This window comes from Chitinophaga deserti, assembly GCF_003149455.1.
GTDB lineage: Bacteria > Bacteroidota > Bacteroidia > Chitinophagales > Chitinophagaceae > Chitinophaga > Chitinophaga deserti.
Genome location: NZ_QFFK01000018.1, coordinates 1 through 49,654, shown reverse-complemented (window position 1 = coordinate 49,654; position 49,654 = coordinate 1). Strand labels below are relative to the sequence as shown.

Here is a 49,654-nt window from a genome sequence, read left to right as displayed (position 1 = left end):
CAATTGTAAAGCGAATTTGATCGCAAGCCAAGTAACTGTAAAGCGAAAACAGTGTTTAACGACAATGCTGTCAAGCCAATCCCGTACTTAACCCCCTAACCCTGTAAAGTTTTTTCAGTGTAAGACACTTTTAGGCTGATATGGAGGCTTTAGCAAATTAATCGATTTTGGTTAGCCTCAATTTGGCCGCTAATCGGCCTCTAATCCCGGTGTAATCGGCCTGTAATTGGCCTCTAATTGGCCTGTAATCGGCCTCAGGGGTTTCGGGAAATTGAATTCAGGTGAAAACAACAAGGCTGGTATCCGAGAAAACCAGCCTTGCATTAATATCGCATCAGATTGATTACTGACATCCTACTGCCATCCTCCATCCATCCTCCATCCACGTTCAGCAAAATCAAGGGTTTGCTATAGGTTGGTAGGAGGATGGATGGAGGATGACTGAAGGTTGGTAGAGCAATTGGTTGATTATGAATGATTTGAAAAATATCCTAAGGCGTACCTTGAAAAACACTTAAATGGCGCTTCTGATAGTATTTTAACAAACTGGATAGCCGTTTACGGTATGATGATGTATTCATGCACACCCATTCCCGGCAGTTGAATATCAGCATTTACTGTCAATGCTTTTCCTGATTGCTGTTGCACAATGCCCGAGGCTTTCATGGAGCCCCAAATGAACCGGGTGCTTTGTGCGGTTTTCTCCGGATTGAACAGGCGCACCATCAGGCGGCCGTTTTCCAATGGTGTGATAGAAGTGGCAACAATAGCAGGATTACTCAGGCTGAAAAGGCTTCCCGTTACCGTAACACCTGCCTTCAGCGGGAAGCTGAGGAAGGGCTGTGTGAACATGGCGGCAGCTTTTTCCATTTCAGTACCGGTAGTAGCGCCATGGGGGCGAAGTGCATAGCGGTAATTGCTCACGCCCTGCTGGTCTGCCTTGTAATTGGTATGCCAGTAATTGTTCATCACATAAGCAAACCAGTTGGAGGTGTGTTTGCCTTCTTTGCGCCATTCCTTGTGGCTGCCGTTAATAACCTGCCGTTCGTCGATCATGGCGCCGGGCTCTACCATAGGCGTTTCCAGCAGCATCCATTGCAGGCCGCGGGTAGCATCCGAGACATCCAGCCAGCGGCGGCCATAGAGGAAGTCCATATTGGAGCCGGGGAGCTGATCTTTCAGATAACGGGTAGTGCCATAACCAGCGTCCAGCGTAGTTTCGCCGGAAGCAATGCCGAAGGGGAATCCAAAGTGAACCGCTTCTTTACTGCGAACAGGCTTTTTATCAATGATGTTTTCAATCACTGCCTCCTTTGCTCCAGCATATAATACAATGCGCTTTTCGATGGAGTTGGTGCCGGGTGCTTCACCTTTCAGAGATATCACCGTCACTACCGGACCTTCTTCCACCACAGTAGCCTGTAAGGAGAGGGCGGATTGTGCGGCGGCCGGGTCCTGCCCGGGTACATACCAGAAGCTGTTCAGTCCCTGTTCCCGGAAGGTACCGGCCATGTTATGCCCGTCTGCACCTGAAAGTTCCGTAATACTGCCATTCTGCGCATCCCAGGCCAGTGAAATATTCCCGTTGGAAAGTGATTGCGACCCGCGTTTGAAAGGCGTTGCGGATTTAACCGCTTCATCGGAAATGGTATACACCGCAGATCCGAATGAGGGTACATTTTCCGCAATGAATACGTACTTGCCGGATTGCAGTTTTTGAAGCGGGTATTTCTTTCCCTTCGCATCCTTTACGGATTTACCTGCCATCTCCACTTCCACCGGACCGGAGGCCGGCCAGGAATGCGTATTCACTACAACAATCCGTTTGGAGGATGCCTCTGCAATGGGAGCAAGGAGCGATGCTTTCAGGGCATTGGTCTGCTGGTCGCCTTCCTGCATATATAGTTTCTTGATGCGCCACTGTTCTGTTACAAACGAAACATCCGGCTGGGATATGCTGTTGTGCGCACCCCAGGTATGTTCGTGGAACATGAGGATGTTGGTCCATGCCTCGTAAAACGATTGCGGCTGGTAACGGCCCGGTGCAAGGATGGCGTAGGCATTGGCGATCTGCTGCAGGCGCAGGCTGTTCACGCGGTTCTGTCCTTCTTCCTGTGCAGTGGAACCTGCCCCGTCTTCCCAGTAAGGCGTAATGTCTCCCGTAACAACCGGCAGGTCTTTACCATACAGCTTTTCGAAATCCGCGAAGAGGCGGTCGGGCGTATTGAGGATGAGTTTGGGAGAAGTGTACTTTTCATTCCATTCTTTCACGAAGCGGCTGATGGCCGTATCAATCGGACCATTATCCGCCACCACATTATAGCGCCATTGCACCATGGAATAGGGATAGTTCTTATCCGTCAGCTCCTGCACATAATCGGCTATCTTCTTAGGCCCGCGTTCGAACACTGCGCCGGGAGCGGTGCCATGCCAGGAGGAATAGCCTTTGCCGCCTGTCCAGAACAGGATCTTCTCTTCTCCGGAGGGGCTGGTCCAGTATACGGGCTTATCGCCCCAGGTACGCACGAAATGCCCTACACGGTCGCCCAGGTAGGGGTGGTTCTCTCCGAGGTAGTTCGGGCCGCTGGAGAAGTATTTAACGCCCCCTTTTGCCAGGGCCGTCACCGTCGTCCAGGTATAGCCTGGTACATCGGAGATCATGGCGCTGGGGATGTTGAAGCCGTATTCCTTTTTCAGTTGCGCCGCGTAATCCGTGTAGTGGAACATTTCTTCCGGGAGACTGAGGCCGGTGAGGATGTTGGCGTAAAGGGCCGACAGGCAGATGCCGCCGTCTTTCACCGCCTGCACGAATGCTGCTTTACGTTCGGGACTGGCCTGCTTCAGCCAGTGTTCCACCGCCCAAAGCGATTCGATGTTCCATTTGAACCGCGCCGCTTCAGGATAATCCTTCGTGGCAGCGATCATTTCCAGCGCATCGTCGATGTTTTTGAGGTGTATTTTTAATACATCGGGTTGCAGATGAGAATAACCGATATCGGTATGGGAATGATGGATGAGATGAAGTTCGCGCTGTACGATGGGTTTTAACTGCACATACTTATCCGTTACTACCTTTTTGCCGTCGAGGATTTGCACGCGTATGCTGTCTGGTTTCGAAACAGGGGATACGGGTACATCGAAAGTGGTAAGGCCTTCATTTACCACAAAGGAATGCATGGCATTGCCCGCCTTTACCTGGAAGGTGCGGGGCTGCCCGAAGTGCAGCGCGGTAAGCGACAGTGGTTGTTTGCCATTCTTCAGGAGGAAAGGCTGTGTTGCGATGTCTACTTTCTCCTCAAAGGTGAATTTAAACGTCATGTACCAGTCGTTACTCTGCTGTGCCTGGCCCACCACTTTCAGGGTAACAGGTTTGCCCGGCGTTACTTTAGAGACCGGCAGGCGGAGGAAGGCGAGCCCATGCGCATCGTTGGCGCCATCCCGCTTGGTTTGGGTAAACACAATACGGCTGCTGTCTGCCCCGGCATACGACCAGTTGGGGTCTGTATTACCGGGTTTAGTCGTGAACGTGAGTATCTTTCTGCCATCAGCATACAGATCAAAATTGCGGTTGCCGCTGTTGGTGGCGGAAGAATGGCCTGCTACCCAGCTGAAGTACACATACTGCCCTTTTACCTTTGCAGGTACGGGGGCCGTTTCCCAGGTGATCTCTTTCTGTCCGTCGGTAGCACGCGTGAGGAGTGCTATATTGGCATAGTCGGGGAATGCTGAGAAATAACGGATGTTCTCGCCCGAAATCTCTCTCGCATATCCGCTGATCCAGTTTATTTTACCGAAGTACGGAACTGTTTTTTGCGCCATCCCCTGCATGGAACACACCATCAGCGCGGCGAACATCAATTTCCTCATAGTTAGCTGTTTAATGACTCACAGGAAGGATCTCCCCGGAAGAAAGCTCTTCCAGCGTTTTACCCTTCGTTTCAAACAAATATTTTTTAGCGTAGAAGAATGAAATCAGGCAGCAGGCGGAGAAGATGAAGAAGGTGGCCGCCACCCCAATGCCGTCGCGCAGCATAGGGAACAGCAGGTTCACCACCCAGTCGGATACCCACATGGTAAGGATGCACATGGAAAGCGCCGTTCCTCTTACATGCGTGGGGAAGATCTCCGTAGCGATAACGAACTTCAGCGGGCCGAGTGAAAACGCGAAGAAGAACAGGAACAGCATGATGCAGAGCAGCATGGTCCACCCCGTAACGCCCGCCATGAAACAGGCACCCGTAGCCGCAAGTGCGATAGCGGAGCAAAGGGAGCCTACGATGTATAAAGGCCTGCGGCCCAGACTGTCCACTTTCCAGATAGCTACAAAGGTGAACAGCATATTTGCAAGGCCCAGCATAACCTGGTAGAGCAATGCATCGCCCGCTTCTATCCCGGCGTTCTTCAGAATGGTAGGACCGTAGAATATCACGGCATTGATTCCGCTGAACTGAGAAAGGGCCGTGAGTACGGCTGCCATGATCAGCAGGTTGCGTAAAGGCGCGCGCATCAGCTCCCCGAATCCTCCTGTTGCTTTTTTAGAGATGGATGCAATGGCATTCATCTCACGTTTCGCTTCTTCCGCACCACTGATATTGGTAAGGATGGAAAGTGCTTCGTCGTTTCTGCCATATTGCGCGAGCCAGCGTGGACTTTCAGGAACAATGGTCAGCAGTAAAAAGAATGCACCTGCGGGAATTGCCCCAACCAGGAACATCCCCCGCCATACTTCCGCTGCAAACAGCCATCCCATCAAGCCATCGTGGCTGGCAACGGCAGCATGCCGCTGGATGAACAGGTTGCTGATATAGGCGCACAGGATGCCGATGGTAATGGCCAGCTGGTAAAAGGTAACGAGCCTGCCGCGCTGATGAGCCGGGGCCAGTTCTGAAATATACAGTGGCGATATGTTGGAGGCTACACCCACACCCATGCCCGCCAGTATGCGGAAGAGGATCAGTACGGTGTAAGACTCAGACCAGGCAAAGCCCGCGGCGCTTACAAGAAACAAAACCGCTGCAATGAAAAGTACTTTCTTGCGGCCGATACGGTCGGCCAGGTTGCCGGAAAACAGTACGCCGATGATGCATCCCAGCAATGCGCAGGATACAAACCAGCCTTCCTGCGAGGCGGAGAGGCCAAACTGGGATTTCACAGGGTCGATGATGCCGCTTACTACGGCCATATCGAACCCAAAGAGGAAACCTCCCAGCGCAGCGATGAGTGTAACGGTAATGGTAAAAAACTGTTGACGGTTGTTCATAACGTTTTATCTATTATTAATCAGCAATGATCTTCTTTGACGTAAGCTACTACAAGAAACGCTTTCCCTTTCCCTTCATACCGGCATTCGTAAGTTCCGGCTGCTGCAGGCACTACAAATGTTTCTGCATAATGGAAGCGCTGTTCCCGGTTATTGGCTGATACACTTACCGCATCACCTTCCACGAGCATGCAGATGTGGCATTGCCCGTTGGTAGGGATGGTTACACTGCCGGAGAACTCGTACCGGTCTACCGTATAAAAATGCTCCGCATGTGTAGGCAGCTGTACTTTCCTGCCGCCGGTCCAGGTATCTGTTACCTGCGGATGGGAGATCAGGTCCTTTTGGACAGCCGCACCTTTACGGTCGAAGTACAGGTTGGCGAAAGCATGATCGAGGTGGATGGGGCGCGGTGCTCCGTTGAGGCCCAGCCGCAGCCAGTCATACATCTTAAAGGTGAAGATATACGGTGTGCTGCTGATTTCCAGTACAAGATTGTTTTTGCCCGAAGCGTGCACGGTGCCGTTGGGGATTAAATACAGTCCGTGCTTTTCAGCAGTGAACCGCTGGATGTATTGCTCCACCTGAAGCGGGATATTCCTTTCCTGCGCATTGTCCAGCGCTGTGCGGAACGTTTGCGGGTCTATGTTTTCCTGGAAGCCGAGATATACATCTGCATCCGGCTCACAGTCGAGGATGTAATAGGTTTCATCCTGCGTAAAGTATTCCCCGAAATGCTGTTTGGTATATGCAGGGCGCGGGTGGCACTGGATAGACAGGTTCCCTCCGTCATAAGTATCGAGGAAATCGAACCGGATGGGGAAGGCATTACCGAAGCGCTGGGCCGCATTACCCAGCAGTTGCTGGTTGTTGCGGTACAGCAGGAAGTCGAAGGATACTTCGAGGAGCAGTCCGTTCCCTTCCAGCACAATCCCATTTTCAGGAGTAATCAGCTCAAACGACCAGGCGTAGTTCACTTCGTCGGGGTTGAGGCCCGGCAGGTGCTTTTTCATCCAGTCGCCGCCCCATACGCCGGCTTCAAACCAGGGACGCGCACGGAAGGGGGTGGTAAGCATACCGTCCAGCGACTGGCGGAAGGCATCACCGTTCATGAAGGTGAGTGCATCCGGCCGCTGCGCGTCGGCGATGATATCTATACGGGAAAGGAGGGAAGCCTTATGCAGGTTAAGCACGGGCCAGTCCACAAAGTAAAAGCGTTTATAGGAAGCGGTTTGCGATCCGAGGTTGGTGATACTCCCGGCACGCATCCGGTACTGAATTTCATTTTTAGGTACATCGGCATACACCAGCTTACCGGGGAAGGTAGCCAATGCAGCACCTGTGCCGTAGGCGATGTGAATGCCGGGGGCCTTTCCGGGCCGCAGCATGGCAAGTTTGGCAGGGTCGAAGAAATCGCCCGGCTCTCCGGTGTACCGCGTTCCGAATACAGGATCATCGCCCCCCAGTGCATAGGCTATTTTCTCACCGATCACAGCATCATCATACATGCAGGCGCTGGCATCGTACCAGTACACCGGAATGTTCCGTTTCCGTAAAGCCTCATGCAATGCGGTTCTGAAAGGTTCCCACAGCATGCCGCCAAACCCGTCGATCACAACTGAGGTTTCTCCGGCAATCTGAGCTGCCAGCGCGTCGAAGCCTTCCTGAACAGATTGCCCGGTCTGGTAGGAGGGGAAGATGTTATAACCTTCAGGCGTGTTGGCCTTTACGGGCAGCAATGGCTGGGTGGTGCTGCGTGCGGGTGTCTGCGTCTTTTCAGTATGCAGACTGGCTGCACCGGCAAGGATGCAGGCTTCCGTATCGTTGCAATAGCGGATATCAATGTTGAGACCTTCCAGTTGCTGCAGGAGTGCAGGTTCAAAAAGGTTAAATGCTTTGGAGATATTGCCGCCGATTACCAGTTCTTCACAACCGAAAGCTTCCAGCCATGGGCGGAGGAAAGCGCCGAGGTTATGGCCAAAGGTGCTGAATACAGGCATAGCGGCAGCGGGATGCTGCGTGGTAAATTCGCGTACACTGGTGACTTCTTTTCCGGTGGCGGCGGTAAAAGCATTCAGCAGCCAGCGGGTGGAGAAATGATCGTCTGCCAGTGCGGTACCGTACGGCTGATCGAAGAACGCGCCGGATGCCGGGATACCTTCGCCGGAGGTGGCCAGTTTACGGTTAACGAGGAAAGCGGAGCCGAAGCCGGTGCCCAGTGTGAGCAGTACGGTTTTATCTCCTTTCAGCTGCATCAGCTGCTGTGCGCCATATGCGAAACAATGCGCATCGTTGTCGAAGTGCAGGGGCAGGCCGCCGGTTTCAGGATAATCCTGCAGGGCCTGTTTAACATGCAGGCCAAAGAGGTTGCCGAATTTCCCTACCGAAGCCGGGATGGCACATACTCCCTTCTCATAATCAAACGGACCGGGAAACGCGATCCCTATGCCGGTGCAACCGGGTTCTATAACATCCCCGATGCAGGAGGCTATGGCCCCCAGGATCTCGTCTGCCGTGCTGTGTGAATCCAGCGGATAGCGGGCCGTCCGCATAGGAGCGTACAGCTGCCCTTCGTTGAAAATACTCGCGGAAACATGGCTCCCGCCCACATCTACCCCAATTCTTCTGTTCGTCTGCATGTAAATTTTTATATAATTCTAGTTGTCAATTCACTGTTTAGTCCCAATTCGGTGGTCATAACATAGGTATAGTACAGCAGCGCTACGGTTGTTTCCCTGTAGTGCTATTGTTCATATGTACAAACATATTGAGAAATACCCGATCGTCCAACATTTTTTTATGGCAGGGGGATGTTTTACTTCAGGCGGATGTTTTTAGCGAGGGATTTAGCGGTTTCGAAGAGGGCTTTGTCGGTTGGGTCGATGAAGCACAAATATGTTACAGCAGTTTCTTTGCTGGACAAAAACAAGTGGTAAACCTGTGCATCTCCTGTTGGATATTTCCCATAATAACTGAGATGAATCCCTTTGTAACCATTGATCTCCACTTGTTCGTAGTTTGGAATTTGTTGGATAGTTTTTTTATCCATCAATTTTTGTATGAGGGAGGGCATTTCAGTATTCAGATCCTGGATTGTTAAAGGATACATACTCGGGATAATAGCGATTGAACTTACATATGAATTTACGGTATTGGTGTAGGTGTAAAACGCGATTTCATTTTCCCTATGACTATATGCAAATCGTTCGCCTGATACATCAAAGGAGAATGTTGCAATGCTTTCATAGTCAATAGTAATTGAGTGGTCCATATAGGCAGTTTGTATGGACGCGAGTATTTCCTTCAATATGGAAGATTGATTTGTTGGGAAAGAGGAAGTAATGAACATTGATTTGAATTCGCTCCCGATGACTAAATCAATTCTGCTGATCTTCGTTTTGGTATCTGTAATCAATACCAGTGCTGCGCTGTCAGCTCCTATCCTGAACCGTTTGGCATACTGAACTTCTGATTGGAAAGGATTGCCCTGCATTTTGGAAACAGGAAGTTTGATGTGATCTTCATAAGCCTGCTGGAAACCCCTATTGGGTTTTTCCAATACCAATATCTCGGCATTTTTCCCTAAGTAAAGTTTTTGACCTGTTTTATCGGTTGTGTATCCTTTGGGAGGAACGATAAAAATACGGGTATTCCTAATCTGTATATACTTTTCCGTTTTTTTGATGGCCACGGAATCCGGGATATTAAGATCTTTCCTGAAAAAAGAAAAATCGCATCCGTTCAGGCATATAGCCAGCAGGGTAAGGTACAGGGTGATCTTCATCATGTAGTTATTGGGTTAAAGATATAAAATTCCGCCAACTGCATTGACCAATGTCATGTTTGAACAGAACGTGCCGTTTTGTACTTTCATGCTTATGAAAATGGTATTCTTCTCCGCCAAACCTTACGACAGGCAGTTTTTCGAAAAGGCCAACGAACAATACGGCTTCGAACTGGAATTCCTCGAAACCCATCTCGGCCCTCACATCGTGAATGCAGTAGATGATGGTACGCCCGTAGTCTGCACTTTCGTAAATGATAAACTGACTGAAGAAGTAATCGCTATCCTCGCCGCCAAAGGCGTAAAGGTACTGGCCCTCCGCTGTGCCGGCTTCAATAACGTAAACCTCGATGCCGCACGTAAACATGGCATCAGGGTGTGCCGTGTGCCTGCCTATTCTCCGGAAGCTGTGGCAGAACATGCCGTAGCCATGCTGCTCACCCTCAACCGGAAAACACATAAAGCCTATAACCGTGTACGCGAGCAAAACTTCGCACTCAATGGCTTACTGGGCTTCAACCTATTCGGCCGCACGGTAGGTGTATTGGGAACAGGTAAAATCGGTAAAGCCTTCTGCCTTATCATGAAAGGCTTCGGCTGCAGGGTAATCGCCTTTGATCCTTTCCCCGATGCCTCGTTAACGGAATCCGGAGTGGAATACCTGCAGTTTGATGAAGTGCTGGCTGCTTCTGATATTATTTCCCTCCACTGCCCGCTTACTCCCGAAAGCAAGTACCTCATCAACCGCGAATCCCTCCGGTTGATGAAGAAAGGCGTAACCATCATCAATACCAGCCGAGGCGGACTGCTCCATACTGCCGATGTAATAGAAAGCCTCAAAACCGGGCAGATCGCCTACCTCGGCATTGATGTATATGAGCAGGAAGAAAAGCTTTTCTTTAAAGACCTGTCTGCCAGCATCATTGAAGACGATACCATTCAGCGCCTCATGAGTTTCCCGAACGTACTCGTTACCGGCCATCAGGCTTTCTTCACCGAAGAGGCCCTGCAGCAGATTGCGGAATGCACCCTGCGCAGTGTGGATCAGCTTTGTAATAACAAGCCGGTGAACCCGGAGGTGGTGCTGGTGTAACAACATCAACCTAAATAAGAAATGGCCAAACCAGGAACAATACCCGGTCTGGCCATTTTTAGTTAATGCAGGGTTTCCGTTTATACTACTTGTTGTATTTGACAGACACATGCACCAGTCTGCTCACCGCCGTAGCGGATATAGACCCACCGGTAGGGTTGGTGGCAGTTCCTGCGGTTTTGTTCGTAGCGCGAACGCGGATGTAAAGTGTGTTCAATCCGCTGGCTGCCTGCGGGAACTGGAAGTTCACCACTTTATGACCCGGCAGCTGTGTAAGCAGGGTATTGCTCCAGTTAGCGACATCCTGGAAAGTGAAGGTGCCCACACTGCTCCAGGTTGTAGCAGCATCATTGGAGGCAGACCATTCCACCGTAAAGTTACGTGGCCCGCCAATATCTGAGTTGCCCTCCAGTTGTAAAGATACGGGCGTGCTGATGCCGGCGGTAGATACTTCAATCATCCAGTACTCTCCCCGGTTGCCGGCGGTGTTCCACCAGTTTTTGCAGAGCCATCCGCCGTTACCTACAGCACCTTTATTGGTGGCAGGCTCCTGTAACAGGGCATTGTAATCGGTACCGGGCCCGATGCCGTTAGCGGTATAGTCCATCCCCGTTTTGGTGCTCTGGTAAATGCGGCCGTTGCCAATTTCAGGCGTCAGCGGGTTGAGGCTGGCGGTGGGAGTAGCGGCGTATTCGGTTCTGTATTTGCTCCATTCCACCAGTACGTTCGAGAATCCGTTATCCCTTGCGTTCTGCAGGGCAATGTCTTCGCGCTTAAGGTGACGGATGGCGTATTTACCGATGTTGCCACCGTAGCGATCCATGGTTTCGCTTACCAGCACACCGGCAATGGTACCTGCCCCCTGGGGCACCTGTTCCCCATCACGACGATAAGGCACGTCGTTATTGGTGAGCATATACATGCCATTCCCATTAATGTCGCGGATGTGGGTAGGGTAGCAGTCCATACGGGCTATATACCCTTCGTTGATATTCGAGAAAGAACCTGAGGGTACCGAGATCTCTACATCGCGGAGCTTCACATAGGTATACAGGTCATCGTCTGTAAGGTCGCGCATGTATTTCTCGCGGGGCTGCAATGTAGTGGTCCGGCTTTCCTTTTCCATTACCATCGGTGCTTCTATTTCGGAGAGGATGGCGCGGCCGGGATTGGAGAGCTTCGCCAGCGAGGCGCCTTTCAGCCAGATCTTCACATGATCGTTAAAGCTGAAGATATTATCCCCTGCGGTTTTCATCTTAAGATACAGGCCTGTAGTGCCATCCATGCTTTGCACATATACGGCCACGGCATTACCCGTTTTATCAATCACATGCTTGTTGGCAGACAGGTTAAGGTTCTGCCCGATATTGGGATGCCCCTTGTCACTGATCACGATGCCTTCGATGTAGATGTTTTCATCAATGGCGCCAGCAGCAAGCATTTGCTTCACATAAGCGAAATCTTTCAGCACGGCTCCATCGAAGTTGATGCCGGGATGTTGGCGGATGCGTACAGAGTCTCGGGTGGTGGTACCCAGTGCATCGAGGTAGCTAAGGGTGAGTACGCCGGTACGCGGCGCTGCTGCACGGCTGGTATCCGCTTTAACATTCAGGTAGCCGTTGGTGATGGTGACATTGCTGAGCCAGTTGGCCTGTGCGGGATCATCATACCGGTAACTGATGGTCATTTTATCCGTGGGTACATTGGTGGTAATCACGGTTTTGAGCATGCCCCCGTTGGCGATGCTTTGCATGGTGGTGTCTGCAATGGCGATCTGGGGAGTGATGCCCCGCTGCTGGAGGGAAATGGTATCCGTTTTATTACCGGCCCGCACGAGCAGTTTTACGGCACGGGGGAGGTTGCCTTCGTTACTGAGCACTTCCGCACGCAAACTGCCTTTACCGTCTCCGGAAGCGGTTTGCAGTTTCATCCAGCTGGCTTCTTCAACCGGCTCTGCCGTCCATTTACCATCTGCATAAACGATAATCTGCGTTGTGTCTGCCGTAGCGGCCAGGCGCACGATGCGGGTATCAATAGCCAGTTCGGTGCTGAATAAATAATCTTCCTTCTTGCGGCAGGAGGCGAAGAGCAGGGCTATTGCGCCACCGGCCAGTATGTATCTGAAATATTGCTTCATGCCGGTTATTGTTTGAGTTCAGTGATAATGGGCCGGTGATCGGAATGTACGGCCGTAAACGGATCATAGATAAAAGCGCAGCGGATGATCTTCTTTTTAAGGTCGCTGCTTACGTAGATGTAATCGATCCGGGAGTCTGATAAGATGATGCTCTTACCCGTGCGGGCTTTCTCTTTTTCATCATACAGTTTACCGGCGTCAATATAACCTGCCGTCAGTATGCTTTGCTGTACTTCATAATCGATCTCCGTACCGTTCGCCAGGTTGTCCAGCACCGTGGGCCTTTTAGCCATGGCCGCCTTCTGTTTGTCGAGATAGCCTGATTTTTCGAGGCGCTCTCTGTCCAGCGGGGATACGGAGTTGAAATCGCCCATCATGAACCAGTTCTTTTTATCGGACTGTAATTCAATATTGGCAAGCACCTGCGCAATCTCCGCTCTTCTCTTTTTATGTTTATGCGGGTTGAGATGGAGCACTACGATATTGAATTTGCCAATCTTTGCCATGATAAAACCATGGGTCATATTCTCATTGATCTTCTGAATGGCAGCGATGGGATAACGGGATGTAAGGCCGGTGGGATAACCATTTTCCTTTACGATCACAGCATAGGGGTGGCCATAGCTCAATGCCAGTTCCTCCAGTGTTTTCTGGGTGAAGCCGTTGCATTCCTGCAGCGCCACTACATCAGGACGATGGGTTTTAACCCAGTCTGCGAACACCTGCTTGCCGCGGGTAGTGTCTTTCACCATCCCTTCAAGGATGTTGTAACTGAGAACTCTCAATGTATCCTGCGCACCGGCGGTAAACGCGGTGAAGAGGAACAGGAGTGTGATACTGATATTTCTTTTCATGGTTTGCATTATTTATAGGCAGGATTGGTGAGTATGCCGTTGGAGCGCATCACTTCCTTGTCAGGGATCGGGTAATATTCATGGTAAGGGCGTACGTTGTCTTTCACCACCTGGTATTCTTCCGCGATGGTTTCAGTAACTGCACGGTACCAGTCGCCCCAGCGTACGAGGTCCCATTTGCGGCCGTATTCGCCCATCAGCTCACGGGCTCTTTCTTTCTTTACTTCTTCGAGGAACTCCGTTTTGCCGGGATAGGCATCCATCCGGAAGTCTTCGCTGGCCCTGGTTTTCACTTCATTTAGGCATTGCATGGCAAGGTCGGTATTGCCGTTTTCGTTGGCGGCTTCTGCCAGCATCAGCAATGCATCTGCATAGCGGAATACTTTCTGGTTATTACCATCGGCGATGTTGTTCATGCCCGGGCACCAGAATTTAGGTCCCATCCAGGGCTTGCCGGTTCCGTTGTTAGACATGGGGCGCTTAAACCAGGTACCGTTATAGGAATACCCCAGTACGATCTCCTTCCGAGGGTCTGCCAGGTCGTACAGCGACATCATGTATTCCGACGGCGTAATGGAGGCGAACGGATTGGCAGCATTGCCCAGCTCGGGTACATTCACGCCATCATAAGTGCTGGTGCCGGAGGCTTTGGTAGGGGTGAAGAAGGCCGCCACGGTAGTGGTTTTCTTCAGGCCCGCGGCGCTCCAGGTGTATTGTACTTCAAAGATGGATTCTGCTGTGTTCTTGTTCCGGAAGTAGGTGTCGGTAAGATTGTATTGCACGAGCTGGCCGTAGATCTTCCTGATCTCTTCCATGGCTGTGGCACAGGTTGCGTAATCCTTGTTCCAGAGCGCCAGTTTACCGATGAGCATATACCCCATGGGGGCAGAAATGCGGTTGTCTTTCACTTCAGAGGTCCGCATCATGGGCAGGTGAGGGGTATATTCCTTCAGCTCATTGATGAGGGCGGTACGGGTTTCGTTGGCGTTCATGCGGCCGAGCTTGCCGATGGTCTCCAGCGCATCCAGACTGCTGACATCAGCGGTGTAATAGGGTACATCACCGAAAGTGCTGGTGAGGATGTAGTAGTAGAGTGCGCGCAGTGCCACTGCCTCTGCTTTCAAAGGAGGCTTCTTATCTTCAGGAATAGTTGCTTTCTCTATACCCACGATGGTGGAGTTACAGAACATCACGCCACGGTAACAGGCGGTCCAGATGTTATCGCCCATACCCGGGTTGGCAGGAGATATCTCCAGCTTGGCATCGAGGTTGGAGGAATTGAGGAAGGCCAGATCTGTAGCCGCTTCGAGGGAAATGATCAGGTCTGCCGCGTAGATGTTGGTGAGGTCCATATAGCAGCCGTTGAGTGCGGCGATGCATTGGCTCTCGGTTTTGAAGAAGCCGTCGCCGTTTACGAAGCTGTGCGGTTCTTCTTCCAGTAGTTTGCTGCAGCTGCCCAATGTGAGGGAGCCGCCGAGCAGCAGGAGATATAGTATGCGGTGATAATTCGTTTTCATGTCTGATGTTTTTAGAATTTCAGTTCTGCGCTAAAAGTGATGGTTCTGCTGGTAGGGTAGGCGCCATTGTCCATCCTGCGGATGGTAGAGCCGCCACTCTGGGTGGATACTTCCGGATCATATCCGTTGTACTGCTTCCAGAGGTAAAGGTTATTGCCCGTTAATGCCAGGTACAGTGACTGCAGGCGTTTGCCCGTAATGCCGTTCAGGTTCACCGGGTAGCCGATGGATACGTTTTTCAGGCGCAGGAAAGTAGCGTCGTGCAGGAAGCGGTCGTTGGGGATATCATCTTTCGAATCCGCACGGGGGAAGTCGGAAGTGGGGTTGCGCACAGGGTGCCATGCGTTCACCATATAACGGAACTGGTTGCTCAGATAAGTACCGGTGCCCATGAACAGCTCGGTGGGGTTGTAAATCTTACCGCCTACAGAATAGTTGAAGTAGAAAGAGAAATTGATCTTCTTATACCGGAATGTATTCTGGATACCGCCGTAAACATGAGGGTCGGCGTTGCCAAGGTAGATGAGGTCATTGTTGTCCAGCACACCGTCTTTATTCTGATCGATGTAGCGCTGGCGGCCCGGCTGGTAGAAGTTAACCGCGGAAGAGGCGTATTCTTTCGTCTCTTTGTTCTTCTCGATTTCTGCCGTGTTTTTCCACACGCCGGCGTACTGCATACCCCATACAGCGTTAAGCGGACGGCCCTTCTCATACCCGTACATCATATACTGGGCGCCATAAGGGTTGTCATAAACGGATACTCTTTCGTACCCTCCAATGTCTTCCACACGCTGGGTATTATGTGCGGCGGTAAGGGAGGTAGACCAGGAGAAGTTCTTCCTCCGGATGTTTTCGTGGCTTACCGTCAGCTCAATACCCCGGTTGGAGGTTTTGCCGATGTTGGCGAGGCGGGAGCCATAGCCCACATGTGTAGGCAGCTGCACGGTCAGCAAAAGGTCTGAGGTGGTGCTTTGGTAAGCTTCCAGCACAATGTCCAGCCGTTTGTTGAAGAACGACAGGTCAAGCCCTGCGTTGAAGGTAGTGGTCTTTTCCCACGACAGGCCTTCGTTGGCGATACGGCCGGGGTAGTAAGCCACGGGCTGCACACCGCTGAAGAGATAACCGCCGGTGGTAGACGACAGGCGGGATAGCGACTGGTACCTGCTGATGGCGTCGTTACCCGATGTACCGCCGCTGAGGCGGAAGGAGAGTGTGCTCAGCTTGCTGAATTGCTCCATGAAAGGCTCGCTGCTGATGTTCCATTTGAAAGCGGCAGAGGGGAAGAAAGCCCACTTGTTGTCTGCCGAAAAGTTAGATGCCCCGTCGCGCCGCATGGTGGCGGTGAGGTAATACCTGCCGCGGTAGTTATAGTTTACACGGGCGAGGTGGCTCATACGGCCCTGTGTTTCCAAAGAGGAGCCGAGGCCCACGTTTTCTTTGGAAGGCAGTGCGCCCATGTCGTTGTTCTCGATATCGTCAATGAAGTACCCCTGGCCGCTAACGGTCATATTGTTGTACTTCCGCTTCTGCACGGTAAAGCCGTACATAGCGTCGAAGATGTGGTGACGGTTGAAGGTACGTTTGTAAGTGATGGTGTTTTCGTTCAGCAGGTTGTTTTCCGCGTAGCTGCTTTTGTATGCGTAGCCGCCTGAATTGGCGATCACGCGGGTGGGCATGGTGGAAGGCGTATACTGGTCGTTGGTCCTGCTAAGATCGGAGTAGGAAATGGTAGACCGGATGAGTACATTCTTGATGGGCGTTACTTCGAGGTAAGCCATAGAGCTGAGGCTCTTCTCCAGCCGGTCGTTCTTTCTCAGCAGTACGTTGGCCAGCGGGGAATCGAAGGGAGTTCCGCTGTACCATTGGGAGTTCCAGTCGTTGAAGCTGCCATCGGGTTTATAGGCTGCAATAGTAGGGGCGAGGAAGATGGTGGAGCGGTACCACAGCGTTTGCGTTCCCACATCGGCATTGTTCAGCGCACGGTCGAGGTTGGAATAGTTGAAACGTACACCTGCTTTAACGTGCTGACTGATGGTACGGTCCAGGTTCAGACGCACCTGGTACCGCTTCATGCCGCTGTTCTTGATAATGCCCTGGTTGTTGTTATAGTTGGCGGAGAAGTAATACTGCGTGGCTTTATCGCCTCCGGAGGCAGACAGGGTGAGGTTCTGGTAAGGCGCTCTCCTTGTGATCTCCTGCGTCCAGTTGGTGCCGGTGCCCAGTGCCAGCGGGTCGGGGTATGGGTATTCTTCCAGCGGTTTGGTCTGGTTAGCAGTGCTGGAAAAGTAGTACCGGTCGTTCTGCAATTGGGCGAACTCGGTAGCATTCATCAGATCGAGGTAGCGGGGCAGTTCGGAGAAGCCCAGGTCGTTTCTCAATGTAAAGCTGGTTTTCCCTTTCTTGTCGCCGCCCGATTTGGTGGTGATGATAATTACCCCGTTGCTGCCGCGCGAGCCGTAAATAGCCGTAGAAGATGCGTCTTTCAATACGCTGATGGTCTCGATGTCGGAAGGGTTCAGTTCGCTGAGGGAGGAAATAGCGTCCATCAGTCCGTCTACGATATACAGCGGTTCGTTGCTGGCGGTGATGGAACGTGTGCCACGGATGCGCACGGTGGTTCCGGAGCCGGGCTCGCCGTCGGCAGATACGAACTCCGCACCGGCAATGCGTCCCTGCAACATCTGGTCTACCCGTGCCACCGGTACATCGGCGAGGTCCGACATTTTAACGGTAGACACTGCGCCTGTCAGGTCTTTCTTGGCCACGCTGCCGTAACCGATCACCACTACTTCATTCACGCTTTTGTTGGAAGGCGCGAGCTTCACTACCAGCGGGAACTTCATGTCCTTTACCGGCAGCATTTTCTTTTCGAACCCGAGGTAGGAGATCGTGATGATATCCTGCTTATCGGCTTCGATGGTGAACTCACCGTTTTCGTTCGTCTGAACGCCTTTTGATGTACCGGCAACGGATACGGTGGCGCCGGGGAGGGCGTTCCCTTCCTCATCTGTTACGCGGCCTTTTACCGGAGGGGCTTTCACCTGGCTGTCTGTTCCGGGAGCAGGTTGCGGCGTGCGGAGGCGTTCCTTGATGGTGATGGTTTTGTTGTTGATCTCATAATCGATAGGCTGGCCGGCCATAATGGTGCTAAGGAAAGTTTCCAGTGGCACATTACGCGCATCTACATTCACCGGTGTGGTTTTCTCCAGTAGTGAAATGTTGTAGAATACCACGTAGCCTGTCTGCTTTTCAATCCGGGCAAAGATCTCTTTGATGGCGAGGCGCTTGCCCGTCATGGAAATGGTCTGGGCGGCAACCCTGGCCTGCACCTGCAGGGTGAGCACGGTTGCCAGCATAAAGATCAGCTTCATGACTGTCAGTTTTTTAAGTTGCATTCCTGGTTTTCGGTTAAAGTGCGACATGTTCCGTCTTACAGATTTTAAAGGCATGGGATACCCGGCCTTAACGGGTGGTTAAGGCGCGTGGACTTTACTTGCCGGTTTGGAATTCTATTGTGTGATGATCAGTTTCCTGCCTTCCTGCCTGCAATGCACATTGGATATGGCCAGTATCCGCATGATCTGCTGCAGGGTAAGGCCGCGCTCCATTTTGCCGCCGAAGCGCAGGGGCGGTATACCGTTTTCATAAACTACGTCGATATCGTACCAGCGTTCCAGCTGTTTCATGACTTCCCGGATATCGGCATTATCGAAATTAAACATGCCATTGCGCCAGGCTATTACCTGGCTGGTATCAGCGGTTACGATTTTCATGTCTGATGCCCCAATGGTTAACTGCGCCTGTTCCCCGGGCTGCAGTACCTTCCGGTTCACCGCTACTTTACCCTGCAGCAGGGTAGTGGCTATGCGTGCATCGTTCCCGTAGGCCGATACGTTGAAGCGGGTACCCAGCACCTGTACTTCCGTTTTACCGGCCACTTTCACGCGGAATGGCTTACCTGCCACGGGGCGTATGTCGAAGTATGCTTCGCCTGTCAGCTCCACCGTTCTCTCTTCCCGGTCAAAGCTGGTAGGATAGCGGAGGCTGCTGGCAGCGTTCAGCCACACGTCTGACCCGTCGGGCAATGTTACGCGGAATACACGGCCGCGCGGGGTAGCGAGAGTATTGAAAGTAGCTTCTCCCGGCTGCACATTGTCATAGGCCAGCGTGCCCTTACCGAGCTTTACCGCGGCACCACCCTGTTGGGCAATTACGCCGTGGCCCTGACTGTCCAGCGGAATGGTTTGCCCGTTACCCAATGTTAAGATGGCCCCGCTTGCAGCAGGGAGTATTTCACTGTGGACGTCTGCTACTTGTGTAGTGGTTTTGGTGGATGGCTGCACCTGCCGAATGGTCACAATGGCCAGCGCCAGTATTGCTGCTGCCGCGGCGGTAATGGTGAGGGTGCGGTATAAGGTACGGCGTTTGGCCGGTTGCGGCTGTGCCTGCAGGATGATGGAAAGGATTTCTTCCGCCCTTTCATCATCCACGGCTTTGTCTTCCGTGGTAGCCTGAATGGCATCGTCCAGCAGGCGCTGCAGGTTTGCATCGTGCTCCGGCGTGGCCAGGAGGGCATACAGCTCCTGCTTTTCCTGCTGCGTGCAGGAACCTGACAGGAGTTTATGGAACAGCTCGTCTAGTCTGGACATTCGGTGCTTGTTGTGCGTTTCTAATAAAGGAGACAGTAAAAAAAGGGGAGCGGGTCAGCCGGAGGGAAAATAATTTTCACTTATAATATTCCCTTAACAATGCTCAGTGCCGCCCAGGTACCGAGGTGGGATACACAGTATACGCGGATAAACTGCATGGCGTCGGAAAGATGACGCTTTACCGTTTCGGGGGAGAGGTTCAGTTCCACCGCGGCTTCTTCGCGTTTCAGGCCATGTTCCTTAATGAGGCGGTATACTTTCTTTTGCTGGGGAGGCAGCCTGTCCACCGCCTGTTGCAATACCCGGCGGTATTCTTTTTCCTGGAGGATGGCGGCGGGGTTGTCAGAACAGGGGAACTGATAATCTTCCTGCTCTGTTAATGGTGCGGCATGCACGCGCAGGGCGGTTTGCTTGAGCAGGTTGAAGAGATGGTTACGGGTAATAGTATACAGCCAGGCGGTGAAATGTTCTACCTGGGGAAGCTGTTCGCGTTTCAGCCATACTTTCAGGAATACATCCAGCAGCACTTCTTCCGCCATGGCCTCCGATCCGGTCACTTTGAAAGCAATGGCATATACCTTGTTCCGGAACTGATGAAATATTTCGCTGAAAGCTCTTTCATCACCTTCCGAAACGGCCTGCAACAAGCCCCGCCCGATATCTTCTTTCCGCTCAGACATCTCATGAATTTAGTTTGCAAATATAATTTTGCCGGCCGGAACCTTTCTGCTGTCCGCATCCTTTGCCTCATGCCTCATTACCGGCTATATGCCCCCAAACCGGCTGGCAGCCTGATAATAACGTGGAAAAATGGTTGATGTGAACAGGCTGGATTTAACGATAAGTTAATCAGTATCAAGATACGGTTCAGCCGGTTCCGGGCAAAAAAGTACAAAAAATATTTTGCAAATGCAGAAGTTCAGCGGCTAACATCACTTAGCTTCATATGGAATGCCGGAGCTTTTGAACCCGGTACTGCGGTACAACTCATACGAACAACGGCCGGAGTACTTCCGGCCGTTGCTTTTTACATAACACTGAGCGCCTGCTCCACATCATAAATAATATCGTTGTAATGCTCTATGCCTACAGAGAGGCGTACGAGCTTTTCACTGATTCCGATCCTGTCTTTCTCCGCATCCGGGATATCGGTATGGGTCATGGTAGCCGGATGCTCGGCAAGGCTTTCCGTGCCGCCGAGGCTCACGGCCAGTTTGATGAGCTTCAGGTTGTTGAGGAATTTGAATGCTTCTTTTTCCCCGCCTTTCACATCAAAGCTCACCATGGCCCCACTGCCCAGGCATTGCTTCTTATAAATGCGGTATTGTTCGGCATCGTTTATTTCATCCAGCAAACCCGGGTAATACACTTTCTCTACTTTGGGATGTGCCTGCAGGTATTCCGCTACCTTGATTGCATTGAGCTGTTGCTGATCCATACGCACCTTCAGGGTTTCAAGACTGCGGAGCAGCAGCCATCCGGTATGCGGACTGCACATATTACCCAAAAAGGTACGCAGCACTTTTATCCGCTGAATATCTGCCGCACGGCCCACTACCGCGCCGGCAATCACATCGCTGTGGCCGCCGATGTACTTGGTAGCGGAATAGAGTACGAGGTCTGCCCCATGATCCAGCGGATGCTGCCATAATGGGCCCATATAGGTATTGTCGACGGAGAGCACCACTCTGCGATCGGGTGTGGAGTATTTGGCGGCCAGGGCTGCGCACATTTCCATATCGATCAGGGCGTTAGTGGGATTGGCCGGTGTTTCGATATAAATCATCCCAAGGCTGCCGGTTGCATTTTCGGCTGTAAGAATGGCTTCAATTTCCTCCCGGCTGCAGGAGATATCGAAAGAAATGGCTTTGATGCCGAACTTTTTAAGGACATGGTTCATGAAGTGATGGGAGCCTCCGTATACCGGTGTGCTATACAATACAACATCGCCGGGAGAGAGGTATTCCATCAATACCGTAGAAATGGCAGACATGCCGCTTTCGAAAACAGCGGCTTTCTCCGCACGGTCCCACAGGGCGAGGCGGTCTTCGAGGATTTCAAGATCCGGGTTGTTGATACGGCTATAGATCAGTCCGGGTTGTTCGCCCTCGGCCATCTGCCGTTTACCGTAGGCGATCTCGAAGAAGGACTTACCTTCCTCCGCGGTTTTAAATACAAACGTGGAAGTCTGGAATATAGGGCATTTGATCGCTCCTTCGCTTAGCTCCGGCTTATATCCGAAACTCATCATCAGGCTTTCCGGTGCAAATTGATGGTTCATCTGGTGGTTTTGTCTGTAAATGTCCAGATTTAAAGAATGTTGTTTTATAAAGGCTGAAATATCAGGATATTGATCTGTGTTTGTTTGTTTTAATAGAAGAAATGTCTGTAATTTCCATCTTTGAGCACCTAAAACAGAAAAATACACTTCATGACACTGGATGAAACGGATAAGAAGATACTGCGCATCCTGCAGCGGAATGCCAAACTCAGTCATAAGCAGATCGGTGATGCAGTGAATAAGTCTGCCACGCCGGTATACGAGCGTATCCGTAAAATGGAAGAATCAGGTATTGTAAAAGGGTATGTAGCCCTGGTAGATCCCAGGAAGGTAGGAAAGTCGCTGATCGTATTTACTGCAGTACACCTGGACCGGCATGAGCACGATGCCATTAAAGACTTTGAACGGGAGATAGGGAAGGCGGAAGAAGTGATGGAATGCTATCATATGACTGGTACAGACGATTACCTGCTCAAAGTAGCTGTGCGTGATATGGAGGAATACCAGCATTTCATTGTAGAGAAGTTATCCCGCCTGCAACATATCGGCACAGTACGCAGCTCTTTTGTAATGACCGAGATCAAACATGAAACCGCGGTGAATGTGTAAACTATGCCATCACTTAAAACAAAAATAGCCTCTGGAAAGAGGCCATTCTTTGGGGGTAATTGCATCAATTCTAAAAATACTCAAACGTTGTTGATTTTTGTTTTTACGGCGTATGTTATTTGGAATGTTTTGGTGTATGATCACGTTTTGTTCAGATAACAGAATCGATATTCCCGATGGAAATCGAGAATCCCTTGTCTCATCAATTATCCTTTTCAGTGTCAATTTTTGCGGGAGCGTTAACCCCGCAGATTCGAGAAATTTGTGGTAATGATGTAATAAACAGTTTAACCGGGAGTGGCTGAAACTAAAAGCTCCCGAAAAGAAATAAATGGTTGGTTTTTGAAATTGCGACTATCTTTTTAACGGTTGATCTCTCTTGCTAATGTAACCCCTTCTTGTTGGTGTAATATTTCCACACTAAATTGAAGAATGTTTTTTAATTTTCGTGCGATTGTGCAATAAACCGTAAATTTTCCGGTGATTAGACCATTTTTAGCTATATTTTAGTGCTGCGGTTATTGCTCCCGGCTTTACCGCCGAACTTCTTTCAGCGCTCTATTTTTAACTTTTTGATTATGCCAGATATTGATCAGACAGACCTTGAGATTTTGCGGCTGCTGCAGCATAATGCAGAGCTTACCAACAAGGAAATTTCAGCTAAACTGCATAAGTCGGTTGCTGCTGTTCACGAGCGCGTAAGGCGCCTGAAAGAGCAGGGATATATCAAGCGTGTGGTAGCCATTCTCGACAGGAAGAAGATAGACCGGAGCCTCATTGCATTCAGTCATGTTTTACTGAAAGATCATTCCGCCAATACCCTCAGTTCTTTTGAGAAAGAAGTGATCCGGTTCCCGGAAGTGATGGAATGCTTCCAGATGACGGGCACCTTCGATTTCATCCTCCGCATCGCTACAGCCGATATGGACGCCTATCACGTTTTCTACCGTAAGCTGGCCACACTGCCCAATATAACCACCGTACAGAGCTTCTTTGTACTATCAGAAACGAAGAGCGATACTGCCTACCCCTTATAACAGAAAAAGCAACGCCTGCTCAGATGAGCAGGCGTTGCTTTTTATTTCCAGAAAGCGGATGCTATTTATTGGCAAATACTTCCGCCAGCTTCTTATCCATCGCTTCATCACTTTCTCCGCCGCCGCCATACCGGCCAACGATTACACCGTCTGGCCCAATGAGGATCTTGGTGGGGAGGGAGTGGATACCGTAATAGTCACTGATATCATCCGGATTAGGCTCATTGTTCTGGCGCTTTTTCATATCCAGTCCGCGGAGCACATGTTTCCACATACCGATACCGTCCTGCGCTACGGCTTTCTTCCAGTCTTCGGGCCTGCTGTCGTCATCAGAAATCCCGATGATCTCGAAGCCTTTCTCTTTGTACTTCGCATACACTTCCTTCAGGTGTGGGTTGCCTTTGCGGCAGGGGCCGCACCAGCTGGCCCAGAAATCCACCAGTACATATTTCCCTTTGAAATCACTCAGGCTGAGCGGCTGGCCATTAATGTCGGTTTTGCTGAACACATGGGCCGTGCTGCCGGGGGAACCGCCGCGGAGGCTTTCCACTTCCTTTTTGATCTCCTTTCCAAAGCTGCTCTGCTGCACGGCCGGAGCCATACGTTTATAAGCGGTTTCTGCTTCCTGCAACGTCATCCCGCTGATGCGGAAACGGAGCAGGTATGCACTGGCGTAAGAGGCGGGATGTTTGGCGATGAAATCCTTATCGATGGCGTCTATCTGTTCATAATAAGGCTCCATCTTTTCTTTCACCTTGTCCAGCCGGGCTATTAATTCCGCCTGCGTGGCGCTGTCTTTCTTAGCCCTGCGTGCTGCGATATACTCATTGTTGAGCTTGTTATATTCATCAGACAATGGTTGCAGGTGCACATTCACCGGCTTGCGGGCCTCATCGAGCAATGCCATATCATCCTGCGGGCGCGAGCCTTTCAGCTTCGCTTTGCGTAAGGCGCCCTTTTTCAGGGTTACGGTCATCTTGGCTGGTTCGAGGAAGAGACTGGCATAATCAGCGTCGTACGACATTTCTGAGGGCCTTTCCAGCATAAGGCTGCTCATTGCCGGCCCATTGAGTAAACCGGAGAAAGTAAATCGGCCGTTCTGCAGTTTAGTGCTGTCGGTCCGGCGTTCCTCGCCTTTGCCACCGGGGTAGTTCAGATAGATGTATCCGGAAGGCTGGCCTTCCACTGTGCCGCTGAGGGTAAATGATTGTGCCTGTGCTGATGTTAACAGCAGCGTTGATGCGATCAGCATCGGAATTTGTTTCATGATGCAGGTTTTGTGTGGATGCATGATTAGTTCAACAGCTCAGCCAGTTTCTTATGCAGCGCTGCGCCACGGAGATCTTTTTCTACAATGATGCCTTCGGGGCTAACAAGGAAGGTGGAAGGGATCGCCTGAATACCATATTCCTGAGCCACAACGTTGCGGAAACCTTTCAGGTCCGACAGCTGGATCCAGGGCATACCGTCTTCCGCGATGGCTTTCTTCCACTTATCCCCGTCATCATCTAACGATACACCTACCACGGTAAAGTTCTTGTCCTTGTATTGATTGAATGCCTTCAGCACATTCGGATTCTCTGCCCGGCAGGGACCGCACCAGGAAGCCCAGAAATCGAGCAGTACGTATTTGCCTTTGAAGTCTGACAGCTTCACGTCTTTACCATTAACATCGGGCAGTGTGAAGTCGATCATGGGCTCGCCCACTGCGCTTTTCTTCAGTACGGCGATGCGTGCTCCGAGGCGAGTGCCGGTACCGGTTTTTTGTGCAGCAGGGTCCAGCAGTTTGTACAGGCTGTCCAGCTTTTTGTATTCTCCCATTACGGCCATATCTGCCAGCAGGGACACGCTTACGGGGCTTTTAGGATGATCGCCGATGTAACGCATGGTTACACCCCGGCGCTGCTGCCGCAGCTCACCGCCTTTGGCTTCCAGTACGGCCATGGCAGAGTCGTTGTCCTTAATCTCATTGTAATTTTCATACAGCTTCTCTTCCTGATCGGTGATGCTTTTCAGGGATTTCCGGAATGCAACATATTCATCCTGACTGGCTGATCCTGTAATACGGAGGTCGGTCAGTGAATCGGCATGGCCGGCAAGGTGGATGTCTGCCTTTTCAAGGAACAGCTCTACATACCGGGTCGGGAACATGAGGTAAACCTTTTGCGGCTCTGTTACTTCGCCGGTCCAGGTGAATTTACCGTCTTTAACGGGCAGGGTGTCTGTCTTAGACGAATCGCCGACAGGCAGGGAAAGATATACAACTGAATCTTTCAGGCCGGTGATCTCGGCTGTGATGGTTGCCTGAGGTTTATTGGCCGGCCCGCAGGCGTATAAGGCGGCGGCCAGTAAGCAGGGAAGGGTACGTTTCATATGTTATCCGGATTGGTTTAAATGGCTTAGTTTTTTGGAAGTTCCAGTACCACTTTAGGATCAGTAGGCTGGATGGTGAATGCGGTTCCGTTGAAGTCGGCAGCGGTACGGGTCATGGGAAGACCGTTGCGGAAATAATCGAAGCTGTTATGCCCTTCAAAGGCCAGTTCTATCCTTCTTTCCTTCAGTACAGCTGCAATTACATCCTGCGCGGCCAGATTGTCGATATCGGCAGCGGGCAGCCCGGCACGGGTGTGGATGACTTTCAGGTTCTCTTTCGCCTGCGCGGTATTGCCCAGTTTGGCATAAGCTTCGGCCCTGTTAAGATACAGCTCAGCCAGCCTGCAGTAAATATACGGCGCGCGGGTAAGCCATGCTTCAGGAAGTACAATGTATTTAGTGGTTTCCACGAAGTTGGAATTAGGATTCAGCTTCAGGAAATTGCTCCGCAGGTCGGCTGGTACCAGCAGGCTTTTGAATTCCGAGGAGGGGAGGAAGGTAGCACCTACTCCGTAAATGGGATCGAAGTGGTAGAATTCCCCGAGAGAACTGCCGCGGGTGCCGTTATCGAATGCGAAGATGATCTCTTTATTAATAGTACCGTTAGCCCGGCCCAGATCGCCAAACTCATCGTCGGCAAACATTTTCACATAAGCATCGCCCTGCAGCAGGGTGTACTTGCTGCCGGTATGGCTGATCACACTGTCTGCATACTTAATAGCAAGTTCGTTGGCGGCTGCATCCGGACTGGCAACGCTGCCACCCTTATACAGGTTTACGCGGGAAAGCAAAGCCCAGGCGGCACCGGTGCTCACAAAGCCATTGTTCTTCGTAACCGGCGCTTTCATCAGCTGTGCTGCACTGTTAAGGTCGGCCAGGATGAGGTCGTATGCCTGCTGAACAGTGCCGCGGGCCGGAATGTCTTTAATATCGCTGCTGGTTTTGAGGATCAGGCCGGGGCTTTGGCCGGGAGACTGGTAATACGGTTTGCCGTATACGCGCACGAGACTGAAATATACCAGCGCCCGGAGGAAGTGGTTTTCTCCTTTTGCATACAGAAAGCGGTTTTTCTCTGCCTGAGTGAGTGAGGAGAAAGTGGTTTTTTCCATTGCTTCGATCCCTTCCAGCGTGGTATTTACGCTCACGATGATCTGGTAGGCGCTGCGGTAGAAGTCGCTGCTGTTGCCCTGTGTGGGGCTGGAGCTGTTGCGGAAGAAGTAGGCGTCGGTTTCCTTGCCGGGGAGCCCCCAGGTTTGCAGAGTTACGTTGTTACCGCGGCTCTCCGCGAAATCGTGCATGGGCACGTCGTAATTGTTAAAGCCGCTGCCCTGCAGCAGGGTGTAGTTGCCGATGGTGGTTTCTTCGATCCCTGCCAGTGAAGACAGTTCGCCTTCCTTATCGATCTTGGTAAGGGGCCGTACACTGTCGATCTGCTTGTTGCAGGAGGCCGCCAGCAGGCCTGTGAGTATGAGGATGGTAATGTGTTTCATGTGTTGATTGTTGATGCCCGAAATAATTAAAACCCAAGTTGCAGCCCGAATACATATCTGCGGGGGATGCCGATCCCTGAACCTATGGAACCGCCAAAGTCTTGCGCATTGCCTACAGACGGACCTTCCGGGTCAGCGGAAATGATCTCTTTGGAATACATGGTATACAGGTTATCGCCACTCACGTAGAAGTGTGCCTGAGAAAGGCGGATCTTTTTCAGCAGTGACTGCGGAAGATCGTACCCGAAGCGCACGCTGCGCAGGCGGGCATGACTGCCATCATGGATGTATTTGCTGGAACCGAAGTAGCTGGAGTTTACATGTGTATACAGCTCAGGCTCGGTAGCATCGGTTTGGCCGGGTGTGGTCCATTGCTTTTGATGGCTGCGTAATGCAAGCTGGTTGTAGTCGGTGAGGTTGGAGCCCTGCATCTGCTCAGCCAGATCGTCGGTGATCACATAGCCGAGGGCATAGGTGATCAGGATGTCCAGGGAAAAGTTCTTATAAGAGAAAGTATTGGTGAGGCCACCGTAGCATTTGGGCTGGAAGTTTCCGATATGCTGGAACTGGCGCGGATCAGCCGAGGCACCTACTTCGTCCATTGAATTCACATAAGTGATGCCGGTTACATTGCCTTTATCGTCAAACACCCTTTTCTCGAAGCGGGGCTTGCCGGTTTGGGGATCTACACCCGCATAAGGCACTGCCTTGAGGGAGTTGATGTCATCTCCGGGGAAGAGGTAGAAGCTGTTGGCATTATAGAAGCCCTGCCGAAGTGAGTCGTTGGCTACGCTGATGATTTTGTTTTTGTTGAAGCTGATATTGAAGGAGGTAGTCCACCGGAAATTTTTACCGGTAATGTTATCGGAGTTGATCAGCACTTCAATACCCTTGTTCTGCACGGTGGCTACGTTCTTCCATTGAGATGGGAACCCTGCTACGGCATCGAGCGTCACTTTTTGAAGCAGGTCTTCTGAGCGGCGCTGATAGTAATCCAGGCTGGCGGTGATCCTGTTGAACAGGCCAAGGTCTACACCTGCACTATAGGTTTTGGTGATCTCCCACTGGAGGTCGGGGTTGCCCAGCACAGAAACAGTAGCAGCTGTCTGATTCTGATAAGTAAAGCGGGGATCGTAAAGCGTGCGTGTGAGGAAGTTATCGCCCAGTTGTGAGCCGCTGGTACCATAGTTGGTACGCAGTTTCAGGTTGCTCAGCCAGGGGAGTTGTGCGGCAAACTGCTCGTTGCTCACTACCCAGGCGCCACCTACGGAGTAGAAGGTACCATAGCGTTTATCTGCACCGAAGCTGCTGGATGCGTCTGTACGCAGAGAGGCGCTAAAGCTGAAACGGTCGTCGTATGTATAGCCTGCTTCTCCGAATGCGGAGAATACGGCCCGGTCTTCCTTACCACCTTCGATATTACCGCTTTTGGTGGTGGGGATGCCGTAGATGCTGTAATCGTAGCGGCCGCCCACGAGCCTGGCCAGTGAAATTACAGGGTATCCTGCACGCACGTTATTTACGTTCACGAGTATGTTCTCCATTTTTGTACGGCCGTATTCGGTAGCTGCCAATGCACGTATGCTGTGCAGTCCCAGCGTTTTGCGGAAGCTGAGCTGGTTGGAGGTCAGGAAGGTGAATATCTGGTTGGTATTGGTACCGAGGAAGCCCTTGGATGAGGTGCTGGTGCCGGAGCCTGCATAGCTGCGCGCATCTATATAACGTTCATCTTTGGTATAGTTCAGGTTGGCGGAATTAGTGGAAGAGAAGCTCAGCCATTCGGTCAGTTTATAATCTGCCCGGATAGATCCTGCTAACCGCTGTGCCTTGGGATGGATGTAATTGTACTGGTTTTCGAAGATAGGGTTCTCCGCAGTCCGCATCCTGCCGTTCATTTTGTATTGCAGGCTGGGTTTCAGCGTTCCGTCTGCATTGTAAGGGTTTACCCAGGGAACCATGCCATACAGGAATGTACCGGAGTTCATATTCTCCCTTTCGCCGCTGTCGAATATGCCGTTTACGGAAATGTTGGTGGTGAGGCGGGAGGAGAGTTTGTTTTCGAGGTTGATGCGGAAGGTACCTCTTTTAAGACCATTATTGATTCCGGTAGACTGCTCGTCGTAATACGATCCGCCGATGTAATAGCGCGAAGCTTCGGTGCCGCCTCTTGCGGACACGTTTACTTCCTTGGTGTTGCTGTTAAGGAAGGCATAGCGCTCCCAGTCGTAGCTATTTTGCAGGTCAGCCTGTGAAGGTAACCGGTTGTCCAGATACGCCTGCAGGGTAGGGTATTGCGGGGAGAGGGATGCGTTGTTCACGCGGTAGTCTTCCGTAAAGTATCTTTTTTGCAGATCGAATAATTCATTAGCATTCAGGAAGCGGATGGAACCACGGTTGGGTTTATTAATACCATATTTCACCTCTGCACGAAGCTGTGGTTTACCTGCCTGGCCTTTCTTGGTATTTACTACTATTACGCCTGCTGCAGCACGTGAGCCGTAGATGGCGGTGGCGGCAGCATCTTTCAGGATGGTAAGGTTATCGATGTCCTGTGCATTGATCAGTTCCTTGAGGTTCTGGTTGGGCATAATAACGCCGTCCAGCACCAGGAGGGGGCCATAGTTCTGAGTGGGCATCACGAATTCATTGTACTGATCCACGCCCACACCAACGATGCTGCTCTGGCCGCGCACGAAGATTTGTCCGCCGGCACTGGTGGGGTCGCCTGCGCCCTGTTCGGAGATGTAAAGGCCGGTGGCGCGCCCTTTCAGGAGGGATACGGGGTCGGAGGTGGTGATGCCTTTGCGCAGCTGGTCGCCGCTGATCTTTTGTACGGCGCCGGTAAGCTCGCCGGTCTTTTTAGCGGAGTAACCGGTAATGATCAGTTCGTCCAGCTTGGAAGATGCAGCAGAGAGCAGTACAGTAATGGCGCGGATGGAAGAGGCTTTGATCTTCCGTGATTCATACCCTACGAACGATACTTCGAGGGTTACTTCACCGTTCTCCGATTCCAGCTCAAATTCGCCATTGGCATTGGTAACGGTGGCTTTGGAAGTGCCGCTGATCTGAACCGTGGCGCCGGGCATGGGCTTGTCTGTACCAGCATCGCGCACGGTGCCCCGGATCTTCTGCGGTGGCTGTGGCTGTGCAGTAACGGGTGTAGCTTTGCGCAGCACGATCGTTTTGCTGACGATGGTCCATGTCAGCTGGCGGCCTCTTAAACAGGCGTTGAGTGCATCTTCGAGGGAAGCGTTTTTGATGGCAATGGTCACTTTGGTGCCGGAGGCGAGTGTGCCTTCCTCGTACCAGACCTGGTAGCCGCTTTGCCGTTCTATTTCATCAAGTACGCGCTCGATCGGCGCGTTCTCACGCGAGATAGAGATTTTCTGCGCGGTAGCGGCGGCGCTGACGTGCATGGCACCCAGCAATACAAAGAAAATGGACAGTTTCACGGTAAGTAAACTTTTTGTGAACGGGCTTAGCCCGGATTTGGTTGATAGGCATGACGTGCCCTGCCCCTTTAGGCAAAAGGATGTCGAGAACATAAAATGATTGGTTAATGATTTAAAAAATGTTCCTGGAAATTGGTGTACGACTTAGATGATCCTGTTTGCAGTCTGATTTAAAAGTTAACGATTGATTCTGTACGGTTCGATCTTTGGTTGAGCGCCTCATGTCGTGACGCGGAATGTTGGTTTATGTTGGTTGTTGTGCTTATGGCAAAACGATGATCTTTTTCCCTTCCTGCCGGAAATGGAGGTTGCTGGCAAGGAGTACGGAGAGGGTTTCGGAAAGACTATACTTCCGCGATACCTTTCCCGTGAAGCGGCGTTGTGTTACCGGCCCTTCATACACGATCTCCACATCGTACCAGCGTCCTATTTCCCGGAGGATCTCCGCGATGTCGGCATTACGGAAAGCAAATACCCCTTCTTTCCAGGCGGTGATCTGATCTGTATCCGGATCGCTGATGATCTGGAGGGAATTGCCTGTGGTTACGGTGGCTACTTCTCCCGGGCGGAGGATACTTTTTATCCCGTTACCCGATACGATGCGCACACTCCCCTGCAGAAGGGCTGTTTGTACACCCGGTTCGTCGTGGTACGCTTTTACGTTGAATTGCGTACCGAGTACCTCTACCCGTGTTCCGCCGGCCTCTACGGTAAATGGCTGTTGTACGTTGGCGGCTACTTCAAAGTATCCTTCACCTTCCAGCTGCACGGTGCGTTGTGAGCCGGTGAATGCGGAAGGGAATTGGAGTTCGCTCGCGGCATTCAGCCATACTTTTGTTCCGTCGGGCAACACGAGGCGGTACTGAACGCCTTTGGGTACAGACAGTTTGTTGATCACAGGTTGTGCCCCGTCTTTACCAGCTTCATACACCAACATGGATTCCTCTTTGCTGACAGTGGAGCCTCCCTGTTGCAGGAGGGCGCCATCTTCCTGTTTGCTCAGATCCACCACTGTGCCGTTACCCAGGGTAAGGGTAGCACGGTTAGCGGGAGCCGGGTTCGTAATTGAGGCAGTTGGGGAGGGTTGCTCCTTACCGGTTTGCTTCCACATGTACGTACCGGCTGCCAGGAGCATCGCCGCTGCTGCGGCAGCCCCTATCAGCCATTTCCGGCGGACGGCAATCATGACCACGGCCGGCTTTTCCGGGCTGCTGATCTGTTCCTGCAATTGCAGGAGGATGCGTGCCCTGGTGCTTTCCAGTGTCGTTTCCTGTTCCGCGACAACGATTTCTGTATCGCCCTCATTCACATGATCGTACCATTCGTGCAACGCGGCCGCTTCCTCAGCGGTGGCAGTGCCGTTCAGGTATTTATCGGCCAGAATCTTGACCTGTGCTGTATCCATTACGTGTATAGTTAAAACCAGAGCGGGGCCCCTTACATATATAGAGCATCGCCAAAAGCATTTGTACGCAAAAAAGGAGAAAAATTTTTCCCGGGGTTATTTCAGCAGGAAGAAAAGGAGCATCAGCGTCAGGTATTCGCGCCGTTTGCGCATCATCTGCATCACATGGGTCACATACCCTTCAGCGGTGCGGACGGATACCCCCAGCTCGCTGGCTACCTCATCCAGCGGTCGGTCCAGCAATTTATGCTGGAGAAAAACGATCCGGTGCTTTGCCGGAAGTTCGTTGGCGAACTTGTTTAATATCTCAAGGAGGTGTTTATTCTCTATATCGAATGCCGGTGAGGCATCGGCGGTTACTGCCTTCAGGGTGCCGGTTCTTTCCGTGCTGCGCTCCTGATTGGCAAAGTGCCGGTAAATGGCATACCGCACCATGGCGGACAGGTAAAAAGGAAGAGATTGGATGCTGAGAGAGGCCCGTTTATGCCATAGCGTCAGAAAAACCTGCTGCACAATTTCTTCGGCATCCTGTGCCGACTGCAGGCGTTTATGCGCCATAAAATAAAGCCGCTCCCAATATTGATTGTAGATCGCAGTAAAAGCAGTTTCGTCCCCTTCTTTTAATGATTTCAATAAAGCTATATCGTTGAATTCGCTCATGTGTATGTGAGGCAGCCTCTCACGTAAATTTACTAAAAAGGGCCGGAAAGAATAATTATCTGTGATTGTTTTTTAATCCTTTTGTGCATTGAACGGCTCCATAACTGTTAGAAATACTTATATATACAGGGATCGTATATCTGGAGACGATTGTTATAAACCGATTGATAAAGAATTGTAACAATAATAAAAGACGTATAGCCGGGAATTGCAATGTAAAAAAAAGAAGGAGCACATGGCCCCTTCCTTTATATAATAAATGTTGTAAAGTGATTACCTGGTAACCGCTGCTGAAATCTCGTTCAGCACTTTCTTGGCGGAATTGAGATCTTCATTCCAGCCATCATGGCGCTTATTGTTGTTCAGCCTGGCAATGGCAGCGTTCAGTTTACCCAGTTGTGCCTTATCCTGCTTTTGCTCCAGCAATTGCTTCAGGGCGCGCACCTTTTCATAATCCTGGATGCCTTCCAGCAGGCGCTCGTAGCGGATGGAGCTGCGTGCCTGGGGATATACGATATAGGTATCGCCTGCAGGCCAGGTACGGAAGCGGGAATCTACCAGCGGGTTCTCTACCCAGGAGTTGAATGCCCAGCGCAGCACACCGTTATAGCCTGCCGCCATGGCGTACCAGCCCATATAGGCTGATTCCGCCGGGTCGGAGAAGGTGAACTGGTTAGGGAAATTGTTTCCGCAATACACGTAAAAAGTGGTGTTAAGCCCACGCGCGGTACGGTCTGCCAGATCCTTTGAAGCGATAGGGTGCTGCACGGCAGTGCTCACATCGCGGCTGTTGGGGTACCGCTGATAGGTTTTCTGGTTATCAGCATACGACACGCTCAGTGCGGGCGAGGCTTTTTCGATCAGGGTAAACGCCAGACCCATTTCATCTTTATTCCGCTCATCAAGGGCGATGTTCGTTTTCTCCAGCCAGCCTTTCTGACGCAGGTGAACTACGAAGTCTTTCAGGAAAGGTTCCCACATTTCAGTGAATGCCGGTGTGCCGGGTTTGGCTACCACATCCACAAATTTACCGGTTGCGGCATCTTTATAATGTATCTCATTATTCCAGGGAACGATGGAATAACAGTTAATCATTTTGGTAATGCCGAGTCCCATCATGAAAGTCACCCATCTGTCGAATATTTTGTAGTCGTACGACCAGCTGCCGTCTTTTTCCTTCGTCCAGATGATCATGTCTTCGTAAGGATCGAGGGTTTGAACATGCCAGGGGTCCTTGTTGAGGGTGGCGGTGATCACTTTCTGGCCGAGGCTGGCCAGCATCTTCATCTGCGGTTCCATGGCGGCAAAATGCGCATCACTCCATACCGGTACATTGTTTACTCGTGCAATAGTGGCGGGGTGCTGCCATTGGTCGAGGTGGAAAATCCAGTCTGTGGGTGTGGGCAGGGTGAGGTCGATCACGTCCAGCGTGAGGCTCAGCTCCTGCTTTTTACCACCTGCGGCGGTTACCTGCACTTTGGCAGTGTAAGTGCCTTTAGCGGCAGTTCGGGGCACGTCTACCGTGATCCATACCGGGCGTACCTTCTTCTTTTCGAGGTTGTAGGAAGTGAGGTCGTCGAGCATGTCAGGGGAGAGGGAAGCAGGAAAATCGCCTGGTTTGCGCCAGCCGCAACCGGGGCCGTAGGTGTCGGTAATGATATATCGCTCAAAACGGGCATAAGCTGCCTGTCCGAGTTTATTTCCGTTTGCGGCAACCGGATCGGTTACCTGCACTTTAACGCCGGGAATAGAGTCTGCCGTCCAGAGGAGCAGCTGTGCGGAGAGGCGCTCGCCTTTCCAGCCCTTCAGGTGTACGGCCTTTTCAATAGTGATGCCCGGTGCTTCGGATTTGGCGAATCGCTTGTCTATAGAAACGAAAGAAGCGTGAAGGCCCGGTTTTACTGCATTCCAGCTTTGTCCGTTGGACGGAACGGGGTCTGGTGCCTCAACGAAGGTCTGGCCTTTATCCCATTGCAGCTGCTGGGAAAATGCGGGAAAGGAAATGCTGGTGAATAAGCCCAGGCATAGCAATCTGTGGAACTGACTTTTTGCGATCATGGATGTTAATAGTTAACCAGGTTACTTGGTAAGTTTGAAAAACGGTAAGTTGGTAAGTTACAAAAAGTTTAAAATTATTTCGAAAGGTTTCATACCTGTATGCCGCTATTGCAGGTATGCAGATACCCTGTTATATTTATAGGACCGGTAACCCCGTATACATTCCACTTAAAACAAACCCATGAAAACAACACTCTCCCTCGTTCTGTTATCCATCGGATTCCTTTTCAGCTGTCAGCAGCAGCCTCCTGCAGTATCATCCAATTCATCAGTTTCAGTAAATTCATCCGATTCAACAGATTCACCCGTTACCCGGAAGGGAATGATTAAAGTGACGATCCTCTATCCATATTCGGAGGGGAAGCATTTTGATATGCATTACTACGAGCATACCCATATGCCGCTGGTAGCCACCCTGATGGGCGATTCCCTGAAAGCCGTTAAGATCGATAAAGGCATTGCCAGCGGCCGGCCCGGGGAGCCGTTGCCTTTCGCGGCTATCGGCTACCTGTATTTTGAGCGCCTGTCGGCCTACGAAAATGCTCTGGCGCCTTATGCAGATACCATCCGGAAGGATATTGCCAAGTACACCGACATTATACCGGTGATCCAGGTGAGTGAGGTATTGCAGTAAAAATTTGAAGGGGCATGATCAAATGGTTGTTCGCTTAGGTATATTGCATTTGTATGAAATGGATTACCCGCGAACGCCCAAAGATCGACCGCCTCGCCTGCCCATGGCTCATCCGCCGGTTCATTGACCCGGACGCAGAGATCATTTACGTGCCGTTCGAAGAAGTAATACCCCGGGCCGAAGCCCTGGGCGCCACGCCTTTCGACATTCCCGGTGTGGAATACACGCACCACGCTGATAAATGCACGTTCGATTTCCTGATCGAAAAGCACCAGGTCACAGACCCCGCCGTACACGTAATGGCCCCCATCGTAAGAGGGGCGGATACTGACCGGCACGACCTGGCCTCCCAGGCATCCGGGCTCTGGGCTATCTCCGCCGGCCTGGCTTATAACGAGCCGGATGATCAGCGCCTGCTCGAAAAAGGCATGCTGCTTTATGATGCCCTTTACAGCTGGGCCAAACACTTGCAGAACGTAAGTCACACCCAGCAGCCGTTTGAAAACCTGCTGCTGGAAGTATTCAATAAGTTCCTCCACCAGCAAAAAGCAACAGGCAAAAAAGTGCCGGAATGGGCAAAGGAGCTGAGGGATATTATACAGGATCAGATTGATACCAACCTTAGCCTGAGCCTCAAAGGACTCTCGGAAACCCTGCAGGTGCATCCCGCATATTTATCCCGCGAGTTCTCCAAATACTTCGATAACCTCTCCTTTGGCGATTACATCCGCAAGCTGCGTATAGAAAAAGCCATCCAGCTGCTCGATTCAAAGCATACCCTGACGGAGATCGCCTACCTCACCGGCTTCTCTGATCAGAGCCATTTTACCCGCATTTTTAAGAAGCATACCGGCCAAAGTCCCTCCGAATACCGGAAAAATCTCCCGGAAAAGTAAATTCCGTACCAGCCCGGTTATTTCCGTTCTATTTTTTGGTTTCGCACAGGGCGAACTTGCATGTATGAACGGTATCGGAACATCTTTACCCGCCTATTCCCTGCGGGATCTCGTTATTTATTTTCTGAAACTGGGCACATGGGGCTTCGGCGGCCCCGTGGCACTGGCGGGTTATATGCACCGCGACCTCGTGGAGCGCAAAGGATGGATCAGTGAGGAAGATTATCGGGAAGGGCTGGCGCTGGCTCAACTGGCGCCCGGTCCGCTGGCGGCCCAGCTGGGCATTTACATCGGATATGTTCATTACAAGGTTTTAGGTGCTACCCTGGCCGGACTGGCATTCGTATTTCCCTCCTTCCTCATGGTGCTCGCGCTGGGGTATGTGTATACCCTCTGGGAAGGCATTCCCTGGATGCAGGCTGTCTTTTATGGGGTAGGGGCTGCGGTGATCGGGATCATTGCCATGAGCGCCTATAAGCTCACCCGTAAATCTATCGGCACCAACAAATGGCTGATCGGTATCTATTTGCTTTCGGGTGTATTTACTGTCTGGTTTGAAACGGAGAATGTGTGGCTGTTCCTCGGCGCAGGGGTATTGTACTGGCTGGTGAAGGCTCCGCCAAAGCGATTTCAGCTTCCGGGGAGTAATATGGCGCCCTCACTGATACTGGCGCCGCTGCTGCAGAGTGCATCGGGCGATACGTTGTGGAAGATAGGACTGTACTTCACGAAAGCAGGGGCGTTTGTGTTTGGGAGCGGACTGGCAATTGTACCGTTTCTCTACGGTGGTGTGGTGAAGGAATACGGATGGCTGAATGAGCAGCAGTTTATGGATGCGGTGGCGGTGGCTATGATCACACCAGGCCCTGTAGTGATCACTGTCGGTTTCATCGGTTACCTCACAGCCGGGTTTCCCGGGGCATGTGTGGCAGCCTTTGCCACCTTCTTTCCCTGCTATCTCTTTACGGTGCTACCGGCGCCTTATTTCCGCAAATATGGGAAGCATCCGGGCATTAAAGCATTTGTGGATGGTGTTACCGCAGCTGCTATCGGTGCCATTTCCGGCGCGGTGATCGTATTAGGCAAACGCTCTCTTACAGATGGCTGGACGATAGGGCTTGCCATCATTACCATACTTACACTTTACCGCTTTCAGAAAATACCGGAACCCCTCATCATCCTACTGGCTGCCGTTGCCGGTATTGCGCTGAAAACAATCCTTTCTTAAACCACCCATTTGATATGAAGTATGTATTGCTATTAACCGCGCTGCTGACGGGCCAGTTCCTATTTGCCCAATCTTCCGATTCAACCCGCCCGCGCAGAAAACTTTCAGTAGGTCTCGAAGGCATGGCAGGCGTTTCTTTCGGTGATAAAACCATTGCATTCAACGTTGGTGGCCCGCATCTCAAACTAAAGTTCACCCCGGAACTAAGCGTTGCGCTGGCGGCGTTTCCTTCACTGCTGATTGTTGACAGTAAAGCAGAGCCACGGCTGGGTATTGGCCCCCGGCTGGATTACAGGAGTTTCGTGCTGATTGTACCTGCCTTCTTCCATAATAAAACCGACAGGTGGATATGGACAGCAGGAGTGGGGTATAAGTTTCATTGATGGTTTGCTGCGGGTATTCAGTCAAAAGGCTGCACATGCTTTTCGCTGTCGAACACCTGTTGCACCTGTTGTGGCGCGTATGTATTGGCCCAGGCTTCCAGTTGCGCCAATACGCTGCCCAGTGCCCTGCCTTTTTCCGAAATACGGTAATACACTTCCGGCGGAAAACCCTTCCGTTCCTCACGTGTCAAAAGCCCATCTTCTTCCATCTGTCCTAATTGCTGCAACAGCACTTTCTTGGATACTTTGGGAATGATGCGCCATAGCTCATTAAACCGGATCTCTTCTGTACGGAACAGGTGGAAAAGGATCATGGGTTTCCATTTTCCCGTCAACGTTTTCAGGGCCACGTTGAGGCCGCAATATCTGAACTGGGTTTGTGTCATGTGGGATACTGTTAAGTAACCGGGTTACCTTTTGGTGACCTTCTTGGCCGGATTGCTGCAAGGGTACAATTTTGTGTAAAATTAAAAACAATGACAGTACAACTATTGCGGCATGCAACCTTATGGCTCACACTGAACAACAAAAGAATACTCGTGGATCCCATGCTTGCACCTAAGGATACCTATTCTGCCATTCAGGGTACCGGTAATGAAATTCGCAACCCAAAGGTAGAGCTTCCTGTTGATACGGCGGAACTGGAGAAGTTAATTGCTCAGACTGATGCAGTACTCCTGACGCATCTCCATAACGATCACTGGGATACCGTTGCGCAAAACATGATACCTCGTGATATGCAGATCTTTTGCCAGCCGGTGGATACCGATGCCATTCAACAGGCGGGCTTCAGCAACATTGTGGCTATTGAAGACCGGCTCGAATGGGAAGGCATTACCATCCACCGCACTGGCGGGCAACATGGCACCGGGGAAATTGGTAAACTGATGGGCATTGTTTCCGGGTATGTACTGGCGCATGAAGGGCATAGCCTGTATATAGCAGGAGATACGATCTGGTGTAACGATGTGAAACAGGCTATCGACCGCTACCAGCCAAAGCATATCGTGGTAAATGGAGGTGCTGCCAGGTTCGAAACCGGTGATGCCATTGTGATGGATGTAAACGATATCGTAACCACTGCCCGCTATGCCCCTGATGCAAATGTTTACGTGGTGCATCTCGAAACGGTAAATCACAGTGCAGAGAACAGGGAGTATAACCGTTCCGCCATCCTTGCTGCAGGCCTCGAAGGGCGCTGTTTTGTGCCCGTAGACGGTGAGGTTTTTATCCGGTAATATAATATTCCGGCAGATAAGGAACCCTGAAGCATCCCCGCTTCCGGGTTCTTTAATTATAGAGAATATGATTATCCAACCTGCCGGCTTGCAGGGAATCTGCAGGCAGGAAAGTATGTGGATATTTTGTATTATTACGGGAATGAAAGACGAATCGCTCATCTCTGCCGCCTTGGTCAACGACGCGTTGCGTAACCGGGATGTAACTGTCTTCCAGGAATTATATACCACCTATAGCGAAGCCCTTTACCTCCTGGCTTTCCGCTGGGTGAAAGACAGCAGCCTGGCCAAAGACATGGTTCACAATCTTTTTGCACACCTGTGGGATAAAGGAGGGCAGATCGTCATTACCGGCCAGGTCCGTAATTACCTTTACCGGGCTGTCACCAACCAATGCATCAATGAACTGAAAAGGCGGAAACGCCAACTTGGAGACGAAATCCTCCGGTTTCAGGCCGATGGTGATTCTCTGTTTGAAGTTTCCGACTATATTCTGTTCCAGCAGGAGCTGATGCAGTGCCTCCAGACACTGGCGCCCCGCTGCCGCGAAATATTCCTCCTCAGCCGCATCAACGGCCTGGAGCCCTCCGAAATAGCGGAGAAACTGAATATTACTCTCAATACCGTTTACTTCCAGCTGTCTGTAGCCCTGAAATCCCTGCGCAGCCAGCTGGCTCCCAAAAAATAATTTCGTTTCGCATCAAAGTATCTCTTTTCTGCATTGTCTTCATAATATAAGCATATGGAAAACGACCTGTCCAAATTCATAATCGACTACCTCGCCGACAGCGGCAACCCGGACAAAATCCGGGAGTTGAACAACTGGCTGGATGCCGGGGAGGAGAACCGCCGCCTGTTTGAAGACGCCAAACGGGTGTGGGAAGCTTCGCGGCAGCTGCCGCCGGAGCCTTTCGATATGCAATCTGGCTGGAACCGGCTCAATGATCATATTACCCAACCCGCTCCCGCAACAGTGGTTCCCATGAAGCCGGGCCGCACCTGGTGGAAGGTGGCAGCAGTAGTACTGCCTTTAATGGCCCTTGCAGGTTACTGGTGGATGAAAGGGGGAGATGGTGAATGGGTCTCCTATACGGCACATCATACTGTGAAAGACAGTCTCCGCCTGCCCGATGGTTCAGATGTATTCCTCCGCCCCGGTGCTACGGTACAATATAAAATCAATAACCGCGAAAGATCGTTACGGCTCACTGCCGGAGAGGCGTTCTTCAAAATAAGCCAGGATGCGCAGCGGCAGTTCAGCATAGCGGTGCCGAAAGGCGTCGTGAAAGTGCTGGGTACCTCCTTTAATATCAGCACTTCAGCCGGTTTCAGTGATGTTACGGTATGGGATGGCAAGGTAAGTGTGGAAGGTAACGGTAAGAAAGTGATCCTCACCGCCGGTAACATGGCGGTAGTGAATGCGGCCACCGGCGATGTGAAACAGCCCGAAGGTAACTTCGCCTACCGCTGCGGATGGGGTAACAGCGATCTCTCCTTCAGCAATCAATCCCTGCAGGTGGTACTGGAAACACTGGCTTCCTATTACCGGGTAGACCTCGAAACTAACGACAAACAACTGCGCGAAAGCAGGATCACCGTCCGCTTCAGCCACATGCCCCTCGACGAAGCACTTACCGTGCTCGCCGAAATGCTCGACCTGCAGATACAACGCAGGTCTGACACCGAATATGAGTTAATACGCAAATAATATCGTAACAGCGAAACTTAAAACCAGAATCAGAAGAAAGTAAACCTTTACCGAAAGTTCCCATTTTATCACCGGCGCCTGCCGTTTGGAGATGTATTGCCCGCCATGGGGGATCAGCCGGCCGATCCTGCAGGGAGCACTATGTCTATCCATCACACCGGCGGCTATTCACATCTTAAAAAGTAAAGATGAAAACTATACCCTCTATTACACTGTTGATAGCGATGGTCTGCGCTTCTTTTACAGCCATAGCGCAGCGCCAGTCCGATGCCCTGTCAAAAAAGCTGACAGTGGCCATCGAAGACAAATCCGCGGAAGCGATCCTTTCACAACTCGAAAAACAGGCCGGCGTTTCATTCGCCTATCCCAACGGCGTACTGGCCAACCGTCAGAAGTATTCCATCAACCGCAAAGATGCCTCCCTGCTCAATTTACTCGAAGTAATTTTCCCTTCAGACAAATACTCCATTAAAGCTATCGGCAACCAGATCATTATCAAACAGGCCGCCGGCAACCCCGGCTCACAACCCGATACCGCTGCCCCGCAACGTGTCATTGACATGAACACCGTGGTAGTAACCGCACTGGGCATCGGCAGGCAGCAACGGTCGCTCGGGTATGCCTTTACCGATGTAAAGGGCAGCGATCTGACGAGAGCACGCGAAACCAATCCCATCCAATCCCTCAGCGGCCGCGTTGCCGGTCTGGACATCAGTGCCACCAACAGTGGCGTGGGCGGATCTGTAAAAGTCACCCTGCGTGGTGTGAAAGTTATCGGCGGTAACAATCAGCCATTGTATGTAATCGACGGTATCCCGGCAGATAACTCCTCTCCCGGACAAGCCGATAAATATGGTGGGTACGATCTGGGCGACGGGTCGTCCATCATCAACCCCGACGAAGTGGCCAGCATCTCTGTGCTGAAAGGCGGTGCAGCTACGGCGTTGTATGGCAGTCGTGCTGCAAATGGCGTGATCCTCATCACCACCAAGAAAGGCAGCCGCAATGGTCTGGAAGTAGAAGTTACTTCCAACGCAGTAATGGAAAAGCTCAACAGCAGCTACGACTTCCAGGATGTTTACGGCAGTGGCCGCGACGGATTGCTGCCCCGTGATGTAAACACCGCCCGCGGGTATTCTCAGGCCAGCTGGGGACCTAAAATGAGTGCAGACAGCATGGTATGGTTATGGAACGGCAACCGTGTGCCTTACACCAAAGCGCAGAATCCCATCCGTAATTTCTTCCGCACGGGCCTCACCCTTACCAATTCCGTATCTGTATCTACCGGCAGCGATAAATCGCAGGTAAGATTTACCTACACCAATATTAATAACAAAGATATTGTGCCTGAAAGCGGCCTTAACCGCCATAACTTTTCATTGCGCGGATCTTCACAGCTCACCTCCAAACTCAGCATAGATGCCAAGTTCACCTATCTGAACGAAAAGGTGAACAACAGGCCCGCCCTGTCAGACAATCCGAATAACATCGGGTATGTACTCAGCGGCATTGCACCCAATATCGATATCAACTGGCTGAAAGAATATAAAGACCCCGTTACCGGGAACTACATCAACTGGAACAATAACCAGTACCAGGTAAACCCCTTCTGGGCTATTTACGAGCAGCCGAATAACAGCCGGCAAGACAGGCTCAATGGTTTCATCCAGCTGAAGTACCAGCTGCTCCCCGAACTGTCGGTTCAGGCAAGAACGGGTACGGATTATTCGCGCTTCGGTTTCCGGGAATTCATGGAGTTTTCCACCCCCTTTAACCAGAGCGGTATGATCAACCTGAAAGACCGCGTGTTCCGCGAAACCAATACCGAAGTAATGCTCAATTACGGCAAACAGGTGAAACGTTTCTGGATCGGAGCTAACCTCGGCGGCAACAGGATGGACTATAACGAGAATCTCCTCAACACTACCGGCCGCGACATCAGCGTAAAGGGGGTGCGGAGTATCAATAACTTTAAAACCAAACTCAGCAATGAACAGATTCTACGCAAACGTATCAATTCCGTGTATGGCGCTGTGAACCTGGCTTACGAAAATTACCTCTATCTGGATCTGACGGGTCGAAACGACTGGTCGTCGACCCTTTCATCCGGCAACAACTCTTTCTTCTACCCGTCTGCATCACTCAGCTTCGTGTTTACGGAACTGCTGCAGAAGAATAATGTGCTCACTTTTGGTAAACTGCGCTTCTCCGCCGCACAAACCGGAACGGATGCCATTGACCCTTACCAACTGAAACTTACCTACGGCAGCAACCCAGACGTACCCATCGTAGGAGGTTATGCCATTGGTGGTGTGGCGGTGGATAAAGTGCCTTTCAGTGACCTGAAGCCTTCTATCAGCAAATCGTACGAAGCAGGTGCCAACCTGGTGTTCTTCAACAACCGTCTTAACCTCGATGTTACCTGGTACCAGTCCAACACCCGGAACCAGATCCTTAATGCGCCCATTTCATCATCCAGCGGCTATACCAGTGCAGTAATCAACTCCGGTAACGTGCGTAACCGTGGGGTGGAAGTAACGATGCTGGTGAAGCCAGCGTCTACCAAAAATTTCAACTGGGATGTGAACCTGAACTTTGCCCGTAACCGTAACAAGATTCTGGAACTGAGCCCGCTTGTTTCCGGGTTCTATACACTGGCTTCTGCACGTTGGGCCAATGCGTCTATCGTAGCGGAAGAAGGGCAGGAGTATGGCATTATCGTAGGGCGGAAGTTTCAGCGTACCGAACAGGGCAAGATCATCCTCGATGCCAACAACCTGCCACTGTATGATGCCACGGATACCAAGATCGGCAGCGGCCAGTACGAATGGATCGGCGGTATCAACAACCGCTTCACTTATAAGAATATTTCACTAGGTGTACTTTTAGATATCAAGCAGGGAGGTCATATTTATTCTATGACCAACCTGCTCGCGCACGCAAACGGCCGGCAGAAGAATACGCTGGAAGGCCGTGAAGGCTGGGCTGAATCAGAAAGGGCACGGCTCGCAGCAGGCCAAACACCCGCTAACTGGGTACCTACCGGTGGCCGTTCTGTAAGTGGTGTTCGCCAGACCGGTGTGGATGCTGATAATAAACCTATTTATACCGATGTAACGGCATTCGTGAGCCCTCAGGCCTGGTGGCAGCGTGTGACGGATAATATACCCGAAGAATTCATCTACAGCGCATCCTTCGTGAAGATCCGCCAGCTGAATATCGATTATACTTTCCCTAAATCTTTCCTCCGCAATGGTGTTTTCAGAGAACTGGCAGTATCGCTGATAGGCCGGAACCTTTTTACCATCAGCAAGCACGTGCCGAATGTGGACCCGGAATCCAGTTATAATAACAGCAACGGTCAGGGTTTTGAGTACGGATCGCTTCCTACCCGCAGAACCTACGGCGTAAACCTTTATGCAAAATTCTAAAACGGCCAACATGAAACTCGTTCCATATATTCTGATAAGCTGCCTCACCCTAACGCTGGCAGGTAGTTGCACAAAAGAATTCGATTCAATTAACACCGACCCCACACGCGGTTCTTCCATAGCCCCAGGCCAGCAGCTGACTGCCGCAGCCTACTACCTGTCCGGCGGCCGGGAAACGGGATATCCTAACCTGTACTTCTTCCTGCCACGTGCCCAATACGTAACCGGCAGCTGGGGCATGCGCTCGGGCGGTAAATACATCCGCAACGATTTTTATAACGAACGCATGTGGGAGCTGTTTTACGGCAAAAGCCTCAAGCAGCTCATTGATATGCTGGAACGCTCGAAAAACGATCCGGATCTGATCAATTACATCGCTGCAGGAAGGATTCTGAAAGCTTATATTTTCTCCCTGCTGACGGATGCCTATGGAGATGTGCCTTACTCTCAGGCAGGCATCGCCTACTATGGCAAAATCTATACACCGAAGTACGATGCGCAGGAAGATATCTACCGCGATATGTTCAGGGAACTGACAGAGGCCGTGGCACAGTTCGATGCAGGCAAACAAGCGCTCCTGAATGATATCGTGTATAACGGGAATGTAGACCGGTGGAAGAAGCTTGCTAATTCCCTGCGGCTCCGCCTGGCTATGCGCCTTTCAAAGAAAGATGCCACCACCGCAGCGCGTGAAGCGAAAGCGGCGATAGATGCGGGCGTAATGGCTAATGCGGACGATAATTTCAAGATCATCCACGAGAGCTTCGGTTTCCCTGACCTTCGTGGTAACGGATTATCTCAGGCATTCCATGAAGAGTCTACTTTTAAATACACCATCGGTACCAACACTTTCGTGCGGTACCTGAAGAAAGAGAACGATCCCCGGTTGAGCAGATACTTCATTAACCGCGACCCTGAAGGGAATGATATTACTGAACTAACCAATTACATCTCCGTTGAACCGGGATTGTACTGGTGGGATAACTGGGGCGATTTCACTGCGCCTAACGGCCGGGTGATCCCGCACGCCAGCAAGTTCTGCACCATCAACCTGCCTTTTACAGAGCTGCAGGCCTCGTTCCTCCATATGGGTTATGCAGAAGTACAGTTTCTGCTCGCGGAAGCAGCTGCGAGAGGCTGGGGTGGCAGTAATGCACAGCAGTTCTATCATAACGGTATCCGCGCGGCTATGAAACAACTGGAGATGTACCCGGGAATGGCAGCAGTAGCACCTGCGGATGTGGATGCTTTTGTAACTGCGCATCCCCTTCCCCAACCGCCCGACAGTATCATCAAACACATTAATATGCAGAAATGGGTGGCGCTGTTCCCCAACGGATATGAGGCTTTCGCCAATCAGCGCCGCACAGGATGGCCCGAACTGCTGGATATTGTAGACGTGGGCAACGAATCAGAAACCGGCAAAGTACCCTTCGCCCGGCTGTTTTACCCGGGAACGGAAGCCTTTACCAATACCGCCAACTACCATGAAGCACTGAAACGCATTGGTGGTACCAACGACTGGATGGTGCCGGTTTGGTGGGCTAAACCTTAAACGTACGCTGCATGAAGATGACCAAACTCCTGCTCTTTGGAGCGCTGATACCCCTGCTGGCCTGCAGCAAACCATCGCCTGATAAAGCGAAACCTGATAAAGCACCTCCCGCTTCCCGCATGAGGGTACAGGCCTACCTGTTCAGCTGGAATGGCAACTGGGAAACTCCGGTAAGCACTGCTGACATGGCAAAGGTGTCCGACCTTACCCTCGCATTCTTTAACCCTGAAGCGAACGGAGACCTTGGCCCCGACAGGGCTGCGCTTAAAAGAGCGGTGGATGCGGCAAGGACGAAGAACAGTGCCATCAGGATCTATTTCGCGATCGGCGGCGGCAGTCCTTCTGCTCACCTGGAGCATCTCATTAAGCCCGCTAACCGCAATGCCTTCATCGCCAAAATTGTACAACTGGCTACCGATCCCGGTTATGGATTTGAAGGCGTGGATGTGGACCTGGAAAATGACCTCATCAATGTAGATTATGCCGGTTTTGTGAGTGCCCTTGGCACGGCTTTACATGCCAATAAGAAAGTGATGACTGCTGCACTGGCGCGGTGGACGACGCAACAGAATATTGCTGACAGTACGCTGAAACAGTTTGATTATATCAACATCATGTCGTACGACGAAACGGGATACTGGAACCCCGCTGTGCCGGGTCAGCATTCCAGTGTTGCGAAAGCAGTAAATGATTTTCAATATTTCAAAAGCCGCGGGGTGCCGGCGGGTAAGCTGCTGATCGGCCTGCCTTTCTACGGATATGGCTTCGGGTCAGGTTTTCCCGCAACGGAGGCCAGTGCGCGCACGTACAGTCAAATAGTACTTACATATCCCGGTGCTGCCGGGAGGGATTCAACCATTGTTTCGGGCGCGGGCACCATATGGTACAACGGTCAGCCCACTATTACAGGCAAAGTGCAGTTTGCAGCCAGTGAGAAGGCCGCGGGAGTGATGATCTGGGAGCTGAACCAGGATCTTCCCTCCACCGACGAACGCTCTCTTCTCCGAACGATCCAACAGGCGATTCCCTGATATTATTTTCTGCTTTGGCTTTGTAGTAAAGGGCCCGCCGTTTGGCGGGCCTTTTACTTTCGGGCCGTATGCATTATATTGAGTAATGCCATACAGGCAGCTGATACAAATACGGAATTCCATGGAAAAACAACTCAGGAGCCAGCAATGGTTCGGCAAAAAGGGAAAGGACGGGTTTATTTACCGCGCCTGGATGCGCAACCAGGGCATACCCGACGATCAGTTCAGGGGCAAGCCCGTAATAGGCATCTGCAACACCTGGTCGGAACTCACGCCCTGTAATGCCCATTTCAGGGAACTGGCGGAATCGGTTAAAAGAGGCATTATAGAGGCAGGTGGCTTCCCGCTGGAGTTCCCTGTCATGTCTCTCGGAGAAACGCTTATTAAGCCCACTGCAATGCTTTACCGTAACCTTGTGAGCATGGATGTGGAAGAATCCATCCGCGCCAACCCGCTGGATGGGGTGGTGCTTATGTGCGGCTGCGATAAAACTACCCCTTCGCTCGTGATGGGCGCCTGTAGTGTAGACATTCCTGCCATTGTAATATCCGGCGGCGCCATGCTCACCGGCAAGCACCGGGGCCGGGATATCGGCACCAGTGATCTCTGGCGTTTTTCGGAAGATGTACGGTCCGGTGTAATGAGCGAGGAAGAACTGAATGAAGCAGAAGCGGGAATGTGCCGGAGCCGTGGCCACTGTGCCGTAATGGGCACCGCTTCGTCCATGGCCTGTATGGTGGAGTCGCTGGGGCTTTCTCTACCCGGTAATGCTGCTATCCCTGCTGCAGATTCCAACAGGAAAGTATTGGCGCAACTCACCGGCAGAAGGATAGTGGACATGGTGAAAGAAGATCTCAAACCCTCTGATATATTAACCCGCGAAGCATTTGAAAATGCCATCATGGTAAACGCCGCCATAGGAGGCTCCACCAATTTCGTTATCCATTTGCTGGCCATTGCCGGCAGGGCAGGATTGCCGCTGGATCTGGAAGATTTCGACCGCTTTTCACATGGCGTACCCCTTATCGCCAACCTGCAGCCTTCCGGGGAATACTTCATGGAAGACCTGTATTACGCCGGTGGACTGCCGGCTGTAATGAAGCAGATGGAGGTTCAGTTAAATGGGGGATGTACCACCGTAAATGGAAAGTCAGTTGCTGAGAATATCAGCAAAGCCAAAAGCTGGGACAGTAAAGTAATTACCACCTTTAATGCACCTGTCAATAACCGGTCGGGTATCGTGGTGCTGCGGGGCAGTCTTTGTGAGAATGGAGCTATCATTAAACCATCGGCTGCCAGTCCGCATTTAATGAAGCACAGGGGCCGGGCGGTTGTGTTCAGTGATATTGAAGACTACAAAAAGCGGATCAACGATCCCCTGTTGGAAGTAGATGCTTCCAGCGTGCTGGTACTAAAGAACGCCGGGCCGAAAGGGTACCCCGGAATGCCGGAGGTAGGTAACCTGGGGCTGCCTGCCAAACTTCTGCAGCAGGGTGTAACGGATATGGTCCGTATTTCGGATGGCAGAATGAGCGGTACCGGCTTCGGCACGGTAGTGCTGCACGTATCTCCCGAAGCGGCGGAGAACGGTACGTTCTCTCTGATTGAATCCGGCGACTGGATAGCCCTCGATGTAGATAACCGGCAGCTCAATCTTGAAGTGCCCGAAGCGGAACTGGCTGAACGCCGGAAGAAGCAGGTACCCTTCAAAAGCAGCTATACACGCGGCTATACGCGCCTCTTCATTGAGCATGTGGAACAAGCCTGCAAGGGTGCTGACTTCGACTTCCTGAAAGGAGGCTCCGGCAGTGAAGTAACCCGTGATTCACATTAATACCTATTAACCCAACAATTTTTCCGGATATGGATTTCAATCATAAAACGGCCATCGTTACCGGCGCAGGCTGCGGCATAGGCTTTGAAATGTGCCGTCAGCTGGCAATACAGGGCGCTACGGTATTCTTAAACGATGTGGATGAGCCCTTATGTATCAACGCAGCGGAAAAGATCAACGCCGAAGGCGGGAAGTGTATCCCCATGCCCGGTAACAGCAGCGATGAGCATTTCGTCAGGGAAATTGTTGCCTTCGCCGTAACACAAACCGGACACCTTGATATCGCTATTGCCAATGCAGGGATCACCCTGTTCGGCGAGTTCCTGACTTACCCTGCCGACTCACTTTTTAAAGTGTTGCAGGTGAATATCGGCGGTACTTTCTTTCTCGCGCAGGCGGCCTGCCGGCAGATGAAGCTGCAGGGCACAGGCGGAGCATTGCTATTCACCTCTTCCGTAACGGGCCATCAGGCGCATAAAGATCTCGCCGCTTATTCCATGACCAAGGCGGCGCTCGAAATGCTGGCGAAGAACCTGGTGGCAGAGGTGTCTCAATTCGGGATAAGGGTTAACACAGTAGCCCCCGGTGCTACTGCCACGGAGCGCACCCTCAACGATCCCGGGTATGAACAGGTATGGTCGCGTATTACACCCATGGGCCGCCCGGCTACTGTGTGCGATATCGCAGATGCAGCGCTCTTCCTCGTGTCGGATAAAGCAAGGCATATTACCGGCCAGAGCCTGGTGGTGGATGGCGGGTGGACGGTCACCAGCCCGTCGCCGTTTTGATCTTCATGCACTAAATAGGTATGCTAAAGGCCGTGTAAGGCAGTGTAGAGGCAGTCTACCCTTAGTGTAATGGAAGTCTAAAGGCAGTGACAAGGCAGTCCGAAGGCAGTAACAACGTAGTCTAAAGGGAGGAATCTATTATAATGTCTTACACTGAAAAAACTTTACAGGGTTAGGGGGTTAAGTACGGGATTGGCTTGACAGCATTGTCGTTAAACACTGTTTTCGCTTTACAGTTACTTGGCTTGCGATCAAATTCGCTTTACAAT

The 49,654-nt window shown here is 51.5% G+C and carries 34 protein-coding genes; 15 read left to right on the top strand and 19 right to left on the bottom strand.

The annotated features are described in order from the left end of the window. Nucleotides 1–558: 558 nt before the first annotated feature. The 4 genes from DEV76_RS25660 to DEV76_RS25645 all read right to left on the bottom strand — a co-directional run bounded on the left by DEV76_RS25660 (nt 559) and on the right by DEV76_RS25645 (nt 9,047). The gene (locus DEV76_RS25660; protein WP_198652260.1) at nt 559–3,867 is read right to left on the bottom strand and encodes a glycoside hydrolase family 38 N-terminal domain-containing protein; all 3,309 of its coding nucleotides are present in this window, start codon (nt 3,865–3,867) and stop codon (nt 559–561) included. A gap of 10 nt (nt 3,868–3,877) precedes the next feature. Beyond that, nucleotides 3,878–5,260: a sugar porter family MFS transporter gene (locus DEV76_RS25655; protein WP_109700820.1), complete on the bottom strand. Its 1,383-nt coding sequence runs from the start codon at nt 5,258–5,260 to the stop codon at nt 3,878–3,880. Nucleotides 5,261–5,280: 20 nt separating this feature from the next. Next, the gene (locus DEV76_RS25650; RefSeq protein WP_109700819.1) at nt 5,281–7,899 is read right to left on the bottom strand and encodes an ROK family protein; all 2,619 of its coding nucleotides are present in this window, start codon (nt 7,897–7,899) and stop codon (nt 5,281–5,283) included. 176 nt (nt 7,900–8,075) lie between these two features. Beyond that, nucleotides 8,076–9,047, bottom strand: a complete 972-nt coding sequence (locus DEV76_RS25645) for a hypothetical protein (RefSeq protein WP_109700818.1) — start codon at nt 9,045–9,047, stop codon at nt 8,076–8,078. Nucleotides 9,048–9,138: 91 nt separating this feature from the next. Here DEV76_RS25645 and DEV76_RS25640 point away from each other — a divergent pair, with 91 nt between their 5' ends. Next, a complete protein-coding gene (locus DEV76_RS25640; RefSeq protein WP_109700823.1) occupies nt 9,139–10,137 on the top strand; it encodes a 2-hydroxyacid dehydrogenase in 999 nt (332 codons plus the stop codon). Between the two features lie 85 nt (nt 10,138–10,222). Here DEV76_RS25640 and DEV76_RS25635 read toward each other — a convergent pair whose 3' ends face one another. The 7 genes from DEV76_RS25635 to DEV76_RS25605 form a co-directional block, all read right to left on the bottom strand. Further along, complete coding sequence (locus DEV76_RS25635; RefSeq protein ID WP_109700817.1) at nt 10,223–12,274, bottom strand: DUF5689 domain-containing protein; 2,052 nt, start codon at nt 12,272–12,274, stop codon at nt 10,223–10,225. A 5-nt stretch (nt 12,275–12,279) separates the two neighbouring features. Then, nucleotides 12,280–13,128, bottom strand: a complete 849-nt coding sequence (locus tag DEV76_RS25630; RefSeq protein ID WP_157963119.1) for an endonuclease/exonuclease/phosphatase family protein — start codon at nt 13,126–13,128, stop codon at nt 12,280–12,282. Nucleotides 13,129–13,136: 8 nt separating this feature from the next. Beyond that, nucleotides 13,137–14,645 (bottom strand): RagB/SusD family nutrient uptake outer membrane protein, encoded by a 1,509-nt coding sequence (locus DEV76_RS25625; RefSeq protein ID WP_109700815.1) that lies wholly within the window; start codon nt 14,643–14,645, stop codon nt 13,137–13,139. Between the two features lie 11 nt (nt 14,646–14,656). Further along, a complete protein-coding gene (locus tag DEV76_RS25620; protein ID WP_109700822.1) occupies nt 14,657–18,016 on the bottom strand; it encodes a TonB-dependent receptor in 3,360 nt (1,119 codons plus the stop codon). 138 nt (nt 18,017–18,154) lie between these two features. Next, nucleotides 18,155–19,294 carry a FecR family protein gene (locus DEV76_RS25615; RefSeq protein ID WP_109700814.1) on the bottom strand — a complete coding sequence of 380 codons (1,140 nt, stop codon included), beginning with the start codon at nt 19,292–19,294 and terminating at the stop codon, nt 18,155–18,157. A gap of 80 nt (nt 19,295–19,374) precedes the next feature. Further along, on the bottom strand, nt 19,375–19,974 hold the full coding sequence (locus DEV76_RS25610) for an RNA polymerase sigma factor (protein WP_109700813.1): 600 nt from the start codon (nt 19,972–19,974) through the stop codon (nt 19,375–19,377). Nucleotides 19,975–20,321: 347 nt separating this feature from the next. Further along, complete coding sequence (locus DEV76_RS25605) at nt 20,322–21,575, bottom strand: cystathionine gamma-synthase family protein (protein ID WP_109700812.1); 1,254 nt, start codon at nt 21,573–21,575, stop codon at nt 20,322–20,324. A gap of 150 nt (nt 21,576–21,725) precedes the next feature. Here DEV76_RS25605 and DEV76_RS25600 point away from each other — a divergent pair, with 150 nt between their 5' ends. Beyond that, nucleotides 21,726–22,184, top strand: a complete 459-nt coding sequence (locus tag DEV76_RS25600; protein WP_109700811.1) for an Lrp/AsnC family transcriptional regulator — start codon at nt 21,726–21,728, stop codon at nt 22,182–22,184. 578 nt (nt 22,185–22,762) lie between these two features. After that, entirely contained in the window at nt 22,763–23,221 is a 459-nt protein-coding gene (locus DEV76_RS25595; protein WP_109700810.1) for an Lrp/AsnC family transcriptional regulator, read from the top strand. A 61-nt stretch (nt 23,222–23,282) separates the two neighbouring features. On the opposite strand, the gene DEV76_RS25590 is transcribed toward DEV76_RS25595, so the two are convergent. The 7 genes from DEV76_RS25590 to DEV76_RS25560 all read right to left on the bottom strand — a co-directional run bounded on the left by DEV76_RS25590 (nt 23,283) and on the right by DEV76_RS25560 (nt 34,659). After that, complete coding sequence (locus tag DEV76_RS25590; protein ID WP_198652256.1) at nt 23,283–24,488, bottom strand: TlpA disulfide reductase family protein; 1,206 nt, start codon at nt 24,486–24,488, stop codon at nt 23,283–23,285. Nucleotides 24,489–24,514: 26 nt separating this feature from the next. Then, on the bottom strand, nt 24,515–25,594 hold the full coding sequence (locus DEV76_RS25585) for a TlpA disulfide reductase family protein (protein WP_109700808.1): 1,080 nt from the start codon (nt 25,592–25,594) through the stop codon (nt 24,515–24,517). 26 nt (nt 25,595–25,620) lie between these two features. After that, complete coding sequence (locus DEV76_RS25580; RefSeq protein WP_109700807.1) at nt 25,621–27,084, bottom strand: RagB/SusD family nutrient uptake outer membrane protein; 1,464 nt, start codon at nt 27,082–27,084, stop codon at nt 25,621–25,623. Between the two features lie 26 nt (nt 27,085–27,110). Beyond that, nucleotides 27,111–30,536: a SusC/RagA family TonB-linked outer membrane protein gene (locus DEV76_RS25575; RefSeq protein WP_198652255.1), complete on the bottom strand. Its 3,426-nt coding sequence runs from the start codon at nt 30,534–30,536 to the stop codon at nt 27,111–27,113. A 262-nt stretch (nt 30,537–30,798) separates the two neighbouring features. Further along, a complete protein-coding gene (locus tag DEV76_RS25570) occupies nt 30,799–31,941 on the bottom strand; it encodes a FecR family protein (RefSeq protein ID WP_109700805.1) in 1,143 nt (380 codons plus the stop codon). Between the two features lie 96 nt (nt 31,942–32,037). After that, on the bottom strand, nt 32,038–32,601 hold the full coding sequence (locus tag DEV76_RS25565; protein ID WP_109700804.1) for an RNA polymerase sigma factor: 564 nt from the start codon (nt 32,599–32,601) through the stop codon (nt 32,038–32,040). A gap of 273 nt (nt 32,602–32,874) precedes the next feature. Continuing rightward, complete coding sequence (locus DEV76_RS25560; protein WP_109700803.1) at nt 32,875–34,659, bottom strand: DUF4091 domain-containing protein; 1,785 nt, start codon at nt 34,657–34,659, stop codon at nt 32,875–32,877. 181 nt (nt 34,660–34,840) lie between these two features. Between DEV76_RS25560 and DEV76_RS25555 the strand changes: the two genes are divergently transcribed. The 4 genes from DEV76_RS25555 to DEV76_RS25540 all read left to right on the top strand — a co-directional run bounded on the left by DEV76_RS25555 (nt 34,841) and on the right by DEV76_RS25540 (nt 37,800). Then, nucleotides 34,841–35,293, top strand: a complete 453-nt coding sequence (locus DEV76_RS25555; RefSeq protein ID WP_109700802.1) for an EthD family reductase — start codon at nt 34,841–34,843, stop codon at nt 35,291–35,293. 53 nt (nt 35,294–35,346) lie between these two features. After that, the gene (locus DEV76_RS25550; protein WP_109700801.1) at nt 35,347–36,189 is read left to right on the top strand and encodes a chromate resistance protein ChrB domain-containing protein; all 843 of its coding nucleotides are present in this window, start codon (nt 35,347–35,349) and stop codon (nt 36,187–36,189) included. 64 nt (nt 36,190–36,253) lie between these two features. After that, nucleotides 36,254–37,417: a chromate transporter gene (locus DEV76_RS25545; protein ID WP_109700800.1), complete on the top strand. Its 1,164-nt coding sequence runs from the start codon at nt 36,254–36,256 to the stop codon at nt 37,415–37,417. Between the two features lie 14 nt (nt 37,418–37,431). Then, nucleotides 37,432–37,800, top strand: a complete 369-nt coding sequence (locus DEV76_RS25540) for a hypothetical protein (RefSeq protein WP_109700799.1) — start codon at nt 37,432–37,434, stop codon at nt 37,798–37,800. A gap of 17 nt (nt 37,801–37,817) precedes the next feature. Here DEV76_RS25540 and DEV76_RS25535 read toward each other — a convergent pair whose 3' ends face one another. Further along, nucleotides 37,818–38,186, bottom strand: a complete 369-nt coding sequence (locus tag DEV76_RS25535; RefSeq protein ID WP_109700798.1) for a winged helix-turn-helix transcriptional regulator — start codon at nt 38,184–38,186, stop codon at nt 37,818–37,820. A gap of 90 nt (nt 38,187–38,276) precedes the next feature. On the opposite strand from DEV76_RS25535, the gene DEV76_RS25530 reads away from it, so the two are divergent. From DEV76_RS25530 to DEV76_RS25495, 8 genes are all read left to right on the top strand, one after another. Next, entirely contained in the window at nt 38,277–39,038 is a 762-nt protein-coding gene (locus tag DEV76_RS25530; protein ID WP_109700797.1) for an MBL fold metallo-hydrolase, read from the top strand. A 142-nt stretch (nt 39,039–39,180) separates the two neighbouring features. Further along, on the top strand, nt 39,181–39,726 hold the full coding sequence (locus DEV76_RS25525; RefSeq protein WP_157963118.1) for an RNA polymerase sigma factor: 546 nt from the start codon (nt 39,181–39,183) through the stop codon (nt 39,724–39,726). Nucleotides 39,727–39,780: 54 nt separating this feature from the next. After that, nucleotides 39,781–40,746, top strand: a complete 966-nt coding sequence (locus DEV76_RS25520; RefSeq protein WP_109700795.1) for a FecR domain-containing protein — start codon at nt 39,781–39,783, stop codon at nt 40,744–40,746. Between the two features lie 188 nt (nt 40,747–40,934). After that, a complete protein-coding gene (locus tag DEV76_RS25515; RefSeq protein WP_109700794.1) occupies nt 40,935–44,177 on the top strand; it encodes a SusC/RagA family TonB-linked outer membrane protein in 3,243 nt (1,080 codons plus the stop codon). A gap of 10 nt (nt 44,178–44,187) precedes the next feature. Continuing rightward, nucleotides 44,188–45,732 (top strand): SusD/RagB family nutrient-binding outer membrane lipoprotein, encoded by a 1,545-nt coding sequence (locus DEV76_RS25510; RefSeq protein WP_157963117.1) that lies wholly within the window; start codon nt 44,188–44,190, stop codon nt 45,730–45,732. Between the two features lie 11 nt (nt 45,733–45,743). Continuing rightward, a complete protein-coding gene (locus DEV76_RS25505) occupies nt 45,744–46,763 on the top strand; it encodes a glycosyl hydrolase family 18 protein (RefSeq protein ID WP_109700792.1) in 1,020 nt (339 codons plus the stop codon). 121 nt (nt 46,764–46,884) lie between these two features. After that, nucleotides 46,885–48,597 carry an IlvD/Edd family dehydratase gene (locus DEV76_RS25500; protein WP_109700821.1) on the top strand — a complete coding sequence of 571 codons (1,713 nt, stop codon included), beginning with the start codon at nt 46,885–46,887 and terminating at the stop codon, nt 48,595–48,597. 29 nt (nt 48,598–48,626) lie between these two features. Then, the gene (locus DEV76_RS25495) at nt 48,627–49,385 is read left to right on the top strand and encodes an SDR family NAD(P)-dependent oxidoreductase (protein ID WP_109700791.1); all 759 of its coding nucleotides are present in this window, start codon (nt 48,627–48,629) and stop codon (nt 49,383–49,385) included. Nucleotides 49,386–49,654: the final 269 nt, after the last annotated feature.

What these genes read in the sequence shown, in the direction of transcription:
- DEV76_RS25660 (WP_198652260.1), bottom strand. Translation starts at nt 3,867, where the DNA reads ATGAGGAAATTGATGTTCGCCGCGCTGATGGTGTGTTCCATGCAGGGG.
- DEV76_RS25655 (WP_109700820.1), bottom strand. Translation starts at nt 5,260, where the DNA reads ATGAACAACCGTCAACAGTTTTTTACCATTACCGTTACACTCATCGCT.
- DEV76_RS25650 (WP_109700819.1), bottom strand. Translation starts at nt 7,899, where the DNA reads ATGCAGACGAACAGAAGAATTGGGGTAGATGTGGGCGGGAGCCATGTT.
- DEV76_RS25645 (WP_109700818.1), bottom strand. Translation starts at nt 9,047, where the DNA reads ATGATGAAGATCACCCTGTACCTTACCCTGCTGGCTATATGCCTGAAC.
- DEV76_RS25640 (WP_109700823.1), top strand. Translation starts at nt 9,139, where the DNA reads ATGAAAATGGTATTCTTCTCCGCCAAACCTTACGACAGGCAGTTTTTC.
- DEV76_RS25635 (WP_109700817.1), bottom strand. Translation starts at nt 12,274, where the DNA reads ATGAAGCAATATTTCAGATACATACTGGCCGGTGGCGCAATAGCCCTG.
- DEV76_RS25630 (WP_157963119.1), bottom strand. Translation starts at nt 13,128, where the DNA reads ATGAAAAGAAATATCAGTATCACACTCCTGTTCCTCTTCACCGCGTTT.
- DEV76_RS25625 (WP_109700815.1), bottom strand. Translation starts at nt 14,645, where the DNA reads ATGAAAACGAATTATCACCGCATACTATATCTCCTGCTGCTCGGCGGC.
- DEV76_RS25620 (WP_109700822.1), bottom strand. Translation starts at nt 18,016, where the DNA reads ATGAAGCTGATCTTTATGCTGGCAACCGTGCTCACCCTGCAGGTGCAG.
- DEV76_RS25615 (WP_109700814.1), bottom strand. Translation starts at nt 19,294, where the DNA reads ATGTCCAGACTAGACGAGCTGTTCCATAAACTCCTGTCAGGTTCCTGC.
- DEV76_RS25610 (WP_109700813.1), bottom strand. Translation starts at nt 19,974, where the DNA reads ATGTCTGAGCGGAAAGAAGATATCGGGCGGGGCTTGTTGCAGGCCGTT.
- DEV76_RS25605 (WP_109700812.1), bottom strand. Translation starts at nt 21,575, where the DNA reads ATGAACCATCAATTTGCACCGGAAAGCCTGATGATGAGTTTCGGATAT.
- DEV76_RS25600 (WP_109700811.1), top strand. Translation starts at nt 21,726, where the DNA reads ATGACACTGGATGAAACGGATAAGAAGATACTGCGCATCCTGCAGCGG.
- DEV76_RS25595 (WP_109700810.1), top strand. Translation starts at nt 22,763, where the DNA reads ATGCCAGATATTGATCAGACAGACCTTGAGATTTTGCGGCTGCTGCAG.
- DEV76_RS25590 (WP_198652256.1), bottom strand. Translation starts at nt 24,488, where the DNA reads ATGAAACAAATTCCGATGCTGATCGCATCAACGCTGCTGTTAACATCA.
- DEV76_RS25585 (WP_109700808.1), bottom strand. Translation starts at nt 25,594, where the DNA reads ATGAAACGTACCCTTCCCTGCTTACTGGCCGCCGCCTTATACGCCTGC.
- DEV76_RS25580 (WP_109700807.1), bottom strand. Translation starts at nt 27,084, where the DNA reads ATGAAACACATTACCATCCTCATACTCACAGGCCTGCTGGCGGCCTCC.
- DEV76_RS25570 (WP_109700805.1), bottom strand. Translation starts at nt 31,941, where the DNA reads ATGGATACAGCACAGGTCAAGATTCTGGCCGATAAATACCTGAACGGC.
- DEV76_RS25565 (WP_109700804.1), bottom strand. Translation starts at nt 32,601, where the DNA reads ATGAGCGAATTCAACGATATAGCTTTATTGAAATCATTAAAAGAAGGG.
- DEV76_RS25560 (WP_109700803.1), bottom strand. Translation starts at nt 34,659, where the DNA reads ATGATCGCAAAAAGTCAGTTCCACAGATTGCTATGCCTGGGCTTATTC.
- DEV76_RS25555 (WP_109700802.1), top strand. Translation starts at nt 34,841, where the DNA reads ATGAAAACAACACTCTCCCTCGTTCTGTTATCCATCGGATTCCTTTTC.
- DEV76_RS25550 (WP_109700801.1), top strand. Translation starts at nt 35,347, where the DNA reads ATGAAATGGATTACCCGCGAACGCCCAAAGATCGACCGCCTCGCCTGC.
- DEV76_RS25545 (WP_109700800.1), top strand. Translation starts at nt 36,254, where the DNA reads ATGAACGGTATCGGAACATCTTTACCCGCCTATTCCCTGCGGGATCTC.
- DEV76_RS25540 (WP_109700799.1), top strand. Translation starts at nt 37,432, where the DNA reads ATGAAGTATGTATTGCTATTAACCGCGCTGCTGACGGGCCAGTTCCTA.
- DEV76_RS25535 (WP_109700798.1), bottom strand. Translation starts at nt 38,186, where the DNA reads ATGACACAAACCCAGTTCAGATATTGCGGCCTCAACGTGGCCCTGAAA.
- DEV76_RS25530 (WP_109700797.1), top strand. Translation starts at nt 38,277, where the DNA reads ATGACAGTACAACTATTGCGGCATGCAACCTTATGGCTCACACTGAAC.
- DEV76_RS25525 (WP_157963118.1), top strand. Translation starts at nt 39,181, where the DNA reads ATGAAAGACGAATCGCTCATCTCTGCCGCCTTGGTCAACGACGCGTTG.
- DEV76_RS25520 (WP_109700795.1), top strand. Translation starts at nt 39,781, where the DNA reads ATGGAAAACGACCTGTCCAAATTCATAATCGACTACCTCGCCGACAGC.
- DEV76_RS25515 (WP_109700794.1), top strand. Translation starts at nt 40,935, where the DNA reads ATGAAAACTATACCCTCTATTACACTGTTGATAGCGATGGTCTGCGCT.
- DEV76_RS25510 (WP_157963117.1), top strand. Translation starts at nt 44,188, where the DNA reads ATGAAACTCGTTCCATATATTCTGATAAGCTGCCTCACCCTAACGCTG.
- DEV76_RS25505 (WP_109700792.1), top strand. Translation starts at nt 45,744, where the DNA reads ATGAAGATGACCAAACTCCTGCTCTTTGGAGCGCTGATACCCCTGCTG.
- DEV76_RS25500 (WP_109700821.1), top strand. Translation starts at nt 46,885, where the DNA reads ATGGAAAAACAACTCAGGAGCCAGCAATGGTTCGGCAAAAAGGGAAAG.
- DEV76_RS25495 (WP_109700791.1), top strand. Translation starts at nt 48,627, where the DNA reads ATGGATTTCAATCATAAAACGGCCATCGTTACCGGCGCAGGCTGCGGC.